This is a genomic window from Dietzia papillomatosis NBRC 105045 (genome assembly GCF_001570845.1).
GTDB classification, from domain to species: Bacteria; Actinomycetota; Actinomycetes; order Mycobacteriales; family Mycobacteriaceae; genus Dietzia; species Dietzia cinnamea.
In genome coordinates this window covers 1-54,953 of the sequence record NZ_BCSL01000025.1, presented here as the reverse complement: position 1 = coordinate 54,953, position 54,953 = coordinate 1, and the positions used below count along the sequence as shown (strand labels likewise).

Below are 54,953 nucleotides of genomic sequence, written 5' to 3'. Positions count from 1 at the left end.
ACCGCGGCCGAGCCGCGCCGCTCGACCCGCCCGCCGGCCACCACCCCGCCCGCGGCCGGCCGGGACGCGGACGCCCCCGGCGACACGGCGCCGGCGTCCGGTCCGGTCTGGGACCTCGACGCCACCTGAGGTCGGACGTCGGGTGGGCTATCGCCCGCCCGGAGGCGGTAGGCGACCCCGCCCGGGGGCTGTAGGCGACCCCGCCCGGGGGCGGCGGGGCGTGACGCCCCGCCGGCCATCCGAGATGCCGGTCCGTCAGAGGTGACGTGTGGTGTCGATCCCCAGGTTCATCCCCGCCAGGCCCCGGGGTCGCACGGCCAGGCCGTCAGCGATCTCGCGGTACGCGCGCCCCGACGGTGACTCGGGCTCGGCCAGGACGATCGGCGTGCCCTCGTCCCCGTGCTCGCGCACGGCCTGCTCGAGCGGCACCTGACCGAGGAGCTTGACGGGTGCGCCGACCGAGCGGGACAGGTTGGCCGCGACCTCCGCGCCGCCGCCGGTACCGAACACGTCCATGCGGGTGCCGTCGGGCAGCTCCAGCCACGACATGTTCTCGATGACACCGGCGATCCGCTGACGGGTCTGCAGCGCGATCGACCCCGCGCGCTCGGCGACCTCGGCGGCCGCCTGCTGCGGAGTGGTGACCACGAGGATCTCCGCCGACGGGATGAGCTGGGCGATCGAGATGGCCACGTCGCCGGTGCCCGGGGGCAGGTCCATCAGCAGGACGTCGAGGTCGCCCCAGTACACGTCGGCGAGGAACTGCTGCAGGGCCCGGTGGAGCATCGGACCACGCCAGACGACCGGGGTGTTGCCCTTCGTGAACTGCGCGATCGAGATGACCTTCACGTCGTGCGCCACGGGCGGGAGGATCATCTGCTCGACCTGGGTCGGCCGGGCGTCGGTGCCGAGCATCCGCGGGATCGAGTGCCCGTAGATATCCGCGTCGAGCACGCCCACGGACAGGCCGCGGGACGCCAGCGCCGTCGCAAGATTGACCGTCGCGGTGGACTTGCCCACGCCGCCCTTGCCCGAGGCGACCGCGTAGACCCGGGTGAGGTTGCCGGGTTGGGCGAACGGGATGACGGGTTCCGCCGCGTCACCACGGAGGTGCTTGCGCAGTTCGGTGCGCTGCTCGTCGCTCATGACGTCGAGCTCGACGGCGACCTCGCCGACGCCCGGGACGTCGGACACCGCCGAGCGGACGCGGTCGCTGATCGTGTCCTGCATCGGACACGAGGCGACGGTCAGGTAGATGCCGACATCGACGCGGCCGGTCGCGGGGTCCACCTCGACGCCCTTGACCATGCCGAGCTCGGTGAGCGGCTTGCGGATCTCCGGATCGTCGACCTTGGCCAGTGCGGCGCGGATCGATTCTTCGCTGGGTGCACTCATGATGCCCCGAGTCTAGGGGTCGCGGCACCCCGTGACGATTCAGGCCGGGGGCGGCGGCACGCAGAACGGCGGGATACAGGGCAACTCGATGACCGGCAGGCCCGGGATGGCGGGCGGCGCCGGCGCCGGGGCGGGCGCGGCGGCCGGGGACGACTCCGTCGTTGTCGGCGTCGGCGCCGTCGACGGCGCCTCGGTCGCGGGAGACGTCGGCGCCGCCGGCGGGGCGACCTCCGTGCAGCCGGGCACCGGCGGTTCCGCCTCTCCGGGCTTCGCGGGCTCCGGCGCGGCGGTCGGCTCGCCCTCCCAGCCCTCGGGGCAGCGCTCCGGTGGCCGCGGGGGCTCGACCGTGGGCTCCGGTCGGTGGATCTCCGGCAGATCGGAGGGCAGCGGGAAGGCGTTGACCGCGTAGCCGTGCGCCCACGCGTTGACGTTGGCCACGTACGCCAGCGAGTTGTTGTAGGCCAGGATCGCGCGGGTGCGGGCCGCCGGGTCCGCCATCGACCCGCCCTGGTTGCACAGGAGCGTCGCCGCGGACAGGGCACCGTCGTAGATGTTGTTCGGATCGGCCACGCCGTCGTCGTTGCCGTCGCGCCCGAGCGTCGCCCAGGTCGACGGGATGAACTGGACGGGTCCGACGGCACGGTCGAAGTCGGGGTCGCCGTCGAATCTGCCGCCGTCGGTGTCGGTGATGACGGCGGTGCCCGGCAGGGAGCCGTCGAGTCGGGGGCCGACGATCCGGCCGATGGTGTTGCCGCGCACGTCGAAGAGCCCGCGGCCCTGGTTGGACTCGACCTGACCGATCCCGGCGAGGACGGTCCAGTCCATCTCGCAGGCGGGGCGCTCCGCGTTGAGCCGCTCCGTCGCGCGGTGGTAGGCGTCCAGGGCGATGCCCGGGATCCCGAGCGGTCCGTCGGGGATCGTCGCCGGCTCGATGTGCGCGGCGCCGGGGTCGACCGGCGGCTCCGGGATCTGCTCCGAGGTGGTGGGGTCGGTGGTGGGAGGGGGCGGCGTCGTCGCGGGAGGCGGCTCCGGCGAGTACTCGGCCAGCGGCGTGATGTCAGGTGCGGCGGGGCGGCTCGTGTCGATCGTGAGCCCGACCGCGGCGAGGACCGTGATGGCTCCGACGGTCACGGCTGCACTGGTGAGCACCCGGCGGTCTGCAGTGTGCGCGATTCGGCGCAAGATTCTCCCCCTACGACGTAACGGACGGCGCCACGGCCGTGCACCGCCCCCGCGACGCTTCGTCTGGGGCGAGGTTACCCCCGGCCCCTGTCGTCTGGATCGGTTTTCCCGCCATCGGCGTTACCGCCGCCGGTGGAGAGCCCGGCCAGCATCGTCTCGATCCGTTCCACGGAATCCCGCAGGTCGTCGAGCTCGCGGCGCAGGTAGTCACGCGTGACGGTCTCGCCCACCGACAGGCGTACCGACGCGAGCTCGCGGGCGAGGAATTCCGTGTCCGCCTTGGTCTGGGTGGCCCGGAGCCGGTCCTCCTTGACGGACTCCTTGTCGCGGTCCTCCTGACGGTTCTGCGCGAGCAGGATGAGCGGCGCGGCATAGGCGGCCTGGGTCGAGAACGCCAGGTTGAGGAGGATGAACGGATACGGATCGAACCGCAGCGCCACGACCGCGACATTGATGACGATCCACACGATCACCACGACCGTCTGGATGAGCAGGTACATCCCGGTGCCGAAGAACCGGGCGACGGCCTCGCTGTACCGGCCGACCGCGTCGGAGTCGAAGCTGATCCGGGGTCGGCGGGACGTCATCGGGGTGGACAGCGACGACCTCACGGTGGGTTCGGTCATCGCGCCGTCTCCGTGTCGTCGTGCAGGTCCATGTCCCGCCAGTCGTCGGGCAGGAGGTGATCCAACAGGTCGTCCACCGCGACCGCTCCGAGGAGGTGCCCTTCGTCGTCGACTACGGGGCCGCACACCAGGTTGTAGGTGGCGAAGAAGCGGGTCACCGCGTCCACCGAGTCGGTGGGGCGCAACGCCGACAGGCTCGTGTCGACCGTCTCGGCGACCATGGCGGACGGGAGCTCGCGCAGCAGCGCCTGGATGTGGACGCAGCCCAGGTACTTGCCCGTCGGGGTGGCCGTGGGAGGGCGGACGACAAAGACGAGGCTGGCCAGAGCGGGACTGAGGTCGGGGTTGCGACAGTGCGCGAGCGCCTCCGCCACCGTGGTCTGCGGCGAGAGGATGATCGGTTCGGGCGTCATCAACCCGCCGGCCGTGTCGGCGTCGAAGGTCAGCAGGCGCCGGACGTTCGACGAGTCCTCGGGGTTCATCCGCTCGAGATACGACTCGGCGTCCTTCTCGGGGAGCTCGCCGAGGAGGTCGGCCACGTCGTCGGGGTCCATGGCCTCGAGAACGTCCGCCGCACGCTCGAGTTCCAGCCGGGTGACGATCTCGGTCTGCTCGTCGTGGGGGAGCTCCTGCAGGATATCGGCCAGCCGTTCGTCGTCGAGGGTGCGCGCGACCTCGAGTCGACGCACCTCAGGCAGTTCGCGCAGGGCGATGGCGACGTCCGCCGGACGGAGGTCGGCGTACTGCTCGACCAGGCTCTCGGCGCCGTGCTCAGGGGTGCCGATCGCGTCGTCCAGGCCCCTGATGCGGTTCCACGGGTGGATCGACACCTCCCCGCGCCGACCGAGGGGGGAACGCCCGCGGCGCTCGCGGACGGCGAGCCGCGACACGAGCCAGTCCCGCGAGCGTTGGCGTTCGATCTCCACGTCGACGACCTGGTACCGGGTCGGGCGGTCCGGGTTCCCGGAGCGCTCGCCCGCGGGCTGGTCGCGCTCGACGCCGATGACCGAGTCCACGAGGGCGCCCAGGACGAGATTCTCCCCGGGCCTGGACTGGAACCGGTGCAGGTTGATGGTGCCCGACACCAGCGACACCGACCGCGGATCGATCGAGGCGACCCGGAGCATGGGCACGAAGATCCTGCGCCGCGTGGGTAGCTCGACGACCAGCCCGATGACCCGCGGGGGTTTGTGCCCGGAGCGCATCGTCACCACGACATCCCGGATGCGTCCGATGTCGTCCCCGTCAGGGCCGATCACGGGCAATCCGGCTAGCCTGGCGACGAAGGCCTTGTTGAGGTTCGCCATGCAGACCAACCTAGTCACCGACAGGCGGCGCCCGCCCGCCGTACCGGACGTAAGGGAGTGCCACCCACGATGACCGCAGCCCCCCACGCGACAGCCGCGCCTTCGGAGGACGCCGCCTCGGCGATCGCGGACCTGCGCGCCCGGCCACGGCGCACGGTCCTCGCCGTGCCCGGCAGCAGTGTGAAGATGATCGACAAGGCGCGGGGACTGCCAGTGGACGAGGTCTTCCTGGATCTCGAGGACGCGGTGGCCGGCCCGGCGAAGGAGGAGGCGCGCGAGAACGTCGTGGCCGCTCTCGGCCGGGGTGGGTTCGCGGCGCCCACCGTGGTGGTGCGCGTCAACGCCTGGGACACCGAGTACACGGTCCGCGACGTCACGGAGGTCGTCGGTCGGGCGGGTGCCCACGTCGACGCACTGCTGCTGCCCAAGGCGCGGACCGCGGCGGAGGTCGCCGCGCTCGACCTCGTGCTGACCCAGGTGGAGAAGGCCGCGGGCCTGCCGGTCGGTCACATCGGGATCGAGCCGCAGATCGAGGACGCCCTCGGTCTGACCAACATCGACGCGATCGCGACGGCCAGCCCGCGGGTGCTCACGCTCGTGTTCGGTCCCGCCGACTTCATGGCCTCCATCGGGATGCGCACGCTGACGGTGGGGGAGCAGCCGGACGGGTACGCCCCGGGCGACGCCTATCACCACGTGTTCATGACGATCCTGGTGGCCGCCCGCGCGCACGGCCTTCAGGCCATCGACGGTCCGTTCCTCAGAGTCCGCGACGAGGACGGTTTCCGCCGCGCGGCGGCCAGCACCGCCGCCCTCGGGTTCGACGGCAAGTGGGTCCTGCACCCCGCGCAGGTCGACGCGGGTAACGAGGTGTTCAGCCCGCGTCAGGACGAGTTCGACAAGGCCGAGGCCATCCTCGAGGCCTACGCGCGCTCGACCTCGGTGGAGGGCGGCGCCCGCGGTGCGGTGATGTTCGGTGACGAGATGCTCGACGAGGCCAGCCGTAAGATGGCGTTGGTCGTCTCCGCCCGTGGCCGTGCGGCCGGGATGACCGTCTCGGATCGGGACCCCGCCGGGAACGAAACGGAAGGACGGACCTCATGACCACTCCCGTGAACCCGCGGGGCGCGCGCGCCCGGGGCGCCCAGACGCCGGGTCTGCCCACACCGCCCACCGGGTGGGTCGTCGGCTCCTACCCCACGTACGCGCAGGCCCAGGCGGCGGTCGATCACCTCGCCGACGAGGACTTCCCCGTCCACGAGGTCACGATCGTCGGCGTCGATCTCATGCAGGTCGAGCGGGTCACGGGCCGACTCACCTGGCCGAAGGTCCTGCTGGGCGGGCTGGCGACCGGCGCGTGGCTCGGCCTGTTCATCGGCCTGCTCCTGGGCATCTTCACGCAACCCATGTGGGGCGTGGTGCTGACCGGTCTGGTCGGCGGCTCCGTGTTCGGCGTCGTCTCGGCGTCGCTGTCCTACGCCGCGACCCGCGGGAAGCGGGATTTCGCGTCCACCTCCCAGCTGGTCGCGGGCCGCTACGACGTCCTGTGCGAACCCGCCAACGCCGAGCGGGTGCGCGACGAGCTCGCCCGGCTCGGGCTGAAGTAGTGCTACCGGGAGGCCCTGCGGACGGGTCGACGGTTCCGGCGGCGGTACGCGCTCACCTGGAGGAGCGCTACGGACCGGAGCCGCAGGAGGCGTCGGTGACGTTCCTCGGCACCGCGCCGATCCGGATCCTCCGGTTCGTGGACTTGGAGAGCGGTGTGGTGCGGTACGTCTCGCTGGGGTGTTCGGCCGAGCCGATGGGGGATCCGTCGGCGCTCGTGCCCGATCCGACAGCGCCGCGCGCGGAGCTGAGCCTCGTGCTCCGGGGCGGTGTGGACGGCGTGGTGCGCGCCCTGGCCGTGCTCGCGGCCGCGCCCGCGGTGGAGGGACTGGTCTTGTCCGAGGGCGCGCTGATCGACCTGGGCGAGCCGCTGTGGCCCGGCGCGGCGTTCACCGCCGTGGTGCTGCGTGCCCCCGAGATCCCGGACGTCGAACTGCCGGGTGACGCGGCACCCGTCCGGGTGTTCCGGGCCGTGCCGGTCACCCACACGGAGGCGGCGTGGGTCCGTATGAAGGGTGCGGCCGAACTCGAGGAGGCGTGGGCGGAAGCCGGGATCGACGTCACCGATCCCGCCCGGTCCGCCGTGAACCCCGGCCTGACCCGCTGACGGACGGCCCGTCGACTCCGGACGGCGACCACGTGGGGCCTCGGCGTGACGGCGCCGGGACGGTTCTGGGACACTGTCGGACGAGATGTCCGCGCTGACGGGTGCGGTCGGTGTGAGGAAGGACGTGGTCGGGTGCTGCGGACGGTGGGGCGGCCCGGGAGGCGCGCGGTGGCGCTCGCGGGTGTGGTGGCGATGGCTCTGTCCGGCTGTCAGGCGCAGTCGTCGATCGTGCCGGCGCACCGGGACGACCCGGTGGCGGTGATCGAGACGGCCTCGTTCGGTGAGGCGGAGATCGTGGGCCACATCTACGGCAACGCGCTGGTACGGTCCGGCTCGCGGGTGACCGCGCGACCCCAATCCGGGACCCAGGCGGAGGTCGTGGAGTCCGTCGTCGCGGGAGACGCGACCTTCACGGTGGGATTCACCGGTGAGCTCCTGGGAGCCTTCGACCCCGGTGCGACGGCGACCGAGGGGGACGAGGTGTATGCCGCGATGATGGCCGCGCTACCGGAGGGGGTCACCGCCGCGGACCCGGCACCCGCCGAGGACGCGCCGGTGTACGTGGTCACGCGCAACACGTCGGAGACCCGGGGATTGCGGACGATGTCCGACCTGGCCGGTCGGTGCGGTGACCTCACGCTCGGCGCGAGGCAGGAGGCCCTCGCTGACGGCGACCTGGCCGCCGCCGTGGGAGAGACGTACGACTGCGGTTTCGGCCGTCGGATCCCGTTGGGGCCGAATCCTCGTGCGGTGTTCGACGCCCTGCGTGCGGGGGAGATCGGCGTGGGGTTGGTCCAGTCGGCCGACCCGGTGGGCCTCCCCGAGGACATCGTGACACTGGACGACGACGAGAACGCGGTCCGCGCCCAGAACCTGGTGCCCGTCTTCCGCAAGGGCTCGCTCTCGGAGGACCAGTTGAGTCTGATCAACCGGATCAGCGGAGAGCTGACCACCGACGACGTGCGTGAGCTGCTGCTGGGTGTGGAGTTCGGGACCTCAACCCCCGTCGCCCTGGCCAACTACTGGTTGGACTCGCACGGGTACTGACCGGCCCGGCGGCGGCGCGCCGCATAGGAGAACGGGGCCCGGCCGCCGATGGCGGCCGGGCCCCGTTCCCGGTTCGGGTGGGTCAGGCGAACGCCTCGTCCACCAGAGCCTTCTGCTCGACGGCGTGGACCTTGCTCAGGCCGGTCGAGGTGGCGGCCATCGGGCGACGGGAGACCCGCTTGAGCGGCGGGAAGTCGTCGATCCGCTCCGGCAGTTCGAGCGCGAGGAAGCTCCACGCGCCCTGGTTGGCCGGCTCCTCCTGGACCCAGCGGACCTCGGTGAGGTTCGGGTAGTGGTCCAGCGCCTCGCGCATGCGGCGGTGGGGGATCGGGTAGAGCTGCTCGAGGCGGACGATCGCGATGTCGTCGCGGCCCTCCTTCTCCTGGCGGGCGGCCAGCTCGTAGTAGAGCTTGCCGGACACCAGCAGCATGGTCTTGACCTTGCCCGCGTCCCTGGACCCGTCCGCGAACGTCGGATCGTCGAGGACGGACCGGAACTTGCCGGAGGTGAAGTCCGCGATCGCGCTGACGGCCTTCTTGTTGCGCAGCATCGACTTGGGCGTGAACACCACCTGCGGCCGCTTGATGCCGTCGGTGGCGTGGCGGCGGAGGAGGTGGAAGTAGTTCGCCGGGGTCGACGGTTGGGCGACGGTCATCGAGCCCTCCGCACACAGCTGGAGGAACCGTTCGATGCGGCCGGACGTGTGGTCCGGGCCCATGCCCTCGTGGCCGTGGGGGAGCAGCAGGGTGACCGAGGACTTCTGGCCCCACTTGGCCTCACCGGACGAGATGTACTCGTCGATGATGATCTGCGCACCGTTGACGAAGTCGCCGAACTGCGCCTCCCAGAGCACGAGTGCGTCGGGGTCGCCGACGGAGTAGCCGTACTCGAAGCCGAGGCCCGCGTACTCCGTGAGCGCCGAGTTCCACACCTCGAAGCGGCCCTCGGCGTCCTCGAGGTTCTGCAGCGGGGAGTAGGGCTCGGAGGTGGTCTTGTCGACCACCACCGCGTGCCGCTGGGTGAAGGTGCCGCGCTGCGAGTCCTGGCCGGCCAGGCGGACGGTCTTGCCTTCACGGACGAGCGAGCCGAGCGCGAGGAGCTCGGCGAAGGCCCAGTCGACGTTGCCGTTGTAGGCCATCTTCTGGCGTGCCTCGTACACCGGCTTCACGCGCGGGTGGATGTGGAACTCCTCCGGCAGGCTGCCGAAGGCGTCGCCGATCGCGTGGATGACAGACTCGTCCACCGCCGTCACCAGGCGCTTGGGCAGCGGCTGGTTGGGCAGGATCGACTCGGAGGCCTTGACCGGGTGTTTCTCGAGTTCGCGGACCTCGTTGAAGACGCGCTCGAGCTGGCCCTGGAAGTCGCGCAGGGCGTTCTCCGCCTCCTTCTCGGTGATGTCGCCACGGCCGACGAGATCCTCGGTGTAGGACTGGCGGACGCTCTTCTTACCGTCGATCACCTCGTACATCCGCGGCTGGGTCATCGACGGGTCGTCGGCCTCGTTGTGCCCGCGACGGCGGTAGCAGACGAGGTCGATCACGACGTCCTTCTTGAACTGCTGACGGAAGTCCATCGCGAGGCGGGCGACGCGCACACACGCCTCGGGGTCGCCGCCGTTGACGTGGAAGATCGGCGAGCCGATCATCTTGGCGACGTCCGTGGCGTACTGGCTGGAGCGGCCGGCCTCGGGGGCGGTCGTGAACCCGATCTGGTTGTTGACCACGATGTGGATCGTCCCACCGGTGCGGTAACCGTCGATCTGGGAGAGGTTGAGCGTCTCGGCGACGACACCCTGGCCGGCGAACGCGGCGTCACCGTGCAGCATGAGCGGCACGACCGGGTACTCGGCGCGCCACTCCGGGTCCTCGATGAGGTCCTGCTTGGCGCGGACGATGCCCTCGAGAACCGGGTCGACCGCCTCGAGGTGGGACGGGTTGGCCGTGAGCGAGACCTTGATCTCGTTCTCGCCGAACATCTGGTACTGGATGCCTTCGGCGCCGAGGTGGTACTTCACGTCGCCCGAACCGTGCGCGGCCGAGGGGTCCATGTTGCCCTCGAACTCCGTGAAGATCTGGCGGTAGGGCTTGCCGACGATGTTCGCCAGCACGTTGAGGCGACCGCGGTGCGGCATGCCGATGACGACCTCGTCCAGGCTGAACTCGGCGGCCTCGTCGATGACCGCGTCCATCATCGGGATGACGGACTCGGCGCCCTCGAGGGAGAACCGCTTCTGACCCACGTACTTGGCCTGCAGGAAGGTCTCGAATGCCTCGGCGGCGTTGACCTTGGACAGGATGTACTTCTGCTCGGCGACGGTCGGCTTGTCGTCGACCCCCTCGATGCGCTCCTGGATCCACTGGCGCTGTTCGTTCTCGAGGATGTGGGTGTACTCGATGCCGATCTTGCGACAGTAGGCGGCGCGCAGCGCGGCCAGCACGTCGCGCAGACGCATCTTGTCCTTGCCGACGAATCCACCGACGGAGAACCTGCGGTCGAGGTCCCACAGGGTGAGCTCGTGCGAGTTGACGTCGAGATCCGGGTGGAAGGTGCGGCGCCGCTGCGCGTGCTTCCCGTCGAGTGGGTCGATGTCGGCCATGAGGTGGCCGCGATCGCGGTACGCGGCGATGAGCTCCAGGACGCGGGCGTCCTTGTCGACGCGGGGATCGGTGATGTCCTGGCGCCACCGGACGGGCTCGTACGGGATGCCGAGGGCGTCGAAGATCTCGTCGTAGAACTCGTCCGCGAGGAGCAGGCGGTGGATCTCACGCAGGAACTCGCCGGACTCCGCGCCCTGGATGATCCGGTGATCGTAGGTCGAGGTCAGTGTGGTGATCTTGCCGACGGCGTTGTTGGCCAGCTGCTCCTCGCTGGCACCCTGGAACTCGGCGGGGTACTCCATGGCGCCCACACCGAGGATCGCGCCCTGACCCACGGTCAGACGGGGCACCGAGTGCACGGTGCCGATACCGCCCGGGTTGGTCAGCGAGACCGTGACGCCCGAGAAGTCGTCCATCGTCAGCTTGCCCTCGCGGGCGCGGGCGACGATGTCCTCGTAGGCGTCGAGGAAGCCGCGGAAGTCGAGCGCCTCACAGTTGCGGATGGCCGCGACGACGAGCGAGCGACCGGCCTTGGTCTTCATGTCGATGGCCAGTCCGAGGTTGATCCCCGCCGGGGTGACGGTGTGCGGCTTGCCGTCGATCTCCTCGTAGTGGTTGTTCATATTCGGGTACGCCTTGATGGCCTGCACCATCGCGTACCCGATGAGGTGGGTGAAGGAGATCTTCCCACCGTGTGTGCGCTTGAGATGATTGTTGATGACCATCCGGTTGTCGATCATCAGCTTGGCCGGGACCGCGCGGACGGAGGTCGCGGTCGGCAGTGAGAGCGACGCGTTCATGTTCTTGACGATCACGTTGGCCGCACCGCGCAGCGCCTTGGTCTCCGTCTCCTGCGGAGGGGTGTACTGCGGACGGGAGGGCTTGCCGACCGCCGGCGTATCGGGTTTCCTGCGTGTCTCCGGGGTTCCCGAGGGGGCGGGTACGCCCTGTCCCCGCGCCTTGCGACGCGGGGACGCGTCGGCGTCCGGCTTGGCCGCGACGTCCTTGGCGGACGCGGTCGGCGTCACATCGTCCACAGTCAGATCCGCGGCCTTCTTCGTCTTCTTCTCCGCCGAGGACCCGGTCTCGGCCGGGGCGGTCGCACCCGTCGCCTTGGCCGACTGCTTCGACGACGCTCGGGTCTCACCGCCGGACCGCGCCCGGTCTTCGGCTCCGTCCGTTCCGCGCGGGGCTGTGCCGTTGGTGGAGCCGGACCCGGTGGAGGAGGCGGCCTCCGGGTTGGCCTTGAAGAATTCGTGCCAGGACTCGTCCACCGAGGACGGGTCCTGGGCGAACCGCTCGTACATCTCGTCTACGAGCCACTGGTTCTGTCCGAACTGTGAGACGTTGTTGCTCACGATCTTGTGGTGCCTCTCTGATTCTGTGGTGGGTTTCACACGTCAATGGGTCCAGGCTAGACCGTCTGCCCGATCGGGGCTTTCCGATCTCACCTGACAGGGGGATGCCACTCGCCCGTCACCGTGGGTTCACACGGTGGGCCGGGTCGTCTGTTCATACGGTGGGCCACTCCTTCGGGGACGCGCCGAAGGTCGCGTCGGCGGTCTCCACGACCGTCCTCCCGAGTCGCCGGTTTCCCCATCCACCGACCGCGGCCCCGAGCCCGGCGGGCGCGAGTTTGCCCACGGCCAGCCCGGCGCGCTTGACGGCGAACTTGCGGGCGAAACGACTCAGCATGCGGCGGTTGATCTCCTTGAGGCCCGGCACGTGCAGCGACCTGCTCGCCAGCGAACCCGCGCCGCCGGACGGCCCGACCGCGTTGGCGAGGATCGCCGTGCCGGACGCCCCGAGCATCACGGTCATGACCAGGAGTTCCTCGTGCTCGCCCTCTCGGACGTCGATACCGTGCACCTCCGCCACCGCCATCGTGTAGAAGGCGGCCGCCTCCAGAAACACCAGAGATTCTGCTCCCACCGCGCCGAACGCGACGACCGTGCCGATGCCGGGAACGGCGGCGGCGGCGCCCACGGCCGCTCCGGATGCGGTGACGGCGGTGAGGAATCGGCTGTCGAGACGTTCACGGATCCGCGCGGGCGACTCGTCGGGGTGCGCGCGACGGAGCTGGCGGACATAGGCGCGGGCGGCGCCGGCCTGACCTCGGATAGCCCGGCGCAGGGCTGCCGTCACCACCGCCGCTGCGGGACCGGAGGCTTCGGCGGGGACGCGGTCGGGCACTGGTCACTCACTCCTGGGGGTCGTGGCGGGCGGTCGGCTCGGGCCGCTCGGACCACCACGGTACGCAACCCGGGGCGGGGCGCGCCTTAGGGCAGTACACGCTCGGTGTACTCGTTGCCGAAGAGCCGATCGGGGTCGAGTCGGTCGCGCACCGAGACGAAGTCGTCGAAGCGCTCGACCATCGTCGACAGGTCCGCGGCGGTCCGGGTGTGCATTTTGCCCCAGTGCGGTCTCCCGCCCGATGCGAGGAAGATTGACTCGGCCAGCCGGAACAACTCGGTGTGGTCCATCCGGTGGTACTGGTGGACGGCGATGTAGCACACCTCGCGGTGGTGCGCCGTGGACATCCACACGTCGTCGGCGGCGGCGAACCGCACCTCCACGGGGAACGGCGTGACGACGCCGGACCGATCGATCGTGTCTCGCAGATCGCGCAGCACGCTGGAGGCCGCTCCGAGGGGTACCGCGTACTCCATCTCGCGGAACCGCACGCGCCGCGGCGACGCGAACACGCGGTAGCCGCGATCCGTGAACCCGCGGGCGGTGAGCGCCCGTGAGGCGAAGCGGTTGAGCCGGGGTGTCAGGGTGGGCCTGCGCGTCGCGGCGCGGCACAACGCGTCGAACGCCTCGTTGGCCAGGAACTCGTCGCTCACCAGCTCGCGGACACGGCCCACGGGGCTCAGCTCAGTGTCCCCGGGTAAGCGGGTGTTGCGCTTGACGGTGATCGCGTCGGTGTGCGGGAACCAGAAGAACTCGGCGTGGTCGGCGGAGCGGGCGAATCCCTCCAGGTCCCGCAGTGCCGCCGAGAGCGTCCACGGGCGTTCCTCGGCCCGCAGGGCGAAGGCGGGCACGCACCGGATCGTCATCTTGGTGATGACCCCCAGGGCTCCGATCCCGAGACGCGCGGCCTCGAAGACCTCCGGATGCGAGGTCGGCGAGCAGGAGAGGACGGACCCGTCGGCGGCGACGAGCTGCAGTCCGACGACGGTGGCGGGCAGCCCGGGCGCTCCGCACCCGGTTCCGTGGGTCCCGGTGGACACCGCGCCGGCGAGCGACTGCTCCGCGAAGTCCCCGAGGTTCTGCTGCGCCAACCCGAGTTCCCAGAGCAGAGGGCCCAGCCGGTGCAGGCGGGTCCCGGCCCAGACCGTCACGTCGGCGCCGTCGACCCGGCCGGCCGCGTCGCGGGTCGGCACGATCGACTCGATGCCGGTCAGGTCGTCAAGGGATACCAGGACCCCGTCGGTCGCCGCGGCCGGCGTGAAGGAGTGCCCGGCGCCCACACACTTGACCCGGTCACCACGCTCCGCGGCCGCGGTCACCACGTCGCTCACCTCGGCGACTGTCGTGGGCGCCCGCCGATCCGACGGGGTCGCCAGCACGTTGCCAGCCCAGTTCTGCCAGGGGGACACCGAGGTCGTCATGGCTGGAGAGAGTACCCGCGGGCGGCCGGACCGGGAGCCGTCCTGGACAATCGACCTGAATAGATGACGGAGGCCCGGACGGCCGGGGGAGCAGAGGCCTGTTATCGGTGTCTACTCCCTCCTCGCCGTCGTACCATGGACGGGTGACCAGACGACTACCTGCCGATCAGCGCCGGGCGCAGCTCCTCCGGGCCGCGCTGGAGATCGCCGAGCACGACGGCCTCGGGGCGGTGACCGTGCGAGGCGTCGCCGAGCGTGCCGGCGTCTCCCTCGGTGTCGTCCACTACTGCTACACCGACAAGGAGGAACTCCTCCGAGAGGTGATCGGCGCTGTGAACTCCGAGGTGCACCAGGCCGCCAGGGCCTTCGTGAGCGTCGACTTCGATTCGGGCGCCCGCGGGACGGAGGGCCTCCGCCGCCGGCTGTATGAGGCGATCGACCTGATCTGGGCGGTCATCTCCGCGTCGCCGGATCGGCAGTTGCTCACCTACGAGATCGTCTCGTACTCGTTGCGGACGCACGGTTTGCCGGAGGTGGGGCTGGCCCGGGACCAGCAGGAGTCGAACGAGGCGATCGTGCGCTCCCTCCTGGAGCGCACCGCCGAGTCGGCCGGCGTGCGGTGGGGCATGGGCCTGGACGACATGGTGCGGGTGGTGTTGTCGATCATCACCGGCATCAGCCTGCGGTGGCAGATCTACCGGGACGACGACGAGGCCAACGACCTGCTGCACCGTGCGGTCGACCTCGTGGTGCGGGACGCGCGGCCCGCCGACGGTGCGTAGCCCGGCCCGGGCCCATGAGCTCGGAGTCGTCGGCGCCCTGGACGCCGCGACAGCCGACATCGACGCGCCGCTCGCCGCGCTGCACCTGCCGAGCCTGCGGGCGAACCTGCGGGATCTGCGCCGGCGGGCCGGTGGCACCAGGATCCGCGTCGCCAGTAAATCGGTGCGGTCGCGTGGGGTGCTCCGCGAGGTACTCGGGTCGGACCTGCTCGGGGACGAGGCGGTCCGTGGCGTCATGGCGTACTCGCTCTCCGAGGCGCTGTGGCTCGTCGACTCGGGGTGCGACGACGTTCTCATGGGGTACCCCACCGTCGACCGCGCGGCGCTGGGCCGCCTCGGTGCGGATGCGGCGGCGCTCGACGCCGTGACCCTCATGGTCGACCACCCGCGGCAGCTGGAGATCGCCCGCGAGGCCGGGGCGGGCGACGCGCGGGTGTGCATCGACGTCGACTCGTCGCTGCGGTTGGGTCCGGTCCACCTCGGGGTCCGGCGATCCCCCCTCCGCGGCCCGGAGGACGTGGCACCCCTGGTGCGTCACGCCACCGGCGAGGGGTTCCGTGTGGTCGGCTCGATGTTCTACGAGGCGCAGGTCGCAGGGGTGCCGGACGACGTCCCCGGGGTCGGTGTGGTGAAGCGGCTGTCGATGCGGCGGCTCCGCGGGGTCCGCAGTTCGGTCGCCGAGGTCATCGCGGACATCACCGGTCAGTGGCCGGAGATCGTCAATTCCGGCGGCTCGGGGTCGGTCGCCGAGAGCGCTGCGGCTCCCGCCGTCACCGAGGTCACCGCCGGTTCGGGCCTCTACGTGCCGGGGCTGTTCGACGCCTACCGGTCCTTCACGCCACGGCCGGCCCTGATGTTCGCACTGCCCGCCGTGCGGAGGCCCGGGCCCGGACTGACCACGTTTCTCTACGGGGGCTACGTCGCCTCGGGCGTACCGGGCGGCGATCGCCTGCCCGTGCCCGTCGCGCCGGCGGGGTTGCGATACCTCGGCCGGGAGGGCGCCGGAGAGGTCCAGACGCCCGTGCGCGGGGAGGTGGCCATCGGCGGGCGTGCCTGGTGGAGGCACGCCAAGGCCGGTGAGCTGTGCGAGCGGTTCGACACGCTGCACGTGGTGGACGAGACTGCTGACGGGCCCGCCCTCGTGGACCGCTGGCCCACCTACCGTGGTGAAGGGAAGTGTTTCGGATGACCGACGCCCACGAGATGACCGACGAGGCCCGGGAGCGGATGCGCGCGGAGGCCGTCTCGATCACGGCCGACCTCGTCGCCATCGACTCGACCAACACCGGTGATCCCGCGACGATCGGCGACGGCGAGACCCGTGTCTGTCTACGGATCGCCGAGTACCTCCGCGAGGTCGGCATCGACAGCGAACTCGTGGAGTCGGTCCCGGGCAGGGGAAGCCTGTTCGCGCGGATGGAGGGTGAGGATCCGCACGCAGGTGGTCTCGTCGTGCACGGTCACGTCGACGTGGTGCCGGCGGTCGCGGAGGACTGGTCCGTCCCGCCTTTCGCGGGGGAGATCCGGGACGGGTGGCTCTACGGCCGCGGGACCGTCGACATGAAGAACATGATCGGCATGATCCTGGCCGTGGTGCGCCACTACCGCCGCGAGGGGATCGTCCCCCGTCGCTCCCTTCTACTCGCCTTCTTCGCCGACGAGGAGGCGGCCGGCATCATGGGCGCCAAGTGGATCGTCCGCGAACGCCCCGAGCTCTTCGACGGCATGACCCAGGCGCTCAGCGAGGTCGGCGGATGGTCGGTGCCCGTGGCGGGACGTCGTCTGTACCCCATCGCGATCGCCGAGAAAGGCGTGGCCTGGGCGAAGGTGACCGCGCACGGTGCTGCCGCACACGCGTCGCGCCCCACGCCCGACAACGCCGTCGCGGCCATCGCCGGTGCGGTCCACCGCGTCGCCGGCATCGACTTCCCGGTGGAACCCACCGAGGCCAACACCGCGCTGGCCGCGGCGGTCGGCCGAATCGCCGGCGGCAGCGGGGACGTCGCGGAGCTGCCGGACCGCCTCGAGGTCCTCGGCCACTTCGGCCCGCTCGTCGCCGCCTCCTTGTCGCACACCGCGTCGCCGACCGTCCTGTCCGCCGGGTACAAGACCAACGTCATCCCGACCGAGGCGCACGCCGAGATCGACTGCCGTGTCCTGCCCGGCGGCGAGGAGACGTTCCGCGCGGAGGTGGAGCGGGAACTCGGGCCCGACGTGTCGGTCGAGTGGATCTGGCAGCCGCCCATCGCGGCTCCGGCGGACGCCCCCCTGGTCGACGTGATCGGCGAGGCCGTCCGAGAGTCGGATCCGGACTCCCTGGTGGTGCCCTATCTCCTGCCCGCCAGCACCGACAACAAGCATCTCTCCGAGCTGGGGATCGACGGATACGGCTTCGTCCCGCTGCGTGTGCCCGACGAGTTCGACGTGTTCGGGCACTTCCACGCCGTCGACGAACGGGTGCCCGTCGACGCGCTGCACTTCGGTGCTGACGTGCTCGCGCGCGTCCTCCGATCGGCGTGAGGGGCACGACGCAGGACCGCGACGCCGCGCGGTCCTCGCCGCGACCCCGCCTGCCCGCGGACATCTGGGTCCTCGTCGTGGCCGCGTTCGCGGTCGCGATCGGGTACGGACTCGTGGCGCCGGTGCTGCCGCAGTTCGCCCGCGACTTCGACGTGTCGGTCGCGGCCGCCTCGGTCGTGGTCAGTGCCTTCGCCTTCTTCCGCCTGGTGTTCGCGCCCGCCGGTGGGTTCCTCGTGGACAGGATGGGGGAGCGCTGGGTCTACATGACCGGCCTGCTCATCGTCGCGGTCTCCACCCTGGCGACCGGCCTGGCGCAGTCCTACTGGCAGCTGCTGGTCTTCCGCGGCCTCGGCGGTCTCGGGTCCACGATGTTCACCATCTCCGCGATGGCGCTGTTGACCAGGCTCTCACCGCCGGGCGAGCGGGGACGGATCGCCGGGCTGTACGCGACCGCGTTCCTCATCGGCAACATCGGCGGGCCCGTGCTGGGCGGACTGCTGGCGGAGTTCGGGATGCGCGTCCCGTTCTTCGTCTATGCCGGGACCCTGCTCGCGGCGACCGGCGTGGTGGCCGTGTTCCTACGCGGCGGCCGTCGACGCTCACCCGATGACGACTCCCCCGAACAGGAGTCGTTGCTCGTCGGCGAGGCGTTGCGTCACAGCGGCTACCGTGCCGCGCTGATCTCCAGTTTCGTCAACGGCTGGACCTCGTTCGGCGTCCGTGTCGCCATCATCCCGTTGTTCGCCGCGGCCAATTTCGACGCCGGTGCCGGCATCGCGGGCACGGCGTTGGCGTCCTTCGCCGTGGGCACGGCCTCCGTGGTCTCGGTGGCGGGCAGACTGTCGGACCGGTTCGGGAGGCGGCCGATGGTGATCACCGGTCTCGTCGTCTCCGGCGTCACGACCATCGCCCTGGGATGGTGCGACACGGTTCCTCTCCTCGTCGCGGCGTCGGTGGTGGCGGGCATGGGCGCGGGGATCCTCAACCCGGCACAGCAGGCGGCCGTTGCGGACGTCATCGGCGCGGACCGCGCCGGCGGCAAGGTATTGGCCACGTTCCAGATGGCGAGTGACTCCGGGGCGATCCTCGGCCCCGTGGTCGTGGGCCTGGTGGTGGACCGGCTGGGCTACGCGACGGGTTTCGCGGTCTCCGGCGTCCTCCTCCTGGCGGCGGTGGTGCCGTGGGCCGTGGCCAGGGAGCCCCGGCAGACGGCCGACAGGGTGGCCGCGGGGGAGTGACCTGCGCAAGCCGTGTCGCTCAACGGACCTCGCAGGCCGTAGCATGTAAGGCCTCATGGACAACAACGACGAGGACCGTACCGCCACCGCCGGCGACGAGGTCGACACCGACGCCAGCACTCCCGAAACGCCCGTAGCCGCGCCCGCCGGAGCCCGCGACGACGCCCCCCACGACGAGGCTCCCGCCGAGGACGCCGCGGTCACCTTCGCGGACATGGGGCTCGCGCCCGCCGTCGCGAAGGCGGTCCGGGACGTCGGCTACGAGGTGCCGTCCGCCATCCAGGCGGCCACCATCCCGCTCGTCCTCGAGGGACGGGACGTCGTCGGGCTCGCCCAGACCGGTACCGGCAAGACGGCCGCGTTCGCGCTGCCCATCCTCTCGCTGATCGACCCGTCGGTGAAGAGCCCCCAGGCCCTCATCCTGGCGCCGACCCGCGAGCTCGCGCTCCAGGTCGCCGAGGCGTGCGTCACCTATTCCGCGGGCATGCCCCAGGTGAACGTCCTGCCCATCTACGGCGGTCAGGCCTACGGTATCCAGCTCTCGGGTCTCCGGCGGGGCGCGCAGATCATCGTCGGCACCCCCGGGCGGGTCATCGACCATCTCAAGAAGGGCACGCTTGATCTTTCCGGCCTGCGGCACCTCGTCCTCGACGAGGCGGACGAAATGCTCGCGATGGGCTTCCAGGAGGACGTCGAGCGAATCCTCTCGGACACTCCGGAGAGCACCCAGGTCGCGCTGTTCTCGGCCACGATGCCGTCCGCGATCCGACGCATCTCGCAGAAGTACCTCACCGATCCCACCGAGGTGAAGGTCGCCTCGAAGACGTCGACGGCGCCGACCATCCAGCAGCGCTACGTCCTGGTCAACCACCGTGACAAGCTCGACGCCCTGACCCGCATCCTCGAGGTCGAGGACTTCGACGCGATGATCATGTTCGTCCGGACCAAGTCGGCGACGGAGGAACTCGCCGAGCGGCTGCGCGCACGTGGCTTCTCCGCCGCCCCGATCAACGGCGACATCCCCCAGAATCTCCGCGAGCGCACCATCGAGGCGCTCAAGGACGGGCGTACCGACATCCTCGTCGCGACCGACGTCGCCGCCCGCGGCCTCGACGTGCCGCGTATCAGCCACGTCGTCAACTACGACATCCCGCACGACACCGAGTCGTACATCCACCGCATCGGCCGCACGGGTCGCGCCGGCCGGAGCGGGCACGCACTGCTGTTCGTCACCCCCCGCGAGCGTCGACTGCTGTCCCAGATCGAGCGCGCGACCCGGCAGCCGCTCACGGAGATCCAGCTGCCCAGCGTCGACGACGTCAACGAGATGCGGATGGCCAAGTTCGCGCAGTCGATCACCGAGAGCCTCGACGACCCCAACATCGCGCTGTTCCGCCGGCTCGTGGAGGAGTACGCGTCCGAGCACTCGGTCTCGATGGCCGACATCGCGGCCGCACTGGCCACCCAGTCCCGCAACTCGGACGAGTTCCTCATGCGTGAGCCCGAGCGTCCCCAGCGGCGTGAGCGGCAGGACGACCGCGGGGGCGACCGTCGCGACCGTCCCGCGCGGAACTTCTCCGACGGGCCGCGGCCGTCGCGCTCGGGCAGGGACATGGCCCAGTACCGGATCGCGGTGGGCAAGCGGAACAACGTCAAGCCCGGTTCCATCATGGGTGCGTTGGCCAACGAGGCCGGCCTCAGCGGGGGCGACATCGGGCGTATCTCGATCCGCTTCGATCACTCGATCGTGGAACTGCCCGCCGGCCTTCCCTCGGATCAGCTCGAGTCCATGAAGGGCATCCGCGTCGGCGGCGCTGAGATCGACATCCGCCCCGACAGCGGTGCGCCGGCGGGGCGGCCCTCCTCGTTCCGGGACGACCGCGGCGGGAAGCCGCGCGGGGGCGGCCACCGGCGCGACGACCGGCGTGGTTTCCGCCGAGGGGACGACGACCGTCGCGGCGGCGGAGGGTTCCGCGGGCGTTCCGGGGGCGGGCAGGACCGCTACTGACACGGATTCCCGCGGGGAGTCCGTGTCGACACCGGCCTGCCGCCTCACCGCCCGGCCGGACACCGGCGGGCGGCGTCGGCGAGCGCCGCGTGATCTGCCTTCGTCACGGGTAGCCCGTAGACCGTCGCCGCCGTGAGGTACCGGGACGCGTAGAAGCAGTGACGGGCCGGGTCCGGCGGGAGCCAGTCGGCCGGGGTGGAATCGCTCTTCCCGGTGTTGACCGCGGCGGTGACGGCCAGCAGATTGTGGTCGACATCGTTGGCGAAGGCGGCACGCTGGCTCGAGGGCCAGGCCGACGCGCCGAGGTCCCACGCCGCCGACAGTGGGTACACGTGGTCGATGTGGATCCCGCGGAGCCCGGTGACGCCCACGTCGACGGTCCTCCCGGTGTACGGGTCGACGAGGACGCCACCGGCCCGCTCGCATGGCGAGCCGGGTACCGGGGTCCCCCCGCGCAGGTCACGCGCCAGGACGTCGTGGCGGGTCGAGCACCCGTTGCCCGACCCTGGCGCCTCGGTCGTGTCACTCCAGGCGGGCCCGAACACGCAGGCGGATGCACCGCTGCACTCGCGGTCGTATCCGGGCACCGGCTCGCGGGCGTCCACCACGCGCACCGTCTCGAGCAGAGCCAGGACCGACTGCCTCGGCGGGCTACCGGGCGCCGAGTCGGGCGGCTGGCCGAGGCGGGCGACGACGATCGCCGCCACGACGACCGCCGACGCGAGCGCCAGTGCCCGCGGTGCGAGGGGCGGGACCACCCTCGCGCGTGCCGTGGTGCGCCGTCGCCGCGGCGGCCACGGGCCCGCCGCCGCCCGCGCCGACGACCACTGCCGCACTCTCCGGATCACGGACCGATCCTGACACCGACCCCGGGGCCCGCCGCCCGCGCACGAGGTTGCGGCGGTCGGCCTGTGGAGAGGGACGGCCCTGTGGAGCACCCGCGCGTCGTCTCGGGGGCGTGCGCCCGGAGCCGTGTCGGACCGGCGTGCTTACATGTGGGCGTGACCCCGACGCCAGCCCCCCGCCTCCACGCCGTGTGGCAGTCAGGGGTCATCGGCCTGTGGTGCGAGACGGGCCTGCGCCGGCCCGGTTCGATTGCCCCCGCGTCGTCGGTGACCGCGGTCGGGAGGGCCGGGGCCCCGCGGGACGTAGTGGAGTTGCTCGGCGGGTTCTCGCTCACCCACCGGATCGCGGTGCGGGTGCCCCTCGAGGGTCGGGTCCGTCCGGCGACCGTCCCGGGGATCCGCGTCTCGGTGGCCACGGCGGTGGACCTGTGCGGGATGACGGACGTCGCCGAACACTGGGTCGGCCCGGGGCTACGGGCGCTCGCGGCGCTCTCCGCCGGTGTGGCGGCCTTCGTCCGCGCCGGCCACGTCGTTCCGACGATGTCGCGGTCGGACGGCGCGTGGAACGCCTCGTGGGCGCTCGCGGCCTCGCCCGTCGTGTCGGCGTGGGCCGCGGAGAGTCTGAGCCGGTGCCACGGTCTGGTGTCGGACCGCGAGGATCTCGACCGGCTGCTCGCGGCGCTGGCGGATCAGCACGCCCGGATGGCCCTCGCGCCGCTGGCCGCCGACCGGCGCAGCGTGCTGGGCTCGGCCCTGATCGTCGGTGGAGAGGTGACCTCGGGTGGCCACGCGCTGGCCGAGGCGATCGGGGAGTTCGGACGCGCGGCGGCGGCGAGAGACGTCGAGGTGGTCTTCCGCGTGGTGGAGCCGTCCGGGGAGGCGGACGTCGACGGTGACGGCGTCGGTGATGCCGACCGGGACGGAGTCGGTGATGCCGGGCGGGGCGCCGAGCCCGGGGCGGGCGTCCACGGGGACGAGAGGACCGGTGGTGCCGTCGACGCGGAGGTTCTGTGGCGGCTGGAGGTCTTGGTGCGCACGGGCACGGACACCTTGCGCCCGTTCTCCGACCTGCCGGACACGACCGCGGTCGGCGACGCCGTCCGCGATGTCGTCGACCGCGCGGTGCGCTGCTGGCCGCCACTGGGACGCGCCGTACCGGCGCTCGACGGCCAGGACCTCCTCCTCCCCACCGAGCTGGTGGTGCAGCTCGTCGACGAGGGGGTCGAGGCGCTGCGCGGGCGGGGCGTCGAGGTGCTCCTGCCACGGGCGTGGACCAGGGTGCGGACCGCCGTGCGCGTCACCGTCGCGGAACCCGGCACGGAGAACGTCGACTCCGGTCGCCGCCTGGGGCTGGACCAGCTGGCGGACGTCAACTGGGAGATGGTGGTCGACGACGTCCCCCTCGACGCCACCGAGGTCCGGATGCTCCTGGACGCTGCCTCGGACCTCGTCAAGCTCCGCGGTCAGTGGGTCCGTGCGGATCCGGGGGCGCTCCGGCGCGCGGCCCGCTTCCTCGCGGCCAGGCGTGGCGGGCGGGTCACCGCACCGGCTCTCGCCGCCGCGATGATGTCCGAGGAGGCGGAGGGCGTCGAGATCGAGGCGCCCACGACCCTCGACTGGATCCCCTCGTCGTCGTCGATGCCCGTCGACCTCCCGGCGTGGTTCGTCGCCACCCTCCGTCCCTACCAGCTCGAGGGCGTGCGCTGGCTGACGTCGCTCGCCCGCGCGGGTGTCGGCGCCGTCCTGGCCGACGACATGGGGCTCGGCAAGACCATGCAGGTTCTCGCTCTCACCGCCTCCGAGCACGCCCGGGGCGTGCTCGGCCCCACCCTCGTGGTGGCGCCTCTCACCCTGGTCGCCACCTGGGCGCGCGAGGCAGCGACCTTCGCCCCGGAGCTGACGGTGCGCGTCCACCACGGCCCCTCACGTGAGCGGGGCGACGACGCGGCCGGGCGGCTCGGTGCCGCCGACCTCGTCCTCACGTCGTATGGCACCGCTTCGCGTGACGCCGAGCTCCTCGCCGCGGTGCCGTGGCGCCGACTCGTCGCCGACGAGGCCCAGACCATCAAGAACCCCTCCACCTCGGTCGCCCGCGCGATCGTCTCGATCCCGGCGGAGCACCGTATCGCCCTTACGGGCACGCCGGTCGAGAACCGGCTGGACGAGCTGCGGGCGGTACTCGACTTCGCCAACCCGGGTCTGCTCGGGTCGGCGAGCACGTTCCGCGCGCGTTTCGCGGTGCCCATCGAATCGCACCGCGACGAGGCCGCGGCCTCGCGGCTGCGGGCCCTGGCCGCGCCGTTCGTGCTGCGTCGCCTCAAATCGGATCCCAGGGTGGTCGCCGACCTGCCGGACAAGCTGCACATCCGGGTCGACGCGCCACTGACCCGCGAGCAGGCGACCCTGTACCAGGCGGTCGTCGAGGACATGATGGAGCAGGTCAAGGAGTCGGAGGGGACCGCGCGCAAAGGCGCGATCCTCGCCGGGCTCACCGCGCTCAAGCAGGTGTGCAACCACCCCGCCCACTACCTCGGGGACGGGTCCGCGCTCCTGCGCGGCGGCCGCCATCGCTCAGGAAAGCTCGCCGCCCTCGATGAGGTCCTCACGGAGATCCTGGACGCGGGCGAGAAGGTCCTCCTGTTCACGCAGTACCGCGCGTTCGGGGACCTCATCCTGCCCCTGCTCGAGCGACGGGCGGCCAGCTCGGTGCCGTTCCTCCACGGTGGCGTCACGGCGGCCGGTCGGGCGCAGATGGTCGAGGAGTTCCAGAGCGCGCAGGGACCGCCGGTGATGCTGGCGTCGCTGCGCGCGGGCGGGACGGGTCTGACGCTGACGGAGGCCAATCACGTCGTGCACCTGGACCGGTGGTGGAACCCGGCGGTGGAGAACCAGGCGACCGACCGTGTGCACCGGATCGGTCAGACGCGGCGGGTCCAGGTCCGCACTCTCGTCGCGCCCGGGACGGTCGAGGACCGCATCGACGAACTGCTCGAGGCCAAGCGGGACCTCGCCGAGCTGACGTTGGGCCCGCTCGCGGGCGCGCTGACCGAGCTCGCCGACGCCGATCTCGCCGCGCTGGTGGAGCTCACCGACGAGGGGCGGGACGAGGAATGAACGGCGGCAAGGGCATCCGCGCGAGGGCGCGCGCGGGCGCGTTCGGCGGGCACATGTGGAGCCGGCGGTGGACGAGCGACCTCGAATCCGGGGTCACCCGCGGCGAGGCGTACCTCGCGCGGAAGGCCGCGCGCGCCGACAGGGTGCTCTCGCTGGAGCACGCGGGCCGGTCCGTGCGCTGCGACGTCGACGGCAGCCGACCCGAGCCGTTCACCGTCGAGTTCACCTTCGCCCCCCTCGACTCCGCGGACTCGGACGCGCTCCGCACCGCCCTGAGACGCGAGGAGGGCGGTGTGCTCGGAGCGCTCGCGGGGAACTTCTCCGACACCGTCGGGTTCCTCCTCCTCCCGGCGGTCCACGGCGACACCGCCTACTCCTGCCGGTGCCCCGTCCAGCCCGGGCCGTGCCTGCACGTATTGGCGGCCGCGTACATCATGGTCGAGTGGTGGGACGCCAGGCCGGACGTCATGTTCGCGCTGCGGGGCCTGAGCGCCGAGCACCTCGGCGCCGTTCTGAGGGGAGGTGACGACGACGAGGTGTCCGTCGACGTCGAGGAGGCGCTGTGGGGGACCGAGCCGGTCCTGCCGACGGTGCCGTCCCCGGAGCCGGCCGGACTCGAGGACCTCCTGGACGCGCCCGTGACCCGCAGACTGGCCGCCGCGACGACCAACGACCCCCTCGAGCAGCTGCGGGTCGTGGCCGATCTGGAGGACTTCCTCGACGCGTTCGGCAGGGACCGACCGCGGTGAGCGGGCCCGCGTCGGCCGTCGTGTCGGACCGGCGTCCTACGATGCGGCCATGACCACCCCACGGGACGGCGAGACGATCCGATTCCTGCATTCCGCCGACTGGCAGCTCGGCATGACGCGGCGATTCCTCGGAGACGAGTCGCAGGCCGTCTACACCGCCGACCGGCTGGCCGCCGTGGAGGCGCTCGGCACGCTTGCGGCCGAACACGGGGCGCAGTTCATCGTGGTGGCCGGCGACGCCTTCGAGGACAACGCGGTGCCGCGCTCGGTCGTCCTGCGCGCGGTCGAGGCCTTGGCGGCGTTCCCGGTGCCGGTGCTGGTGCTTCCCGGCAACCACGATCCGCTGGACGTGTCGTCGGTGTTCCGGTGCAGGGACTTCGCGCCGGCGGTCGAGGGCGGCGGCGTCGTCGTGCTCGACGGCACCGGACCGGTCGAGGTCGTGCCCGGCGTCGAGGTCGTGGGCGTCCCGTGGACGTCCAAGCGGCCGGATCCCTCCCGACTGCCGGCGTTGCTGGACTCCCTGGAGCCGACGGACGGTCTGCGTGTCCTGGTCGCCCACGGGGGGACGGACGAGATCTACGGAGGTCACTCGCCGTCGGTGGAGGCGATCGCGGTCGCCTCCCTGGAGGAGGCCATCGGGTCGGGTCGGCTGGACTACGTCGCGCTCGGCGACCGGCATTCGGTGACCAGGGTGGGCTCCGGTGAACGGATCTGGTTCTCGGGCAGCCCCGAGACCACCGACTTCGACGATGTGGAGACCGACTCGGGCCACGCCCTGCTCGTCGAACTCTCCCGGGCCGCGACCTCGTCGCAGCGGGGCGCCTGCACGGTCACGCCGCTGCGGACGGGACGATGGTCGTTCCACGCGGTCGACGCCCGGATCGACACGGACGCCGATCTCGACGCCCTGGCGGAGCGGATCGAGGCGATGGACGACAAGCCGCGGACGGTGCTCAAACTCGGACTCACGGGCACGGTCGGGGTCGCTCTCCGGGCGCGGATCGACGACCTGCTGGAGACGTGGGACGCGCTGTTCGCCGCCGCCTATCTGAGACAGTCCCGGACCCATCTGGTCGTCCGGGCCGAGGACACGGACTTCACGGACCTGGTCGACGGGTACGCGGGCCGCGCGGTCGCGGATCTCGTCGCAATGGCCGGGTCCGGCGGGGCCGAGGCCGAGGACGCGGGCCACGCCCTCAGTCTGCTGTACCGACTCGTGGACGGAGGAACGCGATGATCCTGCACCGACTCATGCTCGAGGACTTCCGAGGGGTGGTCCGCGAGGAGGTCGAACTGGAACCGCGCGGCGTCCTGGTGATCGAGGGGCCGAACGAATCGGGCAAGACCAGCCTCATGGACGCCCTGGAGATGCTCCTCGAGCACAAAGCGTCGTCCGGCCGCGCGGAGATCAAGGCCGCGAGCCCCGTGGGCAGGGACGTGCCGGTGGTGGTGGAGGCCGAGTTCACGGTCGACGGGCAGCGGATGCGGTACCGCAAGGAGTTCGTCCGCGGAAAGCGGACGTCACTCGAGTTCGCGGGTTCCACGCGCCCGGCGCTGAGCGGTGACGACGCCCACGACCACGTCCGCGACCTGCTGGACCGCCAGGTGGACCGGTCGCTGTGGAAGGCTCTGCGGATCGCGCAGGACGAACCACTGGGTCAGGTGGACGCGGCCAAGGGGATGGGCTCTCTGCGCCGCGCCCTGGACGCCGCCGCGGGCGGAGAGGACCCCACGGGTGACGACTCGCTGATGGACCGCGTCGCGGAGGAGCGCAACCGCTACCTGACGGCCCGCCGCGGCGAGCCGACCGGCGAGCTCGCGCGTTCGGAGACGCGGCTCGCCGAGGCCCGCGCCGCCCTGTCCGAGGCGCGGGCACGCCACGCCGAGCTCGACGCCGCGGTAACCGATCACGAGGCTCAGGCGTCCGTCCACCGGGCGCGGCAGGAGTCGCTGACCACGCTGCGCGCGGAGGTCGACAGGCTGGAGGCCGCCGGCCGCGTGGTGGACGAGCTGCGCCGTGCCCGTGCGGCCGCCGACGCCGAACTCGACCGCGCCGTGGCCGCGCACGACGCCGCGTCCGGCGCGCTGCGGGAGCGGCGGGCACTCATCGCGAGGGCCGAGGACGAGCAACGCCGGCACGACGACCTGTCTGCGGCCACGGCAGTGGCCGCAGAGCGGATGGCGCCGGCGCAGGCCCGGGCCGACCGCGCCCGCGCCGAACTGGAGGCAGCCGAGGAACGCGTGTCCCGTGCCCGGGCTCGACTCGACGCCGTCCGGGCGGAGGAGGAACGGGCGCGGAGGCGTGCTGATCTGGAGGGGATCGAGCGCCTGCTGCGGACGCTGGAGACGCTCGGCGAGGAGTTGCGGGGCAAGGAGGCCGACCTGGCCGCGATCGCGGTTCCCGACGGCGCCGTCGAAGCCTGTCGCCGTGCCGAGGACGCGCTCCGGCAGGCCGTCGCCCGGAGTGCGGCCAGCGCGCCCAGGGTGGAGATCGCCGGTGAGGGCGACGTCCGCGTGGCGGGGGAGAGCCTCGATGCGGGGACGGGGTGGACCCGCGACATCGTCGAGGAGACGGTCTTCGAGGTGGGCACGGTCTCCCTCACGGTCGTCCCCGCGGGCGACACGGAGGCGGTCAGGCGGGAGGAGAACGCCGCCCGCGCCGAACGTGACCGGCTCCTCGCCGACCTCGGCGTCGACTCCGTCGAGGAGGCGGATCTGCGTGCACGACGCGCCGAGGGCCTCCGGGCCGAGGTCGCCGCGTTGAGGCGTCGGCGGGCGGACCTGCTCGGCGCCGACACCCCGCAGGATCTCGAGGACCGGCGCGCCGACCTGCGGGCCCTGCTGGCAGACGCGCCGGAACCGGCGGCCGAGGAGGAAGGCGGGCCGGCGGCACCCGACGCCGACGGGGCCGGGGACCCGGCGGAGGAGACCGCGAACGCGGAACAGGCGCTCGCACGATGCCGGGCCGACGACCGCGCCGCGGATGTCGAGGCCGCGACCCTCAGGACCGAGCACGCGACCAAGGCGGCGTTGGCCGCCGAGGCCGCCGGACGGCTCGGCGAGTGCAGAGACGCGCTCAGCGCCGCGAGGGAGGCGGTCTCCGACCGGGACCTGGAGGAGGCTGAGGCGGAGACACGCGAGCACGCACAGTCGGCGCGGGATAAGGCGCAGCAGGCCAGGGCCGCGCTCGAGGACGCGCTCGCCGATGCACCGCCGGACCTGCTCGAGAACGCGCGGGCCTCACTCGCCACACTCGCGGCGGAGGAACGCGACTCCGCCGCGGCGGTGGCCACGGCGCTCGGTCGGGTCAACGCGATCGGCGACCAGGGACGGCTCGAGGCGGTCGCCACTGCGGAGCGCGAGCTGAACGCGGCGGAGCGGGAGAACGCCGCCCTCTGGCGTCGGGCCCGCGCGGCGGACCTACTCCACCGAACGCTCGTCGCCCGGCGCTCCGAGGCGTTGCTCGCCTATCAGGAGCCGTTCCACCGTGCGGTCGTCGAACTGGGGTCGCTCGTCTACGGGCGGGACTTCGACGTCCGGCTCGGTGAGGACCTGACGATCCTGTCCCGGCGGATCGGAGATGTCACAGTGGATTACGAGTCACTGTCCGGTGGAGCGCGGGAGCAGTTGGCGGTGATCGTCCGGATCGCGTGTGCGCGTCTTGTCGGGGACGACGGCGTCCCGGTGTTCCTCGACGACACCATGGGTTACACCGACCCGACACGCAGGCTCACCATGGGAGCGGTCATCGCCGCGGCCGCGGCGACCTCACAGGTGATCGTGCTCACGTGCGACCGGGCGCGCTTCGCCGGCATCGGTGGGGCCCGGACGCACGTGATGCAGCGATCGGGTGCGTCCAACGGGTGAACGCGGACTGATCGAGTGCGGGTGGCGGGGTAGAGCCTGGACACTCGGCGAAGGAACGTCGTGCTGTAATAGTCACATGAGTCAAACACGCTGGTTGAGCGACGATGAGCAGCGCATGTGGCGGCGGTACCGCGACGCCAATCAACTGCTCGAGCTCGCGATGGAACGGCAACTCCAGCGTGACGCCTCGATGTCCCAGTCCGACTACTCGGTACTCGTGAGCCTCAGCGAGGGCAGCGAGCAGGGTTTGCGTGCTCGTGAACTCGGCGCAGCGCTGGGCTGGGACCGCAGCCGGGTCTCCCACCAGGTCCGTCGGATGGAGGGGCGCGGCCTGGTCTCCAAGGGCGAGTGCCCCGAGGACGGTCGCGGCACCGTCGTCACCCTGACCGAGGCCGGCGCCCAGGCGATCGCCGCCGTGGCCCCCAAGCACGTGGAGAAGGTCCGCGAGTTGTTCATCGACGAGCTCACGCCCGACGAGGTCGGAATCCTCACCGACATCTTCGAAAGGGTCGTGCAGCGCGTCGGGAAGGTAGACGGCATCACCTTGCCGCGGTGACGCCACGGTGACGCCGCGGCAGGGCGCTCATCAGGTGCGCCGCCCACCGGCCCGGCGATTGCCGCGTTGCTCCCGGCGCCCGCCCCGGATAAGTGACAAGCCCTCTCCCTGTCCTGCGTCTGTGCAGGCGGGAGAGGGCTTTCCGTCGTGCCCCCGAAGGGAATCGAACCCCTGACCTTTGGTACCGGAAACCAACGCTCTATCCCCTGAGCTACGAGGGCGGGATACCGACCCGCATGGGCCGGAGGCTGTCTCGTGGACCCGCGTGGCGGATCCGGTCGAACAGCGAGACTGATCGTAGCACCGGGCCCGGGCGGACACCGCATCGGGTGTCCTCCGGCCGGGCGACCGGCGTGCCCACGGGCTCCGATTCCCGGCTCGACGTGCCGACATCTAGGATGGGCAGACGTGACTCCCGCCGACCTCGCCGCCGTCATCCGCGCCGCCCTCATCGCCGTTCTCACCGAGCGCGGCGCCGACACGTCGGTCGTTCCGGAGACGGTGACCGTCGAGCGGCCCCGCAACCCCGAACACGGCGACTACGCGACCAATGTCGCGCTGCAGCTGGCCAAGAAGATCGGGTCCGCACCGCGGGACCTCGCACAGGCGCTCGCGGACGCGTTGGCGCAGGATCCGGGCATCGCATCGGCGGAGATCGCCGGTCCCGGTTTCCTCAACATCCGGCTCGACTCCGGTGCGCAGGGCTCGCTCGTCGCCACCGTGCTCGAGAAGGGGGAGCGGTACGGCTACGGCGACGCGATGGCCGGCCGACGGGTCAATCTCGAGTTCGTCTCCGCGAACCCCACCGGCCCCATCCACCTGGGCGGCACCCGGTGGGCGGCCGTCGGTGACGCGCTCGGCCGCGTCCTGGAGGCCTCCGGAGCCGAGGTCACCCGCGAGTACTACTTCAACGACCACGGTGCCCAGATCGACCGGTTCAGCCGCTCGCTGGCCGCTGCTGCGCGTGGGGAGGAGACCCCGGAGGACGGGTACGCCGGGGCCTACATCCAGGACATCGCCGCGCAGGTGATGACCGCGCATCCGGGTGTCCTCGACATGCCGGAGGACGAGGCGCTGGAGACCTTCCGCGCGGCCGGGGTCGACCTGATGTTCTCCCACATCAAGAACTCGCTCGCCGAGTTCGGCACCGTCTTTGACGTCTATACCCATGAGAACTCCATGTTCACCTCGGGCGCCGTTGACCGGGCGATCGAGACGCTCAAGGGCAACGGCAACCTGTACGAGTCCGAGGGCGCGTGGTGGCTGCGTTCCACCGCGTTCGGGGACGACAAGGACCGTGTCGTCCTCAAGTCCGACGGCGACGCCGCCTACATCGCCGGCGACATCGCCTACTTCCTCGACAAGCGCGAGCGTGGATTCGACCTGTGCATCTACATGCTGGGCGCCGACCATCACGGGTACATCGCACGACTCAAGGCGGCCGCCGCGGCGTTGGGCGACGACCCGGCGACGATCGAGGTGCTCATCGGCCAGATGGTCAACCTCGTGCGCGACGGCGAACCGGTGAAGATGAGCAAGCGGGCGGGCACGGTCATCACGCTCGACGACCTCGTGGACGCGATCGGTGTCGACGCCGCGCGCTACGCGCTGATCCGCTCCTCGGTCGACCAGACCATGGACATCGACCTGAAGCTGTGGACGTCGGCGACCAACGACAATCCCGTCTTCTACGTTCAGTACGCGCACGCCCGTCTGTGTTCGCTCGCGCGTAACGCGGCCGACCTCGGGGTCACCACGGAGGGCGCGGACCTGGCACTGCTGGTCGAGGACCGCGAGGGCGCCCTCATCCGCACCATCGGCGAGTTCCCCCGGGTCGTCGCCAGCGCCGCGGACCTGCGCGAGCCGCACCGCGTCGCGAGGTACCTCGAGGAACTGGCCGGCGCTTACCACCGCTTCTACGACACCTGCCGGGTCCTGCCGATGGGCGACGAGGAGCCCGGGCCCCTGCACGAGGCCCGGCTCGCGCTGAGCTCGGCGACCCGGCAGACGCTGGCCAACGGCCTCCGCCTCATCGGCGTCACCGCCCCGGAGAGAATGTGAGCGCGCATCCCGCGGGCACCCGACACGAGGTCCCGCACGCCCCCGGTATCGCCGAGCGGCCCGCCGACGCCGACGACCTCATGGCGCTGGCCCCGTCGGTCTGGCCGCGGGGCGCACGTCGACGCGACGACGGCGTCGTCGAGATCGCCGGCGTGCCGGTGACCGACCTGGCCGCCGAGTTCGGCACGCCGCTGTTCGTGATCGACGAGGACGACTTCCGGTCGCGCTGCCGCGAGATGGCCGACGCGTTCGGGGGAGCGGATCGCGTGCACTACGCGTCCAAGGCGTTCCTCACCACCGAGACGGCCCGATGGGTCGCCGAGGAGGGACTCAGTCTCGACGTCGCATCGGGGGGCGAGCTGGCCATCGCCCTGCGGGCGGGCTTCCCGCCGGAGCGGATCACCGTGCACGGCAACAACAAGTCGGCCGACGAGCTGCGGTACGCCGTGCGCAGCGGCGTCGCCCACGTGGTGATCGACGCGATGTCGGAGATCGAGCTGCTGGACAGGATCGCCCGCGAGGAGGGTGTGGTCCAGGACGTGTTCATCCGCGTCACCGTCGGCGTCGAGGCCCACACCCACGAGTTCATCGCCACCGCGCACGAGGACCAGAAGTTCGGTTTCTCTCTCGCCGGCGGCGCGGCGATGGAGGCGGTCCGCGCCGTCTTCGCCGCGTCGCACATCCGGCTCACCGGCCTGCACAGCCACATCGGTTCGCAGATCTTCGACATCGACGGCTTCGAGCTCGCGGCCCGCCGGGTCATCGGACTCCTGCGCGACATCGTCGACGAGTTCGGCACGGAACGCACCGCTCAGCTCGATCACCTCGACCTCGGCGGAGGACTGGGGATCAGCTACGTCCCCTCGGACGATCCGCCTCCTGTGGCCAGGCTCGCCGCCTCCCTCCGCGAGATCGTCGAGGGCTTCGCGCGTGACGCGCGGCTGACCCCTCCGACCCTGGTCGTCGAGCCCGGCCGCGCCATCGCCGGTCCCGGGACGGTCACCGTGTACGAGGTCGGTGTGGTCAAGGACGTCGACCTCGCCGGGGGCGAGCAGAGGCGGTACATCAGCGTCGACGGCGGCATGAGCGACAACATCCGCACGGCCCTCTACGACGCCGTCTACGACGCCCGGCTCGTGGGGCGCGCCTCGAGCGCCGAGCCGGTCGTGTCCCGGCTCGTCGGCAAGCACTGTGAGAGTGGTGACGTGGTGGTCCGCGACCTGTGGATGCCGGAGGACGCCGGCTCCGGCGACCTGGTGGCCGTCGCGGCCACCGGCGCGTACTGCTACTCCATGTCGAGCCGTTACAACCTGATCGGGCGTCCCGCGGTGGTCGCGGTGCGCGACGGGCGGGCACGACTGATGCTGCGCCGTGAGACCCTGGACGATCTGACGAGCCTGGAGGTGGGACAGTGAGCGACGTAACCGCGTCGGGTGTGCGACCCGTGGGAGTGGCGGTGCTCGGGATGGGCACCGTCGGAACCGAGGTCATCCGCTACATGACCGAGAACTCCGAGGCGTTGGCTGCCCGCATCGGGGCACCCCTGGCCCTGCGCGGCGTCGCCGTCCGCGACCTGACCAAAGACCGCGGGCTGGACCCAGATCTGCTCACCGCGGACCCGGCGTCGCTCGTCTCGCGCGAGGACGTCGACATCGTCGTCGAGCTCATGGGCGGCATCGACCTCCCACGTCCGCTCCTGCTCGAGGCGCTGCGCCACGGTAAGGCCGTGGTGACCGCGAACAAGGCGCTGCTCGCCGAGTACACCGACGAGCTGGCCGAGGCCGCGGACTCGACGCACACCGACCTGTACTTCGAGGCGGCCGTCGCCGGCGCGATCCCCGTCATCGGACCCCTGCGTCGGTCGATGGCCGGCGATCAGGTCGAGCGCGTGGTGGGCATCGTCAACGGCACCACCAACTACATCCTGTCGGAGATGGGCTCGACCGGCGCGGACTACTCGGAGACGCTCGCCGAGGCCTCCCGGCTGGGCTACGCCGAAGCCGACCCGACCGCGGACGTCGAGGGCTACGACGCGGCGGCCAAGGCCGCCATCCTCGCCTCGATCGCCTTCCACAGCCGCGTGACCGCCGGGGACGTCTACCGCGAGGGCATCTCGCGCATCTCGCCCGACGATTTCGAGTCCGCGCGTGACATGGACTGCACCATCAAGTTGCTGGCGATCTGCGAGAAGCTGCGTCAGAGCGACGGCTCGGAGGCCGTCTCGGCGCGCGTGTACCCGGCCCTGCTACCGAACAGCCACCCGCTGGCGGCGGTCAACGGCGCGTTCAACGCGGTCGTGGTGGAGGCCCAGGCGGCCGGTCGCCTCATGTTCTACGGTCAGGGCGCGGGCGGCGCGCCCACGGCGTCCGCCGTACTCGGTGACATGGTCGCGGCCGCACGCAACAAGGCCGGCGCGGGCCGTGCGCCCGGGGAGTCGACGTACGCCGCCCTGCCGGTGGCGAACATGGACGAGATCTCGACCCGGTACCACGTGCGCATGCGCGTCGCGGACAAGCCGGGTGTGCTCGCGCAGGTGGCCACCGAGTTCTCCACGCACGGGGTCTCGATCGCCCAGGTCCGGCAGACCGAGGTCGAGGTGCCCGACGCCGAGGCCGAGGACGTCGAGCCGACCGCCGAGATCACCGTCCTGACGCACCTGGCCACCGAGCGCGCTCTGGCGGACACCGTCGCCGCGCTGTCGGACCAGGACGCGGTCACCGCCATCACCAGCGTCATCCGTCTCGAGGGAGTGGACACCGAATGAGCAACACCCACCAGCCCGTGCACCGCCGGTGGCCCGGCCTCATCGAGGCCTACCGCGATCGCCTGCCGATCGGTTCCGACTGGGAGCCGGTGACGCTGTACGAGGGTGGCACCCCGCTCATCCACGCCACCCATCTGTCCGCGGTGACCGGGTGCGAGGTGTACCTCAAGGTCGAGGGCCTCAACCCGACCGGTTCGTTCAAGGATCGCGGCATGACCATGGCGGTCACGGACGCGAAGGCACGGGGCCAGAAGGCGGTGCTGTGCGCGTCGACGGGTAACACGTCGGCGTCCGCGGCGGCGTACGCGACCCGGGCAGGCATGGGCTGCGCGGTGCTCATCCCGCAGGGCAAGATCGCCGCCGGCAAGCTCGCCCAGGCGGTCATGCACGGCGCGACCATCATCCAGGTGGACGGCAACTTCGACGACTGCCTGGAGTTGGCGCGCAAGACCACCGCCACCTACGCGGAGATCGGGCTCGTCAACTCCGTGAACCCGGTGCGTATCGAGGGGCAGAAGACCGCGGCGTTCGAGATCGTCGACGTCCTCGGCCGGGCGCCCGACCTGCACTTCCTGCCCGTCGGCAACGCGGGCAACATCACCGCGTACTGGAAGGGCTACACCGAGTACAACGCCGACGGCGTCATCTCGTCCCGGCCGCGGATGATGGGTGTGCAGGCCGCGGGTGCGGCACCGCTCGTCGACGGCGCGCCGGTCAAGGATCCGGAGACCATCGCCACCGCCATCCGGATCGGCGCCCCGGCGTCGTGGGACGGGGCCGTGGCGGCGCGGGATGAGTCCGGCGGGACGTTCCGCAAGCGCACGGATGAGCAGATCCTCGAGGCGTACCGCACGGTCGCCGGCAAGGACGGCGTCTACGTCGAGCCCGCCTCGGCCGCGTCGGTGGCGGGCCTGCTCGACGCGCACGCGAACGGCGAGCTCGAGGCCGGGCAGACCATCGTGTGCACGGTGACCGGTAACGGTCTCAAGGACCCGGACACGGCGCTGCTGGGCATGCCCGAGGTCGAGCCCGTGCCGGTGGACCCCTCCGCGGTGGCCGGCGCTCTCGGTCTGCAGTGAGCGCCGTGGACGGTTCCGGCCCGGAGGTCTTCGGCAGTTCAGGCGGGCGCATCCTGCCCGTCGGCCGGACGGTGACGATCGAGGTCCCCGCCTCGAGCGCGAACCTCGGGCCAGGGTTCGACGCGCTCGGTGTCGCGCTCGGCCTGTACGACACCATTACGGTGACCGTCATCGCCTCGGGTCTCGAGCTCGAGGTCTCGGGGGAGGGCGCCGGCCAGGTGCCGGAGGACGCCTCGCACCTGGTGGCCAAGGCCGTCGAGGCGGGTCTCCGGGCGGGCGGTGTCGGAGCGCCGGGCGTCCGGATCTCGTGCTCCAACTCCATCCCGCACTCGCGCGGTCTCGGATCGTCGGCCTCGGCCGCGGTCGGGGGACTGGTGGCGGCGAACGGACTGATGGACGGTGCGCTGTCCACCGACCATCTCGTGCAGCTGGCGAGTGAGTTCGAGGGTCACCCGGACAACGCCGCCGCGAGTGTCCTGGGCGGCGTCGTGGTCTCGTGGACCGAGCGGTCGTCCGACGGCGTCCACTACCGGGCCGTGCGCATGGAGGTCGACCCGTCGATCGTGGCGACCGTGCTGGTGCCGTCGGAGACGTCCTCGACCGCCCAGACCCGGGGCCTGCTGCCGGCGACCGTCCCACACGAGGACGCGGCGTTCAACGCGAGCCGCGCTGCGCTCATGTCGGTCGCCCTGGCCTCCCACCCCGAGCACCTGCTGGCCGCGACGGAGGACCGGCTGCACCAGTCGTACCGCGCGCCGGCCCTGGTCGGCACCACCGAGTGGGTCACCCGGCTCCGCGAGCGCGGGCTGGCCGCGACGGTTTCCGGTGCGGGCCCGACCGTGTTGGTGCTCGGCACCGGCGCGCTCCCCTCGGATCTGCGGGAACTGGCCGAGCGGCAGGGGTGGACGGTCCGGGACCTGGAGATCGCGGACGGCGCCCGCGTCGTGGCGGCCGGCTGACCGGCGTCAGCGCGGCGCGATCGTCGTGACCTGGTATTCGCCCGCGGCGTGGCGGGCGCGGATCCGGATCTTGTCGAACTTCCCGACGGTGGTCTGGGGGATGTTGTCGACGAACGCCCAGTGATCGGGGCGTTTCCACGGCTCGACGAGCCCGTCGAGCCCGTCCCACAGCGAGCGGGCGGTCGCGGTGGCGCCGGCCTTGAGACGCACCAGCACGAGGGGCCGGTTTCCCCAGCGCTCGTCGGGCACGCCGACGACGGCGACCTCCGCGACCCGGTCGTCGCGCAGCACCGCGTGCTCGAGTTCGACGGTGGAGATCAGCTCGCCGCCGGAGGCGATGATGTCGTCGACCCGGTCGACCACGTCGAGGTAGCCCCTCGACGAGATGGTGCCCACGTCGCCGGTGCGGAGCCATCCGTCGACGAACCGGTCGGACGCCTCGTCCCCGAGGTATCCGGCGGTGACCCACGGTCCGCGGATCTGGAGTTCGCCGGCGGACCACCCGTCGTTCGGCTGGACTCGGTCGCCGTCTACGAGGCGCGCCTCGACGCCGGCGGGGAACCTGCCCTGGCCGAGCATCTGTGCGCGTCGGTAGGTGGCCGACGAGTGCGGGTCCGGGCGCGCGAACGCGGCGATCGGGCTGGATTCGGTGAGGCCGTAGGCCTGCATGATCGTGACGCCGTGGCGCTTGACGAACGCGTCGAACAGCGCCTCGGGCACGGGGGAGCCGCCGACGAGGACCTCGCTGAGGTGGCCGACCTGCTGGGGGTTCGTCTCGAGGCGCTGGAGGAGTCGTTGGAGGGTGGCGGGTGTGGTCGCCATCTTGTTGGGTCGGTAGGTGGCGAGAAGTCCGGCGACGTCTGCGCCGGTGCTCATGACCTTCCCCGGGCGCGGCCTGGCGGTGATGATGCCCGCGCCGGACATGAACGCCGCGTAGGGGAGTCCCCACGCCATGACGTGGTACATGGGGATGGTGGTCAGGACGGTGTCGCCGCTGCGTAGCGCCGCGCTCTCGGCCATGCACATCTGCATGGAGTGGAGCCAGATGGACCGGTGGGTGTAGGCGACGCCCTTGGAGGCGCCTGTGGTGCCCGAGGTGTAGGCGATGGCCGCCGCGGAGCGTTCGTCGAGTTCGGGCCACGGGTAGGTGGTGGGTTGCCCGTCGAGGAGGGCCTCGAGGGCGTGGACCTCGGCGCGCATGTCGCCGGGGGCGGAGGGGACGGCGGCGTCGACGACGACGAGGTGGCGCAGTGTCTCGACCTGTGCGGCCACGGCGTACGCCGAGGGGAGCAGTTCGGGATCGACCACGACGACCTCGACCCGGTTGTCCCTCAGGACGGAGAGGATGAAGTCCTCCGAACGGTGGATGTTCACGGGGAATGCGACGGCGCCCATGGCGGGCAGCGCGAACATGAGCTCGACGACCTCCGTGCGGGCGCCGGAGAGAATGCCCACCACGTCGCCGGGGCGCACGTCGAGGCCGGCGAGCGCGTGTGCGGTGGCGGCGGCCCGCGAGGCTACGACGTCGAAGCGGACGGGCCGTGGCTCCAGATCTCCGACGAATCCGGTGACGGTGGAACCGCCGTGTCGTTCGGCGGCGTGCTCGAGTATGCGGGAGACGAGCAACGGCGTGTCCGCCATGGTTCCGAACACGGTCACCTCCACCTCGTGCGCCCTTCGGTGTGGTGTACGTTACCGGCCCGGGAGACCGCCCCCTCGCGCCGGTCGCGACCCGCGTGAGGGGGATGTGCACGAGATCGGCATCCGGGTAGTATGCTGTACCTCAGTCACGGGCGCTCGGTCGTCCCCGCGTCCCGAGTCATCCCACTTCCATTCCCGCCGCTACAGGTCGGTACGACGTGGGTCGGTCTCGGTCGGAGCGGCCGATCGGCGAGTGACGTACAGGGATCCCCCGCATCGGGCGGTTCTCCCCTCGCGTGGATCCCCCTCAGACGAAAGATCCGTGCCCGGCCATTGTGCCGGTGCGGAAGGCCCACGTGGCCACCCCGGGACGCCGAGTCCGCTTCCCGGACACCTGCTCGATGCGAGGCGGAACACACCGCCCCGGCCCCGGGCCCAGAAAGGATCCTTGTGACCTCGACGGACACCACTTCCACCCCTCCCCAGGGTGCCGCGCTGTCGGCGATGCGACTGCCCGAGCTCAAGGCACTGGCGCAGCAGATGGGCCTCAAGGGCCTGTCGGGTAAGCGCAAGGGCGACCTCGTCGCGATGATCGAAGGCGCGCGAGGCGGCCGCCCCGCTCAGTCCGACGCACCGCGCCGTGCCGAGACCCCGCGCGAGGCAGAGACCCCGCGCCAGGCAGAGGCCCCGCGCGAGGCAGAGGCCACGAGCCGGGCCGACGCGCCGGAGCAGGCGGACGTGCCCCGCCGCGAGGAGCCGCAGGCGCCGTCCGAGTCCCCCTCGGCAGATGGAGCGGCACCGTCGACCGGCACGGGTCGCCGGGGACGCGGCAACCGCGCGGACACCGCGGGGGAGAAGGCGCGCAACGGCGGCGACGGCGGCGACTCCGCACCGGCGGGCGACGAGGGCGGCTCCCAGGGCGACGGACGGGCCCAGGGCGAGCGGTCGCGCCGCGAGGACGGCAACCGCGCTGGTCAGAGGCAGGGACGCGGGCAGCAGAACCGCGACCAGGACACCCGTGACCAGCAGGGCGGCCGCAACGACCGCGGCAACCAGGGCGGCCGGAACAGCCAGGGTGGCCGCAACGACCAGGACGGCCAGGGCAACCGGAACGGCCAGGGCAACCGGAACGACCAGGGCGGCCGGAACAACCAGGACGGCCAGGGCAACCGGAACGACCAGGGTGGCCGCAACAACCAGGACGGCCAGGGCAACCGGTCCGACCAGGGCAGCCAGGACGGCGGCGACAACGGCCCCCGTGGCGACGGCCAGAACCGCGACGACGACGGCGGGGGCCGCGGTCGCCGTGGTCGCCGCCGCCGCGAGCGCAATCGTGGCGGCAACCGCCCGGCCGAGGGTGAGACCGAGGTGCGGGAGGACGACGTCCTCCAGCCGGTCGCCGGCATCCTCGACGTCCTCGACAACTACGCGTTCGTCCGCACCTCCGGCTACCTCGCCGGCAACAACGACGTCTACGTGTCGATGAACATGATCCGTCGCTACGGGCTGCGTCGCGGTGACGCGATCACCGGCGCGGTCAAGATGCCCCGGGACGGGCAGTCCGACGGTCAGCACGACGGTCCGGGCGGTGGCCAGGGTGGCGGCCGCGGTGGCGGACAGGGCGGGAAGAACCGGGCGAAGTTCAATCCGCTCGCCCGCATCGACACGGTCAACGGCAGCCCGGCGGACCAGGCCCGCCAGCGTCCGGAGTTCTCCAAGCTCACTCCGCTGTACCCCAACCAGCGGCTGCGGCTCGAGACGGAGAAGAACATCATCTCCACCCGCGTGATCGACCTGATCATGCCGATCGGCAAGGGGCAGCGCGCCCTCATCGTGTCGCCGCCGAAGGCCGGTAAGACCACGATCCTGCAGAACATCGCCAACGCGATCGCCACGAACAACCCTGAATGCCACCTCATGGTCGTCCTCGTAGACGAGCGACCGGAGGAGGTCACCGACATGCAGAGGTCGGTCAAGGGCGAGGTCATCGCCTCGACCTTCGACCGTCCGCCGTCCGACCACACGCAGGTCGCCGAGCTCGCGATCGAGCGTGCGAAGCGGCTGGTGGAGCTGGGCCAGGACGTCGTCGTCCTCCTCGACTCGATCACGCGTCTCGGTCGCGCCTACAACAACTCGTCCCCGGCCTCGGGGCGCATCCTGTCCGGTGGTGTCGACTCGACCGCCCTATACCCGCCCAAGCGGTTCCTCGGCGCGGCACGCAACATCGAGAACGGCGGGTCCCTGACGATCATCGCGACCGCGATGGTCGAGACCGGCTCGGCCGGTGACACCGTGATCTTCGAGGAGTTCAAGGGCACCGGCAACGCCGAGCTCAAGCTGGACCGTCGGATCGCCGAGCGCCGGGTCTTCCCCGCCGTCGACGTCGGCCCCTCGGGCACCCGCAAGGAGGAGCTGCTCATGAGCCCCGAGGAGGCGGGCATCATGCACAAGCTCCGCCGGGTGCTCTCGGGTCTGGACACCCACCAGGCCATCGACCTGCTCATGTCGCAGCTGCGCAAGACCAACACCAACTACGAGTTCCTGTTGCAGGTGGCCAAGACGACGCCCACGCTGCCGCAGGACGAGGAGTGACCCAGGGCGCGGGACGGTCGCCGTCCTCGATCGACGACGTCCTGTCCGAGTACGGGGGCCTCGAGGCGCAGCTGTCCGACCCGACGTTGCACGAGGACGCGGCCGCCGCGCGCCGGGTCGGCAAGAGGTTCGCCGAGTTGACCCCGATCGTGCAGTGTCACCGCGCGCTGGTCTCAACCCGCGACGACGCCGCCGCGGCCCGCGAGCTCGCGGGGGACGACTCGTCGTTCGCCGAGGAAGCCGACCGTCTCGACGCCGAGGCCGCCGAGCTCGAGGCACGACTGGCGGATCTCCTGGCGCCCCGCGACCCGCACGACGCCGACGACGTGGTCATGGAGATCAAGTCCGGCGAGGGCGGTGAGGAGTCCGCGCTGTTCGCAGCCGACCTGGCCCGCATGTACACGCGGTACGCCGAGAAGCACGGGTGGATCGTCGAGGTCCTCGGCGTCACCGAGTCCGACCTCGGCGGCTACAAGGACGCGTCGTTCTCCATCCGCTCCCGCCAGCCGTCGCGCGACGGGGTCTGGTCGCGGCTGAAGTTCGAGGGTGGCGTGCACCGCGTTCAGCGGGTGCCCGTCACCGAGTCGCAGGGACGTGTCCACACCTCGGCCGCCGGGGTGCTGGTCTTCCCGGAGCCGGAGGACGTCGGCCCCGTGGAGATCGACGAGTCGGATCTGCGGATCGACGTCTACCGCTCGTCCGGCAAGGGCGGGCAGGGCGTCAACACCACGGACTCCGCAGTGCGCATCACCCACCTGCCCACCGGCACGGTCGTCACGTGTCAGAACGAGCGCAGTCAGTTGCAGAACAAGCAACGCGCCCTCCAGGTGCTCGCCGCGCGGCTCCAGGCCGCGGCGGAGGAGGCCGCCGGAGCGGAGGCAGCGGAGGGCCGGGCCAGCCAGGTCCGCACCGTCGACCGCTCGGAGCGCATCCGCACCTACAACTACCCGGAGAACCGCATCGCCGACCACCGGGTCGGGTTCAAGGCCCACAATCTCGACGCCGTGCTTGACGGCGACCTCGACGCGGTGCTCGACGCCCTCGCCGCCGAGGAGCGCCGTCGCCGCATGGAACAGGCCTAGCCCGTGGAAGGCTGCTGACGTCGTGGATCCCCGCCCCGCCCCGGCCGCCGAGGTGGTGCGCTCGGCCACCCGGACGCTACAGGCGGCCGGTGTCGACTCGGCACACGTCGAGGCGCAGCTCATCTGCGCCCACGTCCTCGGCATCGACCGCGGCCGACTCATGATCGCCGATGACCTCGACGCCACGGCGGTGGCCGAGGTCGAGCGCATCGTGGCCGCCCGCGCGCGGAATCGGACGCCCCTGCAGTACCTGCTGGGCCGTGCGGCCTCGGGTCGGCTCGACCTGGCCGTGGGGCCCGGCGTGTTCATCCCGCGCCCGGAGACCGAACTGCTCGTCGAGTGGACCCTCGCCGCGCTGCCCGCGCCCGCTCCCGCGCCCGGACCCGGACCGGTGGTGGTAGACCTCTGCGCCGGCAGCGGCACGATCGCGTTGGAGATCGCCCACGCCCGGCCGGATGCAAGCGTGCACGCCGTCGAACTGCACGACGCGGCCCTCGAGTGGCTCCGCCGCAACGCGGACGAGCGGGCGGCGGCGGGGGACACCCCCGTCGAGGTCCACCACGCCGACGCCACCGATCCCGAGACCCTCGCGCACCTGCGGGGCCGGGTCGCGGCCGTCGTGTCCAACCCGCCGTACATCCCCGTGACCGACGACCTACCCGCCGAGGTCCTCGCGCACGAGCCGGCCACCGCGCTGTTCGGGGGAGGGGACGGCCTCGTCGTCGTCGTCCCCCTCGTCGACCTCGCGGCCGCGCTCCTCGCGCCCGACGGCCTCCTCGCCGTCGAGCACGACGACACGACCGGCGACGCGGTCGCCGCGGTGGTCTCCGCGGAGGGGGGTTTCGGTACCGTGGAGCAGCACACCGACCTCGCCGGTCGGCCGCGGTTCGTCACCGCGAGGCGACTCGACGCGCGCCGCGGCACCGTCGGCGACCACGGTGACACCCACGACGACGACGAGGTCGTCACGAGCGCCCGGAAGGGGACCACCAGGTGACCATCACCTACGACTGCACCGAGGACACCGGCCGCGAGGTCGGCCTCAGCTCCGCGGCCGGCGCCCTGCGCGCGGGCAGGCTGGTCGTCACCCCCACCGACACGCTCTACGGCATCGCCGCCGACGCCTTCGACCCCGACGCCGTCAACCTGCTGCTGTCGGCCAAGCACCGCGGCCCCGACATGCCCGTCCCCGTCCTGGTCGGATCGTGGGAGACCATCGACGGCCTCGTCGTGAGCACGCCCGCCCCCGCCCGCGACCTCATCCGCGCCTTCTGGCCCGGCGGGCTGAGCCTCATCGTCCACCAGGCGCCGTCGCTGAACTGGAACCTCGGGCACACCCGCGGCACCGTCATGCTGCGCATGCCGCTGCATCCGGTGGCCATCGAGCTCCTCCGGGAGGTCGGCCCGCTCGCGGTGTCCAGCGCCAACGTCTCCGGACAGCCGCCGGCGACGACCGTCGCCCAGGCGCGCGAGCAGCTCGGCGACTCCGTCGCCGTGTACCTCGACGGCGGTCCCTGCGCGATCGGGGCCCCGTCGACGATCGTCGACATCACCGGGGCCGCGCCGCGCATCGTGCGAGAGGGCGCAGTGACCGCGGAGCGCGTCGGAGAGGTCCTCGGCATCGACCCCGCGGCCCTGCGCGGCTGAGCCGTGGGCATCGGGATCCCGTTCCGGGAGCTCCTGCTCATCGGTGTCACCGCCGGCCTCGTCACCTTCGTCGTGACCGGGCTGGTCAGGGGAGTGGCGCCCGCGATCGGCGGGTTGGCGTACCCCCGTGAGCGCGACGTGCACGTCGTGCCCACCCCCCGGCTGGGCGGGGTCGGCATCTTCACGGGGATGCTCGTCGCCGTCTACCTCGCCGCCCAGCTCCCCGCCCTCAACAGGGCGTTCCCGCCCTTCGCGCCCGACGTCGAGGCCACCATCATCGCCGGAGGCGTGATCGTGCTGGTGGGGATCGTCGACGACATCCTCGGCCTCGGTGCCGTCACCAAACTCGCCGGTCAGGCCGCGGCCGCCGGTGTCCTGGTCGCCATGGGCGTGTCGTGGACCCTCGTGTACCTGCCGTTCGGCGACGGCAACATCCTCGTCCTGGATCAGCTGCAGGCCGGGCTGCTCACCGTCGTCTTCACGCTGGCGATCGTCAACGCGATGAACTTCGTCGACGGGCTCGACGGGCTCGCCGCCGGACTCGGCGCGATCGCCGCGCTCGCCATCTGCGTGTTCTCCGTGGGGATCATGCTCGACCAGGGCGGAACGGTAGGCGCCTATCCGCCGGCGCTCGTCACCGCCGTGCTCGCGGGCGCGCTCCTCGGCTTCCTGCCCCACAACTTCCAGCCCGCGCGCATCTTCATGGGCGACTCCGGGTCGATGCTCATCGGGTTGGTGCTCGCCGCGGCCTCCACCAGCGCGTCCGGGAAGATCTCGCAGAGCCTGTACGGGCCGCAGGAGATGATCGTGCTGCTCTCGCCGGTGATCGTCGTGGCCGCGGCGATGTTCGTGCCCGTCCTGGACCTCGTCATGGCGGTCGTCCGCCGCGTCGGGGCGGGGCGCAGCCCGTTCGCGCCCGACAAAATGCACCTCCACCACCGCCTCCTCGCGTTGGGGCACTCCCACCGCCGTGTCGCCCTCGTGATCTACGCGTGGGTCTCGCTCATCGCCTTCGGCGCCGTGGGCGCGACGATGCTGCCCACCGAGGTGATCGTGCCGCTCGTCGCCGCCGGTCTGCTCTCCGTGCTGGCCGCGACCCTGGTGCCGCGCCTCCGCAGCTCCCGGGCGCAACACCACGCGGGAGGCGGGACCGCATCCGGCTAGGCTGCACGGCATGACTGATGCGCCCGCACCCGACGACCGTCCCGCCGAGAGCCCGCACACCGCCGCGTTGCGCAAGGCGGTCCGGTTCGGCGTCCTGGCCCTGGCTGTACTCGCCGTCATCAGCGCGATCGTCTGGGCGCTCGTCGACGGTCTGCCCGGGTTGTGGGGCGCCCTGATGGGCGCCGGGATCGGCGGGGCGTTCGTCCTCGCCACCGCGATCGTCGTCATCGCCACCGCGCGCTCCGCGCCGCAGACCACCGCAGCGGTCGTGCTGGGCACGTGGCTCCTCAAGCTCCTGGTGGCGATGGGCGTGGTCGCCGCCCTCGCGCAGTTCGATTTCTACTCGCACACGGCCTTCGGCGTGACGATCATCGTCGCACTGGTCGTGGTGCTCGCGGGGGAGACGTGGGCCGTGCTCAAGGCCCGGACGCCGTACGTCGAACCCACCGTCCCCTGAGGGGTGCCCCTGCCGTCACGGACCGAGACCGGGGTGTTACTCTTTACGACGGTGAGACGAGCACGTCACCGGGCTGCCACGTGGCCTGACGACGTTCGCGCGCTGACCCGATCCGGCCGCGAACTCCGGGCCGCTCATACCGAACGCGCTGGGGCGCCCGTCGCCCGACACGACCAGGGGAGAACACACTGAGTACCACGCTTCTGGCCTTCAAAGGCGAGTTCCACCCCCCGAACATCGACAAGGAGTTCTTCCCTGCCGAGCAGTGGTTGACGGACTTCGCCGGCGGTGCCTTCACCCTCGACCGCCTCATGCTGGTCCGACTCCTCATGGCGGTCGTTCTCCTCGCGTTCCTGGTGATCGCGATGCGCAACCCGAAGCTGGTGCCGCGGGGCGTCCAGAACGTCGCGGAGATCTGCCTCGACTTCGTCCGGGTGCACATCTCGGAGGAGATCCTCGGCAAGGAGCAGGGTCGCCGCTTCCTCCCGATCATCGCGACGATCTTCTTCGCGGTGGTGGCGATGAACCTGCCGGCCATCATCCCGGGGCTGAACATCTCCCCGAACGCCCGGATCGGGTTCCCGCTGGTGCTCGCCCTGCTGGGCTACGTCACCTTCATCTACGCGGGATCCAAGCGCTACGGCTTCGGACGCTTCATCAAGGCGAGCGTCGTGATCCCCAACCTGCCGCCGGCCCTGCACCTGCTGGTGGTCCCGATCGAGCTCGTCTCGACGTTCATCCTGCGCCCCGCCACGCTGACCATCCGACTCATGGCGAACATGCTCGCGGGGCACCTGATCCTGGTGCTGCTGTTCAGCGCGTCGAACTTCTTCTTCTGGCAGCTCAACGGCTGGACGGTCCTGTCCGCCGGCATCTCCCTGCTGTCCGTCGCGTTCACGCTCTTCGAGCTGCTGGTGATCTTCCTGCAGGCCTACATCTTCGCGCTGCTGGTCGCCGTCTACATCGACAGTGCGCTCCACGCGGAGAACCACTAGTACCCGGGCCCCCAGGCCTGACACGACCACCCGTCAATCAGACAACCCACGTCCGACCGGGGCGGAACCACCCGCCCCGGCCATCTGAAAGGGAAACCCCATGGACATCGTCACTCTCGCCCAGGCCGCCGAGCAGAACGTCACCGGCTACGGCGCGATCGGCTACGGCCTCGCCGCCATCGGCCCCGGCATCGGCATCGGCATCCTCGTCGGCAAGACCGTCGAGGGCATGGCCCGTCAGCCCGAGATGGCCGGCACCCTCCGTACCACGATGTTCCTCGGCATCGCCTTCACCGAGGCGCTCGCCCTGATCGGTATCGTCGCCGGCTTCCTGTTCTGATCGACGACACACCGACCTCTTAGGGACGCACCATGAACAACGTCATCGCCATCTTGGCGGCCGAGGGGGAAGCACTCCCCCTGGAGGAGAGCCCCAACCCGCTCATTCCTCCGCTGTATGACATCGTCTGGTCGCTCATCCCGCTCGCCGTCATCCTCTGGCTGTTCTGGAAGTTCATCCTTCCGAAGTTCCAGCAGGTTCTCGATGAGCGAGAGGAGCGGATCGAGGGCGGTCTGCGTCGTGCCGAGCAGACCCAGGCCGAGGCGAAGGAGGAGCTGGCCAAGTACAAGGCACAGCTCGCCGAGGCGCGCAGCGAAGCGGCCAAGATCCGCGACGACGCGCGAGCCCAGGGCCAGCAGATCCTCGCGGACATGAAGGCCGAGGCGCAGGCCGAGAGCGACAGGATCGTCGCCGCCGGCAACCAGCAGCTCGCGGCCCAGCGTCAGCAGATCGTCGCGGAACTGCGTTCCGATCTCGGGCGTCAGTCCGTCGATCTGGCCGAGCGGCTCATGGGTGAGCAGCTGTCGGACTCCGTCCGTCGCTCCGGCACCATCGACCGCTTTCTGGCAGACCTCGACCGGGTCCCCGGCGCGGGCAAGAACTAAGGGAAGTGGAGTCCATGCACGCAGCGAGTCGCGACGCGCTCGACCAGACCCGTGAGGCACTGAAGTCCGCCCTGGCCGCCGACCCGGCCGGCGGGGCGACCGGTGCGAAGGTGGGCCAGGAGCTCTTCCAGGTCGTCGACGTCCTGGAGGACAACCGGTCACTCCGGGTCGCCGTGGCCGACACGTCCGCCCCGGTGGAGGCCCGCCAGGACCTCGTGCGCGGGGTCTTCGGGTGGAAGGTCGACCAGACCACGCTCGACCTCCTGCTCGCTGCGGTGTCCCGGGACTGGTCCAACCCGCGTGAACTGCGGGCGGGCCTGATCCTGCTGGGCCGCGAGGCGCTCCTGCGCTCCGCGGAGCAGCAGGGCCAGCTCCAGACGGTCGAGGACGAGCTGTTCCGGCTCGGCCGCATCGTCGCCGGCGACGCGGAGTTCGAGCAGGCCCTCGCCGACAAGACCGCGCCGGCGGACGCCAAGCGGGCCCTGCTCGCCCAGGTGCTCTACGGCAAGGTCACCGCGGTCACCGAGGCGCTGGCCTCCCAGGCCGTCGCCCGGCCGGCCGGGATGCCCGCGGACGACTTCATGGAGATCTCCCGGCAGGCCGCGGAACTGCGCGGCCGCGCCGTGGCCGTGGTGACGAGCGCGGAGCCCCTGACCGAGCAGCAGACCGACGACCTCCGTGGCCGGCTCGCGTCGATCTACGGCCGCGAGCTGGCCATCCACAACGACGTCGATCCCGCCCTGCTGGGCGGGGCGGTGGTCCGCGTGGGTGACGAGATCATCGACGGCAGCGTGGCGGGTCGCCTGGACGCGTTGCGGCGCACCCTGCGCTGACCGGTTCGACCGGTCGAACGACGAGCTGCGGTCTCCAGTGGTCGAGGCTCGGCACACACCTATAAAGCACATCCCGACTTTGAGAGCAGGAATGACATGGCGGAGTTGACGATCTCCTCCGATGAGATCCGCAGCGCGATTGCGAACTACACCTCGACTGTTTCGACCGACGCGACCAAGGAAGAGGTCGGCGTCGTCGTCGACACCAGTGACGGCATCGCGCACATCAGCGGTCTCCCCTCGGCGATGGCCAACGAGCTGCTGGAGTTCCCGGGCGGCATCCTCGGCGTCGCGCTGAACCTGGAGGACCGCGAGATCGGCGCGGTCATCCTCGGCAACTTCGAGGAGATCGCCCAGGGCCAGGAGGTCCGTCGCACCGGTGACGTCCTCTCCGTGCCCGTCGGCGACGGCTTCCTCGGCCGCGTCGTCAACCCGCTCGGCCAGCCGATCGACGGCCTCGGCGACATCGAGTCGGAGGACACCCGCGCCCTCGAGCTGCAGGCCCCCTCCGTCCTCGAGCGCCAGCCGGTCGAGGAGCCCATGCAGACCGGCATCAAGGCGATCGACGCCATGACGCCGATCGGCCGCGGCCAGCGTCAGCTCATCATCGGTGACCGCAAGACGGGCAAGACCGCCGTCTGCATCGACGCCATCCTCAACCAGAAGGCCAACTGGGAGTCGGGCGACAAGACCAAGCAGCTGCGGTGCATCTACGTCGCGGTCGGCCAGAAGGGCTCCACCATCGCGGGCGTCAAGGCGACCCTCGAGGAGCACGGCGCGATGGAGTACACGACCATCGTCGCGGCCCCGGCCTCCGACTCCGCCGGCTTCAAGTGGCTCGCCCCGTTCACCGGCTCGGCCATCGGCCAGCACTGGATGTACCAGGGCAACCACGTCCTCGTGGTGTTCGACGACCTGTCGAAGCAGGCCGACGCCTACCGTGCGATCTCGCTGCTGCTGCGTCGCCCGCCGGGCCGCGAGGCCTACCCGGGTGACGTCTTCTACCTCCACTCCCGCCTGCTGGAGCGGTGCGCCAAGCTCTCGGACGAGATGGGCGGCGGCTCGCTGACCGGCCTGCCGATCATCGAGACCAAGGCCAACGACGTCTCGGCGTTCATCCCGACCAACGTCATCTCGATCACCGACGGCCAGGTCTTCCTCGAGTCCGACCTGTTCAACCGTGGTGTGCGGCCGGCCGTCAACGTCGGTATCTCCGTCTCCCGAGTCGGCGGCGCCGCCCAGACCAAGGGCATGAAGAAGGTCTCCGGCTCGCTGCGTCTCGACCTGGCCGCATACCGCGATCTCGAGTCGTTCGCGACGTTCGCCTCCGACCTCGACGCCGCCTCCAAGGCCCAGCTCGAGCGCGGCCAGCGTCTGGTGGAGATCCTCAAGCAGGACCAGAGCTCGCCGGTGGCCGTCGAGGACCAGATCGTGTCGATCTACCTCGCGGGCGAGGGCTTCTACGACAGCGTCCCCGTCGAGGACGTGCGTCGCTTCGAGAACGAGCTCCTCGAGCACCTGCACCACGCCGCCTCCGACGTCTACGAGCAGATCGCCGGCGGCGCCGCGCTGTCCGACGACTCGATGTCCACCCTCAAGGCCAAGACCGACGAGTTCAAGGAGGGCTTCGTGGCCTCCGACGGCTCGCGGGTCGTCAACGAGCCCGAGGCCGAGGCGCTGTCCGAGGACGAGATCGACCGCGAGACGCTGACGGTCACCAAGAAGAAGAAGGCCTGAGGCCTCGCGATGACAGCCATCCGATACTCGGGCGAGAGGAGCGTGATCTGAGACCATGGCCAACCTGCGCGAACTCCGCGACCGGATCAAGTCGGTCAACTCGACGAAGAAGATCACCAAGGCCCAGGAGCTGATCGCCACCTCGCAGATCTCCAAGTCCCAGGCACGGGTCGCCGCGGCGAAGCCGTTTGCGGACCAGATCACGGCGATCCTGACCGACCTCGCGAGTGCGTCGTCGATCCAGCACCGCATGCTCAACGAGCCCGAGGATCCCAAGCGGTCCGCGGTCCTCGTGGTGACCTCCGACCGTGGCATGGCCGGCGGCTACAACCACAATGTCCTCAAGGAGGCCGCCGAGCTCATCGCGTACCTCGAGGGCGAGGGTCGCGAGGTGGACATCTACGTCCTCGGCAACAAGGGCATCGTCTACTACACCTTCCGGGAGATCCCCCTCGCCGGTTCGTGGTCCGGGCACTCCGAGAAGCCCGACTACCAGGAGGCCCGGCCGGCCTTCCAGCTCCTGTCGAAGGCGTTCGCTGTCGGCGGCGAGGACTCGTTCGACGCCGCGGAGTTCCTCGGTGAGGATCACCAGGGCGACACGACCCGTAAGGGCGTGGACGAGGTCCACATCGTCTACACCCGGTTCGTCTCCATGCTGACCCAGACGCCCAAGGCGCGGCGGTTGGCGCCGATCGAGACCCAGGTCGAGATCGAGGAGCTGGACCTGGGCGAGGACTACATGGACTCCCCAGAGGCCGAGTTCAAGCCCGAGGTCACCTTCGAGCCGGACGCCGACACCCTGCTCGACAACCTCCTCCCGAGGTACATGTCGACCCGGGCCTTCGCCGCACTGCTCGAGTCGGCGGCGTCGGAGTCGGCGGCCCGTCGTACGGCCATGAAGTCGGCGACGGACAACGCGACCGACATCGTCGAGGGCCTCAGCCGTGAGGCGAACCAGGCCCGTCAGGCACAGATCACCCAGGAAATCAGCGAGATCGTCGGCGGAGCCGGTGCGCTCGCCGCGAGCGCAGGAAGTGACTAGACAATGACCACAGCTGTAACCGATCAGAGCACGACGGGCACGGCCGGTCTCACCGGCCGGGTCTCCCGCGTCCTGGGCGCGGTCGTCGACGTGGAGTTCCCGCGCGGCGCCCTCCCGGCCCTCTACAACGCCCTCACGGCCGAGATCACCCTCCCGGCCGTCGCCAAGACGGTGACCTTCGAGGTCGCCCAGCACCTCGGTGACAACATGGTGCGCTGCATCTCGATGCAGTCGACCGACGGTCTCGTCCGCGGTGCCGAGGTCGTCGACTCCGGCAAGCCGATCTCGGTGCCGGTCGGCGATGTCGTCAAGGGCCACGTCTTCAACGCGCTCGGCGACTGCCTCGACGCCCCCGGCACGGGCCGGGACGGCGAGCAGTGGGGCATCCACCGCGAGCCGCCGGCCTTCGACCAGCTCGAGGGCAAGACCGAGATCCTCGAGACCGGCGTGAAGGTCATCGACCTGCTGACCCCGTACGTGAAGGGCGGCAAGATCGGCCTGTTCGGTGGCGCCGGTGTCGGCAAGACCGTTCTCATCCAGGAGATGATCACCCGTATCGCGCGTGAGTTCTCCGGTACGTCGGTGTTCGCCGGCGTCGGCGAGCGCACCCGTGAGGGCACCGACCTCTTCCTCGAGATGGAGGAGATGGGCGTTCTCCAGGACACCGCCCTGGTGTTCGGTCAGATGGACGAGCCGCCGGGGACGCGTATGCGCGTCGCCCTCTCGGCCCTGACGATGGCCGAGTACTTCCGCGACGTGCAGGGCCAGGACGTCCTGCTGTTCATCGACAACATCTTCCGTTTCACCCAGGCCGGTTCCGAGGTCTCGACGCTGCTGGGCCGTATGCCGTCCGCCGTCGGTTACCAGCCGACCCTGGCGGACGAGATGGGTCAGCTGCAGGAGCGGATCACCTCGACCCGCGGGCGCTCGATCACCTCGCTGCAGGCGATCTACGTCCCCGCGGACGACTACACCGACCCCGCGCCGGCGACCACGTTCGCCCACCTCGACGCCACCACGGAGCTCTCCCGCTCCATCGCGTCGAAGGGTATCTACCCGGCCGTGGACCCGCTCACCTCGACCTCCCGCATCCTCGAGCCCGGCATCGTGGGCGAGGAGCACTACCGCGTCGCGCAGGAAGTCATCCGGATCCTCCAGAAGTACAAGGAGCTCCAGGACATCATCGCGATCCTCGGTATGGACGAGCTGTCCGAGGAGGACAAGGTCACCGTCCAGCGGGCCCGTCGTCTCGAGCGCTTCCTGGGCCAGAACTTCCTCGTCGCCGAGAAGTTCACCGGCCAGGTCGGCTCGGTCGTGCCGCTGTCCGAGACCATCGAGGCCTTCGACAAGCTGTGCAAGGGCGAGCTCGACCACCTGCCCGAGCAGGCGTTCAACGGCATCGGCGGTCTGGACGACGTCGAGAAGGCCGCCAAGAAGCTCTCGGGGAAGTGACCGTAGACAATGGCTGACATCGAAGTCGAGTTCGTCACGGTCGAGCGCCGCTTCTGGTCCGGTACCGCCACGATGGTGGTCGCCAAGACCACCGAGGGCGAGATCGGCATCCAGGCCGGGCACGAGCCGCTGCTCGGCGAACTGGACGCCGGTGGCACCGTGACCGTCTACACCGACGAGGGCAAGAAGGTCGCCGCGGTCCAGGGTGGCTTCCTCTCGGTCACCGCCCACAAGGTCAGTATCCTCGGTGAGGCGGCGGAGTGGTCCGACGCGATCGACCGTTCCGCTGCCGAGAAGGCGCTGTCCGAGGCCGGCGACGACGCCGCCGCCGCCGCAAAGGCCCGGGGTCGCCTCCGCGCCATCGAGAAGGCCGGCGCCTAAGTCGACCTCCGGCCCGACCGGCACCCCCGGCCGCGGCCACCGGAAGGAGTTGAGCAGATTGACGGCTCCCATCGAGATCGTTCTCGGTGTCGTCGTCCTGCTCGTCCTGATCCCGGTGGTCGCGGCCGCGGTCTATCGTCTGGTGGTCGTCCGACGGAACTCCACGTCGGTCCTCGTGCGCAGGACGGGGGAGGAGTCGTGGCGATACGGAGCGGTCCGGTACTCCGATACCGACGTCGCCTTCTACCGCCTGGGCAGCGTCCGGTTCGGAGCCGATGTACGGCTCGACCGTCGGAGTCTCGCACTGGGGGCGCGACGACAACCGACCGGTCCCGAGCTCGACGTGGCCGAGGAGGGCGAGGTGATCGTGCCCTTCTCCGGGACCGATCCCGGGGGCTCCGTCGTCGAGGGTGAGCTGTGCCTCGCGCCCGCCGAACTGACCGGATTGCTCGCATGGGTCGAGGCCTGTTCGACCGAGCAGATCCGGCCCCGGCGTCCCCACCGCTGACGCCCCGGGACCGCGCTCTCGGTCCGCTGCCCGCTCCCAGCGGTTCACTGCCCGTATCCAGGAGGAATCCTTGCGTCTCGTCGTCGCCACCTGTCAGGTCGACTACGTGGGCCGTCTCACCGCGCACCTTCCCATGGCGCCGCGCCTGCTGCTCGTCAAGGCGGACGGCTCGGTCAGCGTCCACGCCGACGACCGGGCGTACAAGCCGCTCAACTGGATGACGCCGCCCTGCTCGCTTTCCGAGCAGGAGCACCCGGAGAACCCTGATCACGTCCTCTGGATAGTGGAGAACAAGTCAGGGGAGCAGCTGCGGATCACCGTGGCCGAGGTGCACCACGAGTCCCAACACGAACTCGGCGTGGATCCGGGTCTCGTGAAGGACGGCGTCGAGGCCCACCTCCAGGAACTGCTCGCGGAGCACATCGAGACCCTTGGCCCCGGGTACAGCCTCGTGCGCCGCGAGTACATGACCGCCATCGGGCCGGTCGACATCCTCGGCCGTGACGCCGACGGTGTGACAGTGGCGGTGGAGATCAAGCGTCGTGGCGAGATCGACGGCGTGGAACAACTCACGAGATACCTGGAGCTGCTCAACCGCGATCCGCTGCTCGCCCCGGTGACCGGGATCTTCGCCGCACAGGTCATCAAGCCGCAGGCCCGCACCCTCGCCACTGACAGGGGAATCCGCTGCGTCACCCTCGACTACGACACTCTCCGCGGCATCGAGTCCACTGACCTACGGCTCTTCTGAGCTAGGCAGATGCCCAGGAGACACCGGCGCGGCGGCGGCGAACGCCCCGCGCCGCGGCGGGACGGCCTCGGCGGTGGCGCGCTCGAGTCCGGCCCCGCCGGCGATCCCGATCAGTACCACGTCCGGCGGATCCCGGCGGCACGGGCTACGAAGGACTACAGGTGCCCGGGCTGCGACCACCTCGTCACCGTGGGAACACCTCACGTGGTCGCCTGGCCGGACCGGCCGGGCGGCGACGACGAGCGACGGCACTGGCACGCCGGATGCTGGGCTGGCCGCCTCCGTCGTGGCCTCACCCGTCGCTGGAGCTGAACCCCGGTTCCGGCGGCAGCTCGAACACGTCGTCGCCCTCGGTGCCGGGGACGGGTTCGAGCCTCGCGCGGATCGCGGTGAGATCGCCGACCACACGCAGCCGGAGGTCCCGTAGCTCCTCGACGTGCGCGCGTGCCCGCGCCGTGACGGCCCTCGCCTCGTCGCGGGCCCGGTCGACGATCCGTCGCGCCTCCTCGTGCGCCTCACGGCGCGTCGCGTCGGCGGCGGCGACCGCGGCGTCGTGGCGCTCGCGCTCCTCTCGCAGCGACTCGCTGCGGCGCAGATCCGACGCGAGTCGGAAATCCTCGTCGATCTGCTCCCGACGACGGGCGGCCTCCTCGTCGAGCGCCCGCGCCTGCCGCTGGGCGGCGCGGACGATCTCCTCCGCCCGCGTGCGGGCCGCGGCGAGCACGACGGTGTGTTCTGTCCGGACGGCCGCGGCCCGGGCGCGGACGTCCGACAGTTCGGCGGCCGCGGTCTCCCGGAGTCTCCACGTCTCCTCGTCGGCCTCGGTGCGGACGCGATCCGCGGCCGAGAGGGCGGCGTCGCGTATGGCCGCGGCCTCTGCGGTGGCGAGCGAGAGCATGGTGGACAGGCGATCCGACATCTGGTCGCTGGTGACCGGCGCCCGTCCCAGCTCCGCGACGCGGGACTCCAGCTCGCGCACGCGGTCGTGTGCCCGCCCGGCCTCTGCAGCGGCCCGGTCGGCGCGCGCGACGGCGGCGTCGCGGTCAGCGCGCAGGAGTTCCGTCTCGGCCTCGAGGCGGGAGAGGGCGGCCGTCACCTGCTCGCGGTCGAAACCCCTGCGCACCACCGCGAACGGCTCGATGGTCGCCGGGGGTGTGTGCATGCTCGACATACCCCCACCCTAGCCGCGGGCGCGGCCGTCGCG

Annotated in this window: 45 protein-coding genes, 1 tRNA gene and 1 pseudogene; 36 read left to right on the top strand and 11 right to left on the bottom strand. The window is 71.2% G+C overall.

What is annotated here, in order from left to right; genetic code table 11:
* Positions 1–255: 255 nt before the first annotated feature.
* From DPA01S_RS10330 to DPA01S_RS10315, 4 genes are all read right to left on the bottom strand, one after another.
* On the bottom strand, positions 256–1,395 hold the full coding sequence (locus DPA01S_RS10330) for an Mrp/NBP35 family ATP-binding protein (RefSeq protein ID WP_007631677.1): 1,140 nt from the start codon (positions 1,393–1,395) through the stop codon (positions 256–258).
* A gap of 39 nt (positions 1,396–1,434) precedes the next feature.
* Positions 1,435–2,526, bottom strand: coding sequence for a lytic transglycosylase domain-containing protein (locus DPA01S_RS10325; RefSeq protein WP_061227687.1), 1,092 nt, complete (start codon positions 2,524–2,526; stop codon positions 1,435–1,437).
* 125 nt (positions 2,527–2,651) lie between these two features.
* Positions 2,652–3,203, bottom strand: coding sequence for a DUF1003 domain-containing protein (locus DPA01S_RS10320; RefSeq protein WP_061227645.1), 552 nt, complete (start codon positions 3,201–3,203; stop codon positions 2,652–2,654).
* A complete protein-coding gene (locus tag DPA01S_RS10315; RefSeq protein ID WP_007631682.1) occupies positions 3,200–4,510 on the bottom strand; it encodes a magnesium transporter MgtE N-terminal domain-containing protein in 1,311 nt (436 codons plus the stop codon). Before DPA01S_RS10315 ends, DPA01S_RS10320 begins: the two co-directional genes overlap by 4 nt.
* A gap of 15 nt (positions 4,511–4,525) precedes the next feature.
* Between DPA01S_RS10315 and DPA01S_RS10310 the strand changes: the two are divergent.
* The 4 genes and pseudogenes from DPA01S_RS10310 to DPA01S_RS10295 all read left to right on the top strand — a co-directional run.
* A pseudogene (locus tag DPA01S_RS10310) lies at positions 4,526–5,614 on the top strand (HpcH/HpaI aldolase/citrate lyase family protein); the annotation flags it as partial.
* Positions 5,611–6,117 (top strand): YflT domain-containing protein, encoded by a 507-nt coding sequence (locus tag DPA01S_RS10305; protein ID WP_061227646.1) that lies wholly within the window; start codon positions 5,611–5,613, stop codon positions 6,115–6,117. The pseudogene DPA01S_RS10310 and the gene DPA01S_RS10305, both read left to right, overlap by 4 nt.
* Positions 6,117–6,722 carry a suppressor of fused domain protein gene (locus DPA01S_RS10300; RefSeq protein ID WP_082767582.1) on the top strand — a complete coding sequence of 202 codons (606 nt, stop codon included), beginning with the start codon at positions 6,117–6,119 and terminating at the stop codon, positions 6,720–6,722. The genes DPA01S_RS10305 and DPA01S_RS10300 overlap by 1 nt, the downstream gene beginning before the upstream one ends.
* Positions 6,723–6,854: 132 nt before the next feature.
* The gene (locus tag DPA01S_RS10295) at positions 6,855–7,769 is read left to right on the top strand and encodes a glycine betaine ABC transporter substrate-binding protein (RefSeq protein ID WP_232303100.1); all 915 of its coding nucleotides are present in this window, start codon (positions 6,855–6,857) and stop codon (positions 7,767–7,769) included.
* Positions 7,770–7,851: 82 nt separating this feature from the next.
* On the opposite strand, the gene DPA01S_RS10290 is transcribed toward DPA01S_RS10295, so the two are convergent.
* The 3 genes from DPA01S_RS10290 to DPA01S_RS10280 form a co-directional block, all read right to left on the bottom strand.
* A complete protein-coding gene (locus DPA01S_RS10290) occupies positions 7,852–11,724 on the bottom strand; it encodes a multifunctional oxoglutarate decarboxylase/oxoglutarate dehydrogenase thiamine pyrophosphate-binding subunit/dihydrolipoyllysine-residue succinyltransferase subunit (RefSeq protein WP_198150755.1) in 3,873 nt (1,290 codons plus the stop codon).
* Between the two features lie 154 nt (positions 11,725–11,878).
* Entirely contained in the window at positions 11,879–12,559 is a 681-nt protein-coding gene (locus DPA01S_RS10285; protein ID WP_061916045.1) for a YbdD/YjiX family protein, read from the bottom strand.
* An 86-nt stretch (positions 12,560–12,645) separates the two neighbouring features.
* Entirely contained in the window at positions 12,646–13,980 is a 1,335-nt protein-coding gene (locus tag DPA01S_RS10280) for a D-arabinono-1,4-lactone oxidase (protein WP_061227649.1), read from the bottom strand.
* Between the two features lie 143 nt (positions 13,981–14,123).
* Between DPA01S_RS10280 and DPA01S_RS10275 the strand changes: the two genes are divergently transcribed.
* The 5 genes from DPA01S_RS10275 to DPA01S_RS10255 are packed head-to-tail and all read left to right on the top strand — an operon-like array spanning position 14,124 to position 20,528.
* Positions 14,124–14,762 (top strand): TetR/AcrR family transcriptional regulator, encoded by a 639-nt coding sequence (locus tag DPA01S_RS10275; protein ID WP_061227650.1) that lies wholly within the window; start codon positions 14,124–14,126, stop codon positions 14,760–14,762.
* Positions 14,755–15,951, top strand: coding sequence for an alanine racemase (locus tag DPA01S_RS10270; RefSeq protein ID WP_174521504.1), 1,197 nt, complete (start codon positions 14,755–14,757; stop codon positions 15,949–15,951). The genes DPA01S_RS10275 and DPA01S_RS10270 overlap by 8 nt, the downstream gene beginning before the upstream one ends.
* Positions 15,948–17,282, top strand: coding sequence for a M20/M25/M40 family metallo-hydrolase (locus DPA01S_RS10265; RefSeq protein ID WP_061227651.1), 1,335 nt, complete (start codon positions 15,948–15,950; stop codon positions 17,280–17,282). Before DPA01S_RS10270 ends, DPA01S_RS10265 begins: the two co-directional genes overlap by 4 nt.
* Positions 17,279–18,520, top strand: coding sequence for an MFS transporter (locus DPA01S_RS10260; protein WP_082767584.1), 1,242 nt, complete (start codon positions 17,279–17,281; stop codon positions 18,518–18,520). The genes DPA01S_RS10265 and DPA01S_RS10260 overlap by 4 nt, the downstream gene beginning before the upstream one ends.
* Before the next feature lie 55 nt (positions 18,521–18,575).
* The gene (locus DPA01S_RS10255) at positions 18,576–20,528 is read left to right on the top strand and encodes a DEAD/DEAH box helicase (protein WP_061227653.1); all 1,953 of its coding nucleotides are present in this window, start codon (positions 18,576–18,578) and stop codon (positions 20,526–20,528) included.
* A gap of 44 nt (positions 20,529–20,572) precedes the next feature.
* Here the strand turns inward: DPA01S_RS10255 and DPA01S_RS10250 are convergent, their stop codons facing one another.
* Positions 20,573–21,286, bottom strand: coding sequence for an HNH endonuclease family protein (locus DPA01S_RS10250; RefSeq protein ID WP_082767585.1), 714 nt, complete (start codon positions 21,284–21,286; stop codon positions 20,573–20,575).
* Positions 21,287–21,529: 243 nt separating this feature from the next.
* On the opposite strand from DPA01S_RS10250, the gene DPA01S_RS10245 reads away from it, so the two are divergent.
* The 5 genes from DPA01S_RS10245 to DPA01S_RS10225 all read left to right on the top strand — a co-directional run bounded on the left by DPA01S_RS10245 (position 21,530) and on the right by DPA01S_RS10225 (position 29,659).
* Positions 21,530–24,487, top strand: coding sequence for a DEAD/DEAH box helicase (locus tag DPA01S_RS10245; RefSeq protein WP_061916050.1), 2,958 nt, complete (start codon positions 21,530–21,532; stop codon positions 24,485–24,487).
* Positions 24,484–25,236 (top strand): hypothetical protein, encoded by a 753-nt coding sequence (locus DPA01S_RS10240; protein WP_061227654.1) that lies wholly within the window; start codon positions 24,484–24,486, stop codon positions 25,234–25,236. The genes DPA01S_RS10245 and DPA01S_RS10240 overlap by 4 nt, the downstream gene beginning before the upstream one ends.
* A gap of 49 nt (positions 25,237–25,285) precedes the next feature.
* Positions 25,286–26,473: a metallophosphoesterase family protein gene (locus DPA01S_RS10235; protein WP_061227655.1), complete on the top strand. Its 1,188-nt coding sequence runs from the start codon at positions 25,286–25,288 to the stop codon at positions 26,471–26,473.
* Positions 26,470–29,103, top strand: coding sequence for an AAA family ATPase (locus tag DPA01S_RS10230; RefSeq protein ID WP_061916042.1), 2,634 nt, complete (start codon positions 26,470–26,472; stop codon positions 29,101–29,103). The genes DPA01S_RS10235 and DPA01S_RS10230 overlap by 4 nt, the downstream gene beginning before the upstream one ends.
* A gap of 76 nt (positions 29,104–29,179) precedes the next feature.
* Positions 29,180–29,659, top strand: coding sequence for a MarR family winged helix-turn-helix transcriptional regulator (locus tag DPA01S_RS10225; protein WP_063935426.1), 480 nt, complete (start codon positions 29,180–29,182; stop codon positions 29,657–29,659).
* A gap of 148 nt (positions 29,660–29,807) precedes the next feature.
* Here DPA01S_RS10225 and DPA01S_RS10220 read toward each other — a convergent pair.
* Positions 29,808–29,880, bottom strand: a tRNA-Arg gene (locus DPA01S_RS10220).
* Positions 29,881–30,067: 187 nt separating this feature from the next.
* Here DPA01S_RS10220 and argS point away from each other — a divergent pair.
* The 5 genes from argS to thrB are packed head-to-tail and all read left to right on the top strand — an operon-like array spanning position 30,068 to position 36,522.
* Entirely contained in the window at positions 30,068–31,720 is a 1,653-nt protein-coding gene (gene argS, locus DPA01S_RS10215) for an arginine--tRNA ligase (protein WP_061227658.1), read from the top strand.
* Entirely contained in the window at positions 31,717–33,135 is a 1,419-nt protein-coding gene (gene lysA, locus DPA01S_RS10210; RefSeq protein ID WP_061916039.1) for a diaminopimelate decarboxylase, read from the top strand. The genes argS and lysA overlap by 4 nt, the downstream gene beginning before the upstream one ends.
* The gene (locus tag DPA01S_RS10205; protein WP_061916036.1) at positions 33,132–34,484 is read left to right on the top strand and encodes a homoserine dehydrogenase; all 1,353 of its coding nucleotides are present in this window, start codon (positions 33,132–33,134) and stop codon (positions 34,482–34,484) included. The genes lysA and DPA01S_RS10205 overlap by 4 nt, the downstream gene beginning before the upstream one ends.
* A complete protein-coding gene (gene thrC / locus DPA01S_RS10200; protein ID WP_061227661.1) occupies positions 34,481–35,563 on the top strand; it encodes a threonine synthase in 1,083 nt (360 codons plus the stop codon). The genes DPA01S_RS10205 and thrC overlap by 4 nt, the downstream gene beginning before the upstream one ends.
* Positions 35,560–36,522, top strand: a complete 963-nt coding sequence (gene thrB / locus DPA01S_RS10195; protein WP_007628485.1) for a homoserine kinase — start codon at positions 35,560–35,562, stop codon at positions 36,520–36,522. Before thrC ends, thrB begins: the two co-directional genes overlap by 4 nt.
* 6 nt (positions 36,523–36,528) lie before the next feature.
* Here the strand turns inward: thrB and DPA01S_RS10190 are convergent, their stop codons facing one another.
* Positions 36,529–38,181, bottom strand: coding sequence for a long-chain-fatty-acid--CoA ligase (locus tag DPA01S_RS10190; protein WP_232303098.1), 1,653 nt, complete (start codon positions 38,179–38,181; stop codon positions 36,529–36,531).
* A gap of 432 nt (positions 38,182–38,613) precedes the next feature.
* Between DPA01S_RS10190 and rho the strand changes: the two genes are divergently transcribed.
* From rho to DPA01S_RS17315, 17 genes are all read left to right on the top strand, one after another.
* Entirely contained in the window at positions 38,614–40,755 is a 2,142-nt protein-coding gene (gene rho, locus DPA01S_RS10185; RefSeq protein WP_082767588.1) for a transcription termination factor Rho, read from the top strand.
* The gene (prfA, locus tag DPA01S_RS10180; RefSeq protein WP_061227663.1) at positions 40,752–41,837 is read left to right on the top strand and encodes a peptide chain release factor 1; all 1,086 of its coding nucleotides are present in this window, start codon (positions 40,752–40,754) and stop codon (positions 41,835–41,837) included. The genes rho and prfA overlap by 4 nt, the downstream gene beginning before the upstream one ends.
* A gap of 22 nt (positions 41,838–41,859) precedes the next feature.
* Complete coding sequence (gene prmC, locus DPA01S_RS10175) at positions 41,860–42,834, top strand: peptide chain release factor N(5)-glutamine methyltransferase (RefSeq protein ID WP_061916034.1); 975 nt, start codon at positions 41,860–41,862, stop codon at positions 42,832–42,834.
* Complete coding sequence (locus DPA01S_RS10170; protein ID WP_007627629.1) at positions 42,831–43,484, top strand: L-threonylcarbamoyladenylate synthase; 654 nt, start codon at positions 42,831–42,833, stop codon at positions 43,482–43,484. The genes prmC and DPA01S_RS10170 overlap by 4 nt, the downstream gene beginning before the upstream one ends.
* Before the next feature lie 3 nt (positions 43,485–43,487).
* Entirely contained in the window at positions 43,488–44,648 is a 1,161-nt protein-coding gene (locus DPA01S_RS10165; RefSeq protein WP_061916031.1) for a glycosyltransferase family 4 protein, read from the top strand.
* A gap of 10 nt (positions 44,649–44,658) precedes the next feature.
* The gene (locus DPA01S_RS10160; protein ID WP_007627626.1) at positions 44,659–45,105 is read left to right on the top strand and encodes a Cg1360 family ATP-synthase-associated protein; all 447 of its coding nucleotides are present in this window, start codon (positions 44,659–44,661) and stop codon (positions 45,103–45,105) included.
* A 203-nt stretch (positions 45,106–45,308) separates the two neighbouring features.
* The gene (gene atpB, locus DPA01S_RS10155; RefSeq protein WP_043566452.1) at positions 45,309–46,100 is read left to right on the top strand and encodes a F0F1 ATP synthase subunit A; all 792 of its coding nucleotides are present in this window, start codon (positions 45,309–45,311) and stop codon (positions 46,098–46,100) included.
* 100 nt (positions 46,101–46,200) lie between these two features.
* Complete coding sequence (locus DPA01S_RS10150; protein ID WP_007627622.1) at positions 46,201–46,440, top strand: ATP synthase F0 subunit C; 240 nt, start codon at positions 46,201–46,203, stop codon at positions 46,438–46,440.
* Between the two features lie 32 nt (positions 46,441–46,472).
* The gene (locus DPA01S_RS10145; protein WP_007627620.1) at positions 46,473–47,045 is read left to right on the top strand and encodes a F0F1 ATP synthase subunit B; all 573 of its coding nucleotides are present in this window, start codon (positions 46,473–46,475) and stop codon (positions 47,043–47,045) included.
* A 14-nt stretch (positions 47,046–47,059) separates the two neighbouring features.
* Positions 47,060–47,878 (top strand): F0F1 ATP synthase subunit delta, encoded by an 819-nt coding sequence (locus DPA01S_RS10140; RefSeq protein ID WP_007627619.1) that lies wholly within the window; start codon positions 47,060–47,062, stop codon positions 47,876–47,878.
* Between the two features lie 96 nt (positions 47,879–47,974).
* Positions 47,975–49,615 carry a F0F1 ATP synthase subunit alpha gene (gene atpA, locus DPA01S_RS10135; protein WP_007627617.1) on the top strand — a complete coding sequence of 547 codons (1,641 nt, stop codon included), beginning with the start codon at positions 47,975–47,977 and terminating at the stop codon, positions 49,613–49,615.
* 55 nt (positions 49,616–49,670) lie between these two features.
* Positions 49,671–50,657 (top strand): F0F1 ATP synthase subunit gamma, encoded by a 987-nt coding sequence (locus DPA01S_RS10130; protein WP_007627615.1) that lies wholly within the window; start codon positions 49,671–49,673, stop codon positions 50,655–50,657.
* Between the two features lie 3 nt (positions 50,658–50,660).
* Complete coding sequence (atpD, locus tag DPA01S_RS10125) at positions 50,661–52,109, top strand: F0F1 ATP synthase subunit beta (RefSeq protein ID WP_007627613.1); 1,449 nt, start codon at positions 50,661–50,663, stop codon at positions 52,107–52,109.
* 9 nt (positions 52,110–52,118) lie between these two features.
* Positions 52,119–52,490, top strand: a complete 372-nt coding sequence (locus DPA01S_RS10120; RefSeq protein WP_007627612.1) for a F0F1 ATP synthase subunit epsilon — start codon at positions 52,119–52,121, stop codon at positions 52,488–52,490.
* 58 nt (positions 52,491–52,548) lie between these two features.
* Positions 52,549–52,998 carry a DUF2550 family protein gene (locus DPA01S_RS10115; RefSeq protein WP_007627611.1) on the top strand — a complete coding sequence of 150 codons (450 nt, stop codon included), beginning with the start codon at positions 52,549–52,551 and terminating at the stop codon, positions 52,996–52,998.
* 70 nt (positions 52,999–53,068) lie between these two features.
* The gene (gene nucS / locus DPA01S_RS10110; protein WP_007627610.1) at positions 53,069–53,749 is read left to right on the top strand and encodes an endonuclease NucS; all 681 of its coding nucleotides are present in this window, start codon (positions 53,069–53,071) and stop codon (positions 53,747–53,749) included.
* Between the two features lie 9 nt (positions 53,750–53,758).
* Positions 53,759–54,061, top strand: coding sequence for an Rv1322 family protein (locus tag DPA01S_RS17315; protein WP_083961741.1), 303 nt, complete (start codon positions 53,759–53,761; stop codon positions 54,059–54,061).
* Here the strand turns inward: DPA01S_RS17315 and DPA01S_RS10105 are convergent.
* Positions 54,042–54,920, bottom strand: a complete 879-nt coding sequence (locus tag DPA01S_RS10105) for a coiled-coil domain-containing protein (protein WP_232303097.1) — start codon at positions 54,918–54,920, stop codon at positions 54,042–54,044. The genes DPA01S_RS17315 and DPA01S_RS10105 overlap by 20 nt on opposite strands.
* Positions 54,921–54,953: the final 33 nt, after the last annotated feature.

Bases quoted from the DNA above. Each gene is read 5' to 3' on its own strand.
- DPA01S_RS10130 (WP_007627615.1), top strand. From the start codon at position 49,671: ATGGCCAACCTGCGCGAACTCCGCGACCGGATCAAGTCGGTCAACTCG.
- DPA01S_RS10105 (WP_232303097.1), bottom strand. From the start codon at position 54,920: ATGTCGAGCATGCACACACCCCCGGCGACCATCGAGCCGTTCGCGGTG.
- atpD (WP_007627613.1), top strand. From the start codon at position 50,661: ATGACCACAGCTGTAACCGATCAGAGCACGACGGGCACGGCCGGTCTC.
- DPA01S_RS10225 (WP_063935426.1), top strand. From the start codon at position 29,180: ATGAGTCAAACACGCTGGTTGAGCGACGATGAGCAGCGCATGTGGCGG.
- DPA01S_RS10230 (WP_061916042.1), top strand. From the start codon at position 26,470: ATGATCCTGCACCGACTCATGCTCGAGGACTTCCGAGGGGTGGTCCGC.
- DPA01S_RS10315 (WP_007631682.1), bottom strand. From the start codon at position 4,510: ATGGCGAACCTCAACAAGGCCTTCGTCGCCAGGCTAGCCGGATTGCCC.
- DPA01S_RS10160 (WP_007627626.1), top strand. From the start codon at position 44,659: ATGACTGATGCGCCCGCACCCGACGACCGTCCCGCCGAGAGCCCGCAC.
- DPA01S_RS10240 (WP_061227654.1), top strand. From the start codon at position 24,484: ATGAACGGCGGCAAGGGCATCCGCGCGAGGGCGCGCGCGGGCGCGTTC.
- DPA01S_RS10280 (WP_061227649.1), bottom strand. From the start codon at position 13,980: ATGACGACCTCGGTGTCCCCCTGGCAGAACTGGGCTGGCAACGTGCTG.
- DPA01S_RS10235 (WP_061227655.1), top strand. From the start codon at position 25,286: ATGACCACCCCACGGGACGGCGAGACGATCCGATTCCTGCATTCCGCC.
- atpA (WP_007627617.1), top strand. From the start codon at position 47,975: ATGGCGGAGTTGACGATCTCCTCCGATGAGATCCGCAGCGCGATTGCG.
- DPA01S_RS17315 (WP_083961741.1), top strand. From the start codon at position 53,759: ATGCCCAGGAGACACCGGCGCGGCGGCGGCGAACGCCCCGCGCCGCGG.
- DPA01S_RS10145 (WP_007627620.1), top strand. From the start codon at position 46,473: ATGAACAACGTCATCGCCATCTTGGCGGCCGAGGGGGAAGCACTCCCC.
- thrC (WP_061227661.1), top strand. From the start codon at position 34,481: ATGAGCAACACCCACCAGCCCGTGCACCGCCGGTGGCCCGGCCTCATC.
- DPA01S_RS10330 (WP_007631677.1), bottom strand. From the start codon at position 1,395: ATGAGTGCACCCAGCGAAGAATCGATCCGCGCCGCACTGGCCAAGGTC.
- DPA01S_RS10320 (WP_061227645.1), bottom strand. From the start codon at position 3,203: ATGACCGAACCCACCGTGAGGTCGTCGCTGTCCACCCCGATGACGTCC.
- DPA01S_RS10255 (WP_061227653.1), top strand. From the start codon at position 18,576: ATGGACAACAACGACGAGGACCGTACCGCCACCGCCGGCGACGAGGTC.
- DPA01S_RS10120 (WP_007627612.1), top strand. From the start codon at position 52,119: ATGGCTGACATCGAAGTCGAGTTCGTCACGGTCGAGCGCCGCTTCTGG.
- DPA01S_RS10265 (WP_061227651.1), top strand. From the start codon at position 15,948: ATGACCGACGCCCACGAGATGACCGACGAGGCCCGGGAGCGGATGCGC.
- DPA01S_RS10140 (WP_007627619.1), top strand. From the start codon at position 47,060: ATGCACGCAGCGAGTCGCGACGCGCTCGACCAGACCCGTGAGGCACTG.
- DPA01S_RS10305 (WP_061227646.1), top strand. From the start codon at position 5,611: ATGACCACTCCCGTGAACCCGCGGGGCGCGCGCGCCCGGGGCGCCCAG.
- DPA01S_RS10150 (WP_007627622.1), top strand. From the start codon at position 46,201: ATGGACATCGTCACTCTCGCCCAGGCCGCCGAGCAGAACGTCACCGGC.